Here is a 57,671-nt window from a genome sequence, read left to right as displayed (position 1 = left end):
CACCGGTTTTAAAAGAACACGCAGAACGCTGCGCGAGGGACTTTTGCGCGTCGATTTTGTGACTGCACACAATAAAAATAACGGGGTGGTTCTTGAAAACAACAATAAATCGCTGTCTCGCTGTGGCGAGCGTTTGCCTGGCCTTGCCGCTTGGCGCCCAGGCGCTGGAGTTCGGGGGTTACTTGCGCAGCGGCGTTGGCACTTCGGTCAACAGCAGTTCCCAATCGTGTTTCCAGTTGCCCGGAGCGCAGACCAAGTATCGGTTGGGCAACGAATGCGAGCAGTATGGGGAACTGGAACTGCGTCAGGATGTGTTCACATTCGATGACGATTCGGTGCTCAGCGTCGACGGCATGGCCTCGCTGTATAACCAGTACGACCGCAGCCTGACCTTCAAGGGCGATAACGGTTCGGTGCGCCTGCCGCAGCTGTACGCGCAATGGTCGAACATGCCCGGCCTCAACGGCGGTTCGCTGTGGGCCGGTCGGCGTTATTACAAACGGAACGATATCCATATTTCCGACTTCTACTACTGGAACCAGAGCGCCACTGGCGGCGGTATCGAGGACGTGTTGATCGGCGATCTGAAATACAGCTACGCCTTCTCGCGCAAGGACAACCTGTACCAGAAGGACTACATCAACCGCCACGATTTCAACGTCGCCGGCTTCGACACCAACCCCGGCGGTGAACTGGAGTTCGGCCTGAGCTACATCGACAAACCCGATAGCCAAGACGCGCACCGTGGCTGGGCGATCACCACCCAGCATGTGCAGCAAGGTTTCCTCGGTGGCAAGAATAAACTGGCCTTCCAGTACGGCGAAGGCCCCGGCACCGGGTTGGGTTATACCGGTAACGTGAAGCTGGATGACAGCAACAAAAGCTACCGTGTGGTGGAGTTCTTCGACTGGCAAGTGACGCCGCGCTTCGGTGGTCAGGTCGAGGCGGTCTATCAGAAAGACATTCGCCCGGACGGCAACGATCAGAACTGGATTTCCCTCGGCATTCGTCCGGCCTATGCCATCACTGAACAATTCAAGCTGGTCACCGAACTGGGACACGATCAGGTAGACGCCACGGGCGGCACGCGCAAGCTGAGCAAGTTCACCTTCGCCCCGACCTGGTCGCCCAAGGGGCCACAATTCTGGGCGCGCCCAGAGGTGCGTGTGTATTACACCTATGCCAGCTGGAACCAGGCGGCCAAACGGGCCGCCAATGAGCTGGCGAAGGGCTCGGCGTTGTCGGACACCGGTGCCTTTGGCACGGCGCGCCACGGTGCGAATGTCGGATTGCAGGTCGAGTATTGGTGGAAATAAACGCCGCATGACCCGTACCGGGTATCGCGAGATCGCAAGCGTCTTTTATAAAGAACAAAACAACAGGTGACGTCATGGCCACACCCCAACAATTGCAACTGCTGGCACCTTTGTCCGGCGTGCTGATGCCCCTGGACCAGGTGCCGGATCCGGTATTCTCGAGCCGCGTGATCGGCGACGGTCTGTGCATCGACCCCACCTCGCAAACCCTGTGCGCACCCTTGGCCGGCGTGGTCAGCAATGTGCAGGCCAGCGGGCACGCCGTCAGCATCACCGACGACAACGGCGTTCAGGTATTGATGCACATCGGGCTCGACACCGTGAACCTGGCTGGCAAGGGTTTCACCCGATTGGTGGAGGAAGGCCAGCGGGTTGAGTCGGGGCAGGCGCTGATCGAGTTCGATGCCGATTACATCGCCTTGAACGCCCGCAGTCTGTTGACCTTGATGTTGGTGGTCAGCGGTGAACCCTTCACGTGGTTAGTGCCGCAAACAGGCCTGGTGGAAAGTGGCCAGCCGTTGCTGAGCCTGCGTCCCGACGAGCAGACAGCCGATGAGCCGGTGCGGGAAGAGGGCGAGGCGTTGTTCTCCAAGCCAGTGACATTGGCCAACCCGAACGGCTTGCACGCCCGTCCTGCCGCAGTATTCGCCCAGGCTGCCAAAGCTTTTTCGGCAAGCATTCACCTGCATAAACAGCAGGAGCGCGCGAACGCCAAATCCCTGGTGGCGATCATGGCGTTGCAGACGGCCTTTGGCGACATCGTGCACGTCAGTGCGGCGGGCCCGGATGCTGAAGAGGCGCTCAGGACCCTGGATGCATTACTGGTCGCAGGCTGTGGGGAAACAGTGGCGGTGCCGGCGCCCGTCGAGGCACTCGAGCCTTTATCGTCGAAGGTGTTGCGCGGAGTGTGTGCATCACCGGGTTCGGCCTTTGGCCAGGTGGTGCAGATCGCCGAGCAGACGCTTGAGGTCAGCGAGTCCGGCCTCGGTGCGCAGGTTGAGCGCGCGCATCTATCCCGGGCCTTGGCTGAGGCGAATCTGGCCTTGCAGCAATTGCGTGACCAGGCCACCGGGGATGCTCAGGCCGAGATTTTCAAGGCTCATCAGGAACTGCTCGAGGACCCGGGGCTGCTGGATCAGGCCGATGCGCTGATCAGCGCCGGCAAAAGCGCGGCGTTTGCCTGGCGAGGAGCCACCGAGGCGACGGCAACCTTGTTCAAAGGCCTGGGCAGTTCATTGCTGGCCGAACGGGCGGCAGACCTGGCGGACGTCGGGCAACGGGTGCTCAAGCTGATACTCGGCGTGCGGGATCATGTGATTGAGCTGCCCGAAGGGGCGATCCTGATCGCCGATCAATTGACGCCGTCCCAGACCGCCGGGCTCGATACCCGCAAGGTCCTGGGTTTCGCCACGGTCGGTGGCGGTGCCACCAGTCACGTCGCGATTCTCGCCCGGGCGGTCGGCTTGCCGGCGATCTGCGGGTTGCCCGTCCAGGTACTGACGCTGAGGAACGCCAGCCTGGTGTTGCTCGACGCCGACAAAGGCGAGCTGCACCTGGACCCGGAACTGGCGGCCATCGAGCAGCTGCAGGCCAATCGTCAGCGCCAGGCGCAACGCCATCAGCAGGTACTGGCACAGGCAACGCTGGCCGCCTGCACCCGTGACGGTCATCACGTCGAAGTCACGGCTAACGTCGCCTCGTTGAGCGAGACCGAGCAGGCCATGAGCCTGGGCGGCGAGGGCGTCGGTCTGTTGCGTTCGGAGTTTCTTTATCTGGATCGCAACCACGCGCCGAGCCATGCAGAACAGGCCTCCACTTACAGCGCTATCGCCAAAGCCCTGGGGCCATCACGCAGTCTGGTGGTGCGCACGCTGGATGTCGGCGGCGACAAACCTCTGGCCTACGTACCGATGGACAGCGAAACCAACCCGTTCCTCGGCATGCGCGGCATTCGTTTGTGCCTGGAGCGTCCGCAGCTATTGCGCGATCAGTTCAAGGCCATCCTTGCCTGCGCAGGACTGGCGCGTCTGCACATCATGCTGCCGATGGTCACGCAGTTGTCTGAGCTGCGGCTGGCCCGGCAGCTGCTTGAGGAAGAGGCCCTGGCATTGGGTCTCGACGAACTGCCGAAACTGGGGATCATGATCGAAGTGCCGGCTGCGGCGCTGATGGCCGACCTGTTTGCGCCGGAGGTGGATTTCTTCTCGATCGGCACCAACGATCTGACCCAGTACACGATGGCCATGGACCGCGATCACCCACGGCTGGCCGCTCAGGCCGATAGCTTCCATCCGTCGGTGTTGCGCCTGATCGCCAGTACCGTAAAGGCCGCCCATGCCCATGGCAAATGGGTCGGTGTGTGCGGGGCCATGGCTTCCGAGACACTGGCGGTGCCGTTGCTGCTGGGCCTTGGGGTGGACGAACTGTCGGTGAGTGTGCCGTTGATTCCGGCGATCAAGGCAGCGGTTCGCGAAGTGGACCAGGTGGACTGCCAGGCCATCGCCCAGCAAGTGCTGGGCCTGGACAGCGCCGAGCAGGTGCGCGAGGCACTGCGGTTGTACCGCGAGGCGACGGTCGATACTTCACTGGTTCTGGAGAACTGAACATGTTCGATAAAATGCAGCGGGCGTTCTGGAAGGCGTTGACCCCGGATCTGGTGGTGGATGAGCCGAAGGTGGTTGCGCAGGCGGTTGCCGGGTTGGCGGCGAATGTCGTGGCGGCGTTGGGCGGTGTGGATAACCTCAAGTCACAGCAGCCGGTGGCGCTGACCCGGGTTCGCGTGGAGTTGCGGGATGTGGGGCGGTTGGATCGGCAGGCTTTGACGGCGGCGGGGATACCGGGGGTGATGACGCTGGACGGCGGTGTCGTGCATCTGATCACCGGCCTCCAGCCATAACCGGATCCCTGTGGTGAGGTGGCTCGCGCCAATGCCAGTCAGTTAAGCGAAATCCCTGTGGGAGTGGGCTTGCTCGCGAAGACTGCGGCACAGTCAACATTGATGTCGCCTGATCCACCGCTTTCGCGAGCAAGCCCGCTCCCACAGGTTCTGCAGCTTAACTGACTGACATTAGGGCAAGCCCCCTCGCCACAGGAAGCTCACCGGTGCAGTGCCAGGCCCCGGTTTGACTGTGACCAGTCGCCGCGCCACCCTTACTGTTTCTCATCCGCAGGTGTATCGTATTCGCCTTTTACAGGCCCACGGGCCTGTCGCTGATACGTGAGGTAGTTGAGTTCATGTCCTTTACCCGTCGCCAAATCCTCGGTGGCCTGGCCGGTCTTGTTGTCGTTGGCGTCGGAGCGGGGGGCGCGTCGCGGTACTGGCTGGGCAAAATGGCCGACGCCGACGCGGGCCACGACTATGAGCTGATCGCGGCACCGCTGGACGTCGAACTGGTGGCCGGGCACAAGACCCAGGCCTGGGCATTCGGTCCTTCGGCGCCGGGCACCGAATTGCGCGTGCGTCAGGGTGAATGGCTGCGGGTGCGTTTCATCAACCACCTGCCGGTCGCGACCACCATCCACTGGCACGGCATCCGCCTGCCGCTGGAGATGGACGGCGTACCCTATGTCTCGCAGCTTCCCGTACTGCCGGGCGAATACTTCGACTACAAATTCCGCGTGCCCGACGCTGGCAGCTACTGGTATCACCCGCACGTCAACAGTAGCGAAGAACTCGGTCGCGGGTTGGTCGGTCCGCTGATCATCGAAGAGCGCGAGCCCACCGGTTTCAAGTACGAGAAGACCTTGAGCCTCAAGAGCTGGCACGTCGATGAAGCGGGCGCGTTCGTCGCGTTCAGCATTCCTCGCGAAGCGGCCCGTGGCGGCACGGCCGGGCGCCTGTCGACGATCAATGGGGTGTCGCAGGCGGTGATCGACTTGCCCGCCGGGCAGATCACTCGCGTGCGCCTGCTCAACCTCGACAACACCCTGACTTACCGTCTCAACATCCCTGGCGTCGAAGCGCAGATCTACGCGCTGGACGGCAATCCCATCGAGCCGCGGCCCTTGGGCAAGGAATACTGGCTGGGCCCCGGCATGCGCATTTGCCTGGCGATCAAGGCGCCGCCCGCCGGCGAAGAACTGTCCCTGCGCAACGGCCCGGTACGCCTGGGCACGTTGCGCTCGGTAGCGAACACCGATGCCCCGACCTCGTGGCCACCGGCGCTGCCCGCCAACCCGGTGGCCGAGCCCGACCTGGCCAATGCCGAGAAACTCAACTTCAATTTCGAATGGGTGGGTTCGGTGTCGGTGAACGTCGACAACGGCCGCCCGCCAAGCCTGTGGCAGATCAATGGCAAGGCCTGGGACATCACGGACAAGACCTGCGCCGACCGTCCGATTGCCAAGCTTGAAAAGGGCAAAAGCTACATTTTCGAATTGAAGAACATGACTCAGTACCAGCACCCGATTCATCTGCACGGCATGAGCTTCAAGGTCATCGCCTCGAACCGGCACAAGGTGATTCCGTACTTCACCGACACCTACCTGCTGGGCAAGAACGAGCGCGCCCAGGTGGCGCTGGTGGCGGATAATCCGGGGGTGTGGATGTTTCATTGCCATGTGATCGATCATATGGAAACCGGCCTGATGGCCGCCATCGAGGTGGCCTGATGCGCCAGATACGTCCCGCGGCGATCATTGATCGCAGTCGTGATCGTGATTACATGCGTGAAGCCCTGGCGCTCGCCGCCCAAGGCGCAGCGCTGGGTGAAGTGCCGGTGGGCGCGGTGCTGGTACAGGACGGTGAAATCATCGGACGCGGCTTCAACTGCCCGATCACCGGCAACGACCCCAGCGCCCACGCCGAGATGGTCGCGATCCGCGCCGCCGCCCAGGCCGCGAGCAATTACCGTTTGCCGGGCAGCACGCTCTACGTGACGCTTGAACCGTGCAGCATGTGCGCCGGTTTGATCGTGCATTCGCGGATTGCGCGGGTGGTGTATGGCGCGCTGGAGCCCAAGGCGGGGATTGTGCAGAGTCAGGGGCAGTTCTTTACCCAGGGGTTTCTAAACCATCGAGTGCTGTTTGAAGGCGGGGTGTTGGCGGAAGAGTGCGGGGCGGTTTTAAGCGAGTTCTTCAAGGCCCGCCGCGCGAAACCAGCAGACTGAACACCGAACCAATGTGGGAGCGGGCTTGATCGCCAAGGCGGTTTAACATCCAACAATGATGTTGACTGACATTCCGCTTTCGCGAGCAAGCCCGCTCCCACATTTTTGATCTCCATCGGTCAGGAGATTGGGGTTATTTGCGGGCGACAATCACCGCCCGCATCGGCGCCGGCAGCCCTTCAATTGTCTTGCTGTGATCTTGCGGATCCAGGAAGTCGCTCAACGACTGATACTTCATCCATTCCGTCCCACGCTGTTCCTCAACGCTGGTTGTGCTGACGTCCACACAGCGAACATCGCTGAACCCGGCACGCCGCAGCCACAACTCCAGCGCCGGCACCGACGGCAGAAACCACACATTACGCATCTGCGCGTACCGATCTTCCGGGACCAGCACCTGCTGCCGATCGCCCTCGATCACCAGTGTCTCAAGCACCAGTTCACCGCCCTTGACCAGGCAATCCTTCAGCGCCAGCAAGTGCTCGATCGGCGAGCGACGGTGGTAGAACACGCCCATGGAAAACACCGTGTCGAAGCCTTCCATATTTGCCGGTAGATCCTCGAAGGGAAACGGCAGGTGCCAGGCGTTGGGCTCGGACAGGTAGCGCTGAACCGCTTGGAACTGGCAGAAGAACAGCCAGTTCGGATCGACGCCGATCACGCTGTCGGCACCGGCACCGAGCATGCGCCACATGTAATAACCGTTGCCGCAGCCGACATCGAGGATGCGTTTGCCCTTCAGGTCCAGATGGGGCGCGACCCGCGACCACTTCCAGTCCGAACGCCATTCGGTGTCGACATGCACGCCAAACAGATCGAACGGCCCTTTGCGCCACGGCGACAACCCCATCAACGCAGTCCGCATCTGCACGCGGGTTTCATCGTCGCAATCGGTGTCCAGCTTCAAACCGTTCAACAAGTCGACTTCGCCCGGCTGGATCTTCGGCAAGGCGTCCAGCGCACTCTGCCAACGCTCCAGGTCGCCATGACCCTTTTCCATTTTCTTGTCGAGTTGCGTCTGCAGCGTGTTGGCCCAATCGGCCAGGGGAGTACCGGCCAGTCGGCGGGCGAGGGGGGACAGATCAATCATGGCAAGGCAATCAACGAGGCAAAGTTAAGACACTGGAACCACGGCACGACTTTCGAAAACCCGGCCGCCAGCAGGCGCTCGCGGTGTTCTTCGAGGCTGTCGGGCTTCATGACGTTTTCGATGGCGCTGCGCTTCTGGGCGATTTCCAGTTCGCTGTAACCGTTGGCGCGTTTGAACGCGACATGCAGGTCGGTGAGCAGCGCGTGCTCTTCGGGATCGTTGAAACGCAGCTTTTCCGAAAGGATTAGCGCACCACCGGGCAGCAGCGCCTGGCGGATGCGCGAAAGCAAGGGGGTGCGCTGGTCCGGGGCGATGAATTGCAGGGTGAAATTCAGCGCTACCACCGAGGCCGGCTGGAATTGCAGGGCGAGGATGTCGCCTTCGATCACTTCAACCGGCAGCAACTCCTGGAACATCGAGTCCTGGCCGTTGAGGTACTCGCGGCAACGTTCGACCATGGCCGCGGAGTTATCCACAGCGATCACCCGGCAACCGTCGGTGCGCACATGGCGGCGCAAGGCCTGGGTCACGGCACCGAGGGACGAGCCCAGATCGTAGAGCACGCTGTTGGGCTGAGCGAACTGCGCAGCGAGCACGCCGAGGTTCTCAACGATGGTCGGATAACCTGGCACCGAGCGCTTGATCATATCCGGGAACACCCGCACCACGTCCTCGTTAAAGGCGAAGTCGGGCACCTGGGCCAAAGGCTGGGCGAAAAGGCGATCGGGTTCTTTGCTCACGGCGGTTCCAGCGGCGTAGGTGGAAAAGGCCGGCATTTTAGCCAACTTGGCGCGGGGATGCGCGGGTTGTCTGATAAACCGGGGGTAGGCTCTGAGGTCTGCGTGTGCAGTGATGCCGCTTTCGTCGGAACGCCGCCCGGAGCAAGCCCGCTCCCACAGTAGTTATGAGTCGGACACAAGAAATGTGTTCAACGCTGATCAAATGTGGGAGCGGGCTTGCTCGCGAAGGGGTCAGCGCGGTTCCTGATTGAACGCCGACGCTGTGATTCCCCATTGCCCCAGCCAATAGCTGAGGATGATCACGTAAGGCGCCGCATCGAACGGCGCGACAAACCGGTCGATGCCAATCACGCTGTCCGAAAACACAAACGCCACCGCCCCGGCTGCCGCCAGCACCGCCGACCGCTTGGGCACAGCGCTGCCGAGTCGAGCCAAGGCGCGCCAGAGCATTGCGCTGATGGCCAAGCCATAAGCGATGACGGGAATCAGCAACGGCCCCAATCCATGGGAAATCAGAATCCCCAGTAGCACCGCGCCAACGCCGAGGGCCATGACCAGCGGCAACAGCGCCAACCGCCGACAATCGCTCAAGTAAGCTTTCAGATAGGCCAGATGGGCCACCAAAAAGGCCCCGAGACCAAACACAAACAGATCCCCCGGCCACGCCAGCAGCACATCGCCGAGCAGGGAAAACATCAATCCGAGGCTGATCCAGCGTCGATACTCGCTGGGCGGTGCATCGTGCAGCCAACCGAGCAAGGCCAGTACCGGCAACGGCTTCACCAACAGGCACAGCAAGACGGCATGCACATTCAGGCCGTAGAGAAACGTCACCGCGCCCATCAGCGCCAGAATCAACCAGCCCAAGATCAGTTAACCGAGATCGCACAGTCGAAAGTTTCAACCGGCAGTACTTCCGGCGCCCACGGCTGCTGGGAGGTCAAACGCAAGCGCCCCGTGCCGGCGGCGAACACCTGAAAGCGCCAGGTCGACACACCGGCAGCACCGACGACACCGGCATCTTCCGGGTTTCGATACACCTCTGGCCCCAGTGCGCGCAACACGCCACCGGCCGAATCCTGGATCGCCCAGCGGTAACCGGTGGTGGGGTTGCTCGGCAGGATCACGATCAGGTTTTGCCCGCTGTGCAGTTGCACCGGGCATTCGCTTTGTTTTTCCACGGTCACGTTCTGTTTCGGTTGCGAGGCACACGCGGCCAGCAAGACAAGGGCGAGGGGGACAAACAAGCGGGTGGGGGACATAAGTCAGCAGCTCCGGCGTTCACGACGAACGGCGAGCATAGCTGAAGATGAGACAAATTGTGACAGCCACACCTTACAGCGGGCCTTGGGATTTGAGTTGTGAGTGCCGACGCCATCGCGGGCAAGCCTCGCTCCTACAGGGGTTGTGTGTCGTTCACATTTTTTGTGACGAACACACAACCCCTGTAGGAGCGAGGCTTGCCCGCGAAGGCGATCGTTCTGGTAGTACATCACCGTCAGAACACATTTTTTGCCACGTTCGTACAGTGTTTGGCAAAGTGAGCAGTACTCTTTTCAGATTGTCCGATAACTGCTTGATTAGTGTTTCGTAGAAAAAGAAAACGTACCTTGGGATGCAAACTCAAAGTTCTGTTTATCTTTGAAGTGGATATCGAATGTGCCGGAGTACTTTTGCTTGTCAGCGCTCACGGACAGGTACATTACACCCTTGAATGCCCAGTAACTGGTATAAGCCGGAAAGTTTTCTGTAAGTGCGATCTGGATCAATTGATCTGGGGAGTTTAATGGGTAGGTGCCGGATTCGATACTTCTCGGCAGATACATATCAAAAGCGCGATCTTGAGGGGTGTTTTTTTCGCCGGCTTTGAAAATAGCCACAATTTCCCGGGAGCCGACGCTGACGTAAAACTCTTCAGAGTTGAATGTGTCGCGGTCCTGAACGGTGGCACTCAAGTAGTTTTTCTGGCAGCACCGGCGGAATTTTGTTTCGTCATTAATGCAACTGTCGACAAGGCTTCTTCGTTGTTGGATATCCATGGGTCTATCTCTTCAAGGATTGTTGGAGCCCTGAATGTATAGCCAGTGATAAGCCCGGGATACTGTTAAAGTTAATAGGTTATCGGTAAAGATGTTTCATTTTATATGCTGTTGTTCAATGCAAAAAGAACGGCCAGACAATAGTCTGGCCGTTGTAGTATTGGGTTTGCCGGCTTAGAACAACACCTTTGCCACATCCGCAAAGCGCTTGGCAAAGTGCACGGTAATCCCTTCTTTCAGATAATCCGGCAACTCGTCAAAGCTTCCGCGATTCGGCTCCGGCAGGATCAACTCAAAGATCTTCTGCCGCCGCGCCGCAATCACCTTCTCGCGCACCCCGCCAATCGGCAATACATGCCCGGTCAGCGTCAGTTCGCCGGTCATGGCCACGCCTTTCTTCGGCGGCTGGTTGCGGGCCAGGGACAGCAGGGCGCTGGCCATGGTCACGCCAGCGCTCGGGCCGTCTTTCGGGGTCGCGCCTTCAGGAACGTGGAGGTGGACGAAGGCCTCGTCGAAGAACTTCGGATCACCGCCAAACGACTTCAGATTGGAGCTGACGTAGCTGTAGGCGATTTCTGCCGACTCTTTCATCACGTCGCCCAGTTGCCCGGTGAGTTTGAAGCCACGGTTCAACGTGTGAATCCGCGTCGCTTCGATCGGCAAGGTCGCACCACCCATGCTGGTCCAGGCCAGACCTGTGATCACGCCAGTACCCGACAGCACTTGTTCGTTGCGGAACACCGGATGACCGAGTGAGGCTTCGAGGTCTTTCGGCGCAATTTTGATCACTGCTTTCGGCTCGTCGATCAGCTTTACCACAGCCTTGCGCACCAGTTTGCCCAGTTGTTTTTCCAACTGGCGAACCCCGGCTTCACGGGCGTAGCCGTCGATCAAGGCTTTGAGTGCGCTGTCGCTGATGGCCAGGCTGCCTTTGGACACACCGGCTTTCTCAAGCTGCTTGGGCCACAGGTGACGCTTGGCGATGGCGATTTTTTCTTCGGTGATGTAGCCCGACAGGCGAATCACTTCCATCCGGTCCAGCAACGGGCCGGGGATCGAGTCCAGGGTGTTGGCGGTGCAGATGAACAGCACTTTCGACAAGTCCAGGCGCAAGTCCAGGTAGTGGTCGAGGAATTCGACGTTCTGTTCCGGGTCGAGGGTTTCCAGCAGCGCCGAGGCCGGATCGCCCTGGTAGCTCTGGCCCATTTTGTCGATCTCGTCGAGCATGATCACCGGGTTCATCACTTCGACGTCTTTCAACGCATGGACGAGTTTGCCCGGCTGTGCGCCGATGTAGGTACGACGGTGGCCCTTGATCTCGGCTTCGTCGCGCATGCCGCCGAGGCTGAAGCGGTAGAACGGCCGGCCCAGGGATTCGGCGATGGATTTGCCGACGCTGGTCTTGCCCACGCCCGGCGGGCCCACCAGCAACACGATGGAACCGCTGATCTCGCCCTTATAGGCACCGACCGCGAGAAATTCAAGAATGCGGTCCTTGATGTCGTCGAGTCCGGCGTGGTGTTTGTCCAGCACCTTGCGCGCGTGCTTGAGGTCGAGTTTGTCCTCGCCGTACACGCCCCACGGCACCGAGGTCGCCCAGTCAAGGTAGTTGCGGGTCACCGCATACTCCGGCGAGCCGGTCTCGAGAATCGACAGCTTGTTCATTTCCTCGTCGATGCGTTTTTGCGCCTGGGCCGGCAACACCTTGCCTTCCAGGCGCTGCTCGAACTGTTCGATGTCGGCGCTGCGGTCGTCCTTGGTCAGCCCCAGCTCTTGCTGAATGACCTTCAACTGCTCCTTGAGGAAGAACTCGCGCTGATGCTCGCCGATCTTGCGGTTAACCTCGGCAGAAATCTCTTTCTGCAGGCGCGCAACCTCGACTTCCTTGCGCAGCATCGGCAGGACTTTCTCCATGCGCTTGAGCATCGGCACGCAGTCGAGCACTTCCTGCAGTTCACTGCCGGTCGCCGAAGTGAGTGCGGCGGCGAAGTCGGTCAGCGGCGACGGGTCGTTGGGGCTGAAGCGATTGAGGTAGTTCTTCAACTCTTCGCTGTACAGCGGATTGAGCGGCAGCAGCTCCTTGATCGCGTTGATCATCGCCATGCCGTAGGCCTTGACCTCGTCGGTAGGCTCGGTGGGTTGGTGCGGGTATTCGACTTCCACCAGATACGGCGGGCGATGGTGCTTGAGCCAGGTCTTGAGACGCACGCGAGTCAGGCCCTGGGCGACGAATTGCAGCTTGCCGTTTTCGCGGCTGGCGTGATGCACCTTGACCAGCGTGCCGTAGAGCGGCAGGGCCGAGGTGTCGAAATGACGTGGGTCTTCCTGGGGCGTGTCCATGTAGAACAGGGCCAGGCAGTGGTGATCGGATTTGCTGACCAGATCCAGGGTTTCCGCCCAGGGCTCTTCATTGACGATGACCGGCAGTACCTGGGCCGGGAAGAACGGGCGGTTGTGGATCGGGATGATGTAGACCTTGTCCGGCAGGTTCTGGCCTGGCAGGGCGAGGCCTTTGCCGGTGGAGCAACGTTCGGCGCTCTCTGGGTCGGCGTATTCGCTGGGGTCTTCAGGGAATTCTTGCTGGTCGCTCATGGGGCACCTGCGCAATGGGGTATGGGTCTTAGATGGGGCAGGTGGGGGGTGGTTTCAATGGCAGGGGACATTTCCGGGTGTGTGTTCAGGGTTTGGACAGGTCGTAAATCGTCGGTGTGGTTGGTTCAAAACAGATGGTGCGCCAACTGCCTCGGACCATCGCCCGCCTGGTCGAAGATCCATTGCTCTACCCCCGGCAATTTTCGCAACGCCGTAAATACAGCCGAGACATCTTGCAACGTGCACAGCACATGCACATTGGGGCCGGCGTCCACCGTTGCGCACACTTGCAGACCTTCGCGCCGCAGTTGTCGAACCCGTGCCAGAATCTCCAGCGTCACCGGTTGCCAGTAGAAGATCGGTGGCTGTGAAGTCATGGCGATCATGTGCATTTCCACGGCTTCGCGCTCCACGGTATCGGCCAATGTGTCGAAGTCGCGGTTCAGGATGGCTTCGCGGAGGGTGTTCAGCCGTTCGGGCAACAGGCTCAGCCGAGCCGGGTAAAAGGGGCTGCTGGCGGCGAGGCGATGGCCTTGTCGGGAGCTGATGTCTTTGTGCCCGGCATCGACGACAGCGATCAAGTCATGCAGTGGCCAGTGCTGCGCGGGTGCGAACTGTTCTGCGGGGCATTGCGGTTGTCCAGGATGTCCTGGCCACTGCACGAACCCGCCTATGACCGAGCGCGCTGCCGAGCCGGAGCCGGACAAACGCGCCAGTTGGCTGAGGTCGGGACTATTGAGCGATTGCCCACAGCGCAACGCGAACGCCAGTGCCAGCGCACTGAATCCGGAGGCCGATGAGGCAATGCCCGCACCGGTCGGGAAGCTGTTGACGGTTGCAATGCGCAACGGCTGCCAGTCGTCGAAGTGTTGACGCAATTGCTGGAGATGCTGTTCGATCCCGCGGCGCATGGACGCTTGAGCAGGTATCAGTGAACCGCTGGCTGTTTTCCACAAAATTTCATCGCTCGTGCCGCTCGTTTGCCGCGCTAACGTGCAGTAGCTGACGCACTGGTTCAGGGTCATCGAGAGAGAGGCATTGTTGGGCAAAGTCCGTTGCGCATCACTCATGCCCCAGTATTTGATCAGCGCGATATTGCTTGGCGAGGAGACGCTCACCTTATTCATGTTTCGCTGACCTGCAAACCATCGACGGCCAGTGGCGCGTTGATTCTGCGAAATTGCGCCAGTTCCGGTAGCGCAGGTGCGCCGATCACCAGGAGCGCGCCAGCCTGGTCCCCGGAGAGCGCACCGGCGCCACAGATTTTTGCCGCGCCGCCGACCCTTTCGATGGCCCGAATGACCTTGGCAATCTTCTTCGGCACCACGCCGAGACACTCCAGCGCCTGTTCATAGTCACGTAGCAAGTGCTTGAGGGTTTCGGGCATCAGGACGGGCCGTTGCAACAGACTTCGAAAGCGTTCGGCACTGTGGCGCATGCTTTCCAGCAGCGGATTGTCGGGGCCTTCGAGCCGGTAGCGGGTGGCGGCGATCACCTGTCCCGTACTCTCGCGAGCGGTACCGGTGTCGTAGAGTTCGACGTCGCGCAATTGCAGCCACGCCGCACTTTTGGGCCAGGAAATCAGCTTGAAACTGCCATTTGCCATGGGCCGCCGTTCGACAGTCGAACCCCGGAGGCTGGTGTTGTGATCGATCCCCGACGGTTGGCCGTGCTGGTAGCGTTCGATACTCATCGCCAGCGGCTCCAGCGGCTCCAGCGGGTGTCGGGGCGGTTTCAGGTTGAAAAAACGCAAAAGCGCCGCTGCCAGGCTGACGGCCAATGCACCCGAACTGCCGAATCCGGCGTTGGCTGGAATGCTCGATTCCACTCGAAGAGAAAAACCTCGCCAGTCTTCAGGTGCCAGCCTGAGCAGAATTTCGCCGATGGCGCATTTGACCAGATGATCGGCGTCGGTTCCCTCCCCATAGGCAAAACCCTGCGCGGACGATTGGCGCACGCGTCTAACGTAGTCGAGCACGGTTTGAAACGTGTAACACCGATGAAGGTTGAGATCGGGCAACTGCAGCTCTATCCGCCCGTCCTCACGCGGTCGCACGTTGATAGTGCAATACAGGCCCAGCGAAGTGGCAATTGCAGGGCAACCGTGCAGCACGGCGTGCTCACCCATCAGGATTATTTTGCCGGGCGCGCGCGCCTGGATGATCGTCGATGTCATTGTTCAGCGGCCCAGTTGCACATGGGCCTGGACCAGGTGATGAGACGCCTGGGCAGCCATGATCGACAGTTCACCGGCCAACACCAGTGCGCCGAGTATTTCTGCCAGGCGCAACGTGTCGACGCCCGGTGCCTTGGCCCCCGGAACAATCCCCATCAATGCCAGCGCTTCTCGTTGGGTACAGAGGCCGGTACCGCCACCGACGGTGCCCAAGGGCGTATCCGGCAACAGGATTGACGCATACAGGGCCCCATTTCCCCTGTCTTCGATGCAGGTTATTCCCATGGCACTTTCCGCCACTTGAGCGACGTCTTGTCCAGTGGCGATAAAAAAGGCTGCAAGAATATTTGCGTGATGGGCGTTACAGCCAATCGCCCCCGCCATGGCCGAACCGAGCAAGTTCTTGCGGTATTGGACCTCACACAGCGATGCGGCATCGGTTTTCAGGATGTCGCGCACGATATCGGAGCTCAGGCAGGCTTCGGCATAAATGCGTTTACCCCGACCATTGAGGAAGTTAACCATCGCTGGTTTTTTGTCGGTGCAGTAATTGCCCGATATGCTGATGCAGGGTACGCCCGTTGCGGGGCTAATCAGTTCAGTGATGGCTCTGTCGCAAGCGATGCTCGCCATATTCATGCCCATTGCATCGGCGCTGTTGAAGCGAAAACGCAGATAGATCGTGCAGCCAACCGCAGCCGGTGCGATGTCCTGCAACGTCAGGTGGTGGCTGTCCTGCTCGCACAGTTGTTTGATCTCGTCGAAGTGGGTTTGTACCCAGGCCAGGAAAGCCTGGGTCTGGATGATGCCGCTGGAGCGAAAGACCGGTGCTCGAGTGATCCCCACATCGTCGACCCGGACCACCGCACCTCCGGCAGCACGCAACGCGCTGCATCCCCTGGAAACACTGGCGATCAACGCGCCTTCGGTGGTGGCAAGCGGTGCATAAACCGGTTCTCGAGCGGTGATGGCCCGGCCATTGACCAGCAGGGGGCCGGCGACCCCCACGGGAATCTGAATGGCACCGATAAAGTTCTCGCACTTGGCGCGCTGCGCATCGAAGGTGTAGTCACCGATCATGCCGAGCGGCGATCCAGTGATACGTTGCAAAGCCTCACGCCGCACGCGAGAGGCTTCCTTGCGTGACAGCGTCGCAGGCAACTGGTGCAAGCCGATCTCACCCTTGACCAACGCCTCTGTCCAGTGAGTGCGAAATTGGGTGTGGGGCATGGCAGGCTCCAAAAGATCAGCGGGTGCGAACGGTTGTGCGCGTACTGACGATCTTCCTTGGGGGGGCAGAGGACAGCTACTGTCATTGTTGCCAGTTTTTTAGATCGATTAGTTATTGTGCGCTTATTGCGGTGGATCAATTTGATCCAACAGCCGATTTGCCGTGATCTCCGCGAGCATGATGCTGTTTGAAATACCCAGCAGGGCATTGCGCGACCCGCCGTCAAGATGGTCCACCAGGTGATGGACCATCACATCGACCGAGGCCAGCGTCTCGACCAGATAAACCACGAGGGTTTCGGTCGTGGCCTTTGGGTCCACTGTGAACAAGGTGCTGGGCGTGCGCGGCGTGGCTTTGATGTCGGCATTCGACGGGAAGTGGAAGTCGAGGGCGCGTTCGGCGGCTTCATTGAGTTTGTTTGAATCGGCGGATTCGCAGGGGGAAACGGCGTCGGTTTCGGGGGGGTTCGGGGATGGTTTGAACATGGTGAAGCTCCAAGTAGGTAATGGAGCTGCCATTGATCGCCGCGACGCAATCAAAGGTGGCAGCTGTGCGCAGGTTCGCGGACCGAGCTACTTGGAAAACCCGGCATACCCGAAGGTATCCCACGCACAGCCACCATAAGACCAAACGACAAGCATTGAAGGATTGTCGATTGGGCGGGTGATTATGCACCAAGTAAGCTAATTCGGGCCGCGACGCCCGGTCGCTGATTTTCAGCGACTTCCAAAGCCTATCTCGCCAACTTCCGACATCACAACCGATAGAGCTTGTCGGAAACATCCTTCAGAACTACAACTCTGTAGGACGTGTGCAGATTTTTTCAGGCCGATCACGATCAAATGTGGGAGCGGGCTTGCTCGCGAAGGCTGTTTAACATTCAGCATCTGTGTTGGCTGACCCACCGCTTTCGCGAGCAAGCCCGCTCCCACATTTGATTTGCGGTGTTGCGGGGAGTGCATTCACAAAAAAGGCGACCCCCTCGCAGGAGTCGCCTTTGATTTGACTGCCGCTAAACCTTACTCGGACAGTTTGTACGCAATCACATAGTCACCCTGCTTGGTGCCCAACGACCCGTGACCGCCGGCTACGACCAGCACATATTGCTTGCCGTCCTTGCCGGTGTAGGTCATCGGCGTGGTTTGCGCGCCGGCTGGCAGGCGGCCTTCCCACAGTTGCTTGCCGTTTTTCACGTCATAGGCACGCAGGTACTGGTCGAGCGTACCGCTGAGGAAGCCCACGCCACTGGCAGTGGTGATGGTGCCGCCCAGGCTTGGTACGCCCATGCTCAGGGGAATTGGAACCGGCGAGCTGTCGCGCACGGTGCCGTTCTTGTGCATCCAGATGGTTTTGCTGGTGGTCAGGTCGATCGCGGCCACGTAACCCCAGGTTGGCGCCTGGCACGGCAGGCCCATTGGCGACAGCAGCGCTTCGAGGACCACGCCGTACGGCGCGCCTTTGTTCGGCTGCACGCCTTCGGTTTCGCTTTTACGCGGGCCTTGGGCGGCGATTTGCGAAGCCGGGATCATGGTCGATTTGAACGCCATGTAGCTCGGGTTCACGAACGCGATCTGACGCACCGGGTCAACCGCGATACCGCCCCAGTCGAACACGCCGAAGTTGCCTGGATAGACAATCGAGCCTTGCAGCGATGGCGGGGTGAACGGGCCGTCGTAGCGCATGGACTTGAAGTCGATCCGGCAGATCAGCTGGTCGAACGGAGTGACGCCCCACATGTCGCGCTCTTGCAACGGCGGCGGCATCAGGTTCAGCTCGGACTTCGGCTGGGTCGGCGAGGTACGATCGCCTTCGACAGCGCCTTGCGGGACCGGCACTTCGTGGATTGGCACGATCGGTTCGCCGGTGCTGCGGTCCAGCACGTAGATGCTGCCTTGCTTGGTGGACGCCAGGACGGCCGGCTTCACGCCGTTGGCGGTTTTCAGGTCCATCAGGGTGGGTTGGCCACCGACGTCCATGTCCCACAGGTCATGGTGGGTGAACTGCATGTGCCAGCGCACCTGCCCGGTCGCGATGTCGAGGGCGGTCAGGCCGGCGGCATGCAGTTCCGATTCAGGGGTACGATCGCCACCGAACTGATCCGGGGTCTGGTTGCCCATCGGCAGGTAAAGCATGCCGAGTTTTTCATCGACCGCGAACATGGACCACATGTTCGGCGAATTGCGGGTGTAGACCTCGCCTTCGGCAATCGGGGTGGTGTCGTCCGGGTTGCCGCTGTCCCAGTTCCACACCAGCTTGCCGGTGTGCACGTCGAACGCGCGGATCACGCCGCTTGGCTCGTCGATGGAGACGTTGTCGGTGACGTGGCCGCCAATCACCACCAGATCCTTGGTGACCGCCGGTGGCGAGGTGGAGTAGTAACCGCCGGCGGTAAAGCCGCCGATGTTGGCGCGCAGGTCGACCTGGCCTTTGTCGCCGAAGTCTTCGCACATCTTGCCAGTGTCGGCGTCGAGGGCGATCAGGCGCGTATCGGCGGTCGGCAGGAAGATGCGACGTGGGCAGACGGTGCTGACGGGCGTCGTGCTGGCCGTGCCGGTCGGGCTCTGCGCGGAGGCGTAGACGGCGTCATCGTGATAGGTCACCCCACGGCAGGTCATGTGCGCCCAACCCTTGAAGTTCGCCGCGTTTTGCGTGGAGAGCTTCGGATCGAAACGCCAGATTTCCTTGCCGGTGTCCGGGTCCAGGGCGATCACTTGGCTGTGCGGCGTGCACACGTAGAGCATGCCGTTGACTTTCAGCGGAGTGTTTTCGGCGGTGGTTTCGCCCGGGTCATTCGGCCCTGGCAGGTCGCCGGTGCGGTAGGTCCAGGCTGGTACCAGTTTGTTCACGTTCTGCGGGGTGATCTGGGCCAGTGGCGAGTAACGATCGCCGTGGGCGCTGCGGCCGTAGGAGTTCCAGTCACCGTCCGGCATGGCCGGGGCGGTGTTGGTCATGCCCGGCACGCTGTCGCGGTCCAGTTGGCCTTTGATTTCACCGGGGTTGGTGAACTGGCTGGCCAGCGCGGCAACGCCCGCCAGCACCACGGCCACGCTCAGCGCGCCGGTGCCCATCGGCGCGGCGCCTGCGCGCAACAGCGGACGACGGAACCACGGCAGCAGCATGACAATGCCCAGTGCAAACAGCATGGCCAGGCGCGGCACCAGTTGCCACCAGTCGAGGCCGACTTCCCACAGGGCCCACACGGTGCTGGCAAACAGCACCAGTGCGTACAGACCCAGTGCAGCGCGGCGGGCGGCAATCAGCAGCGCGCCGGTCAGTGCCAGGCCGATACCGGCCAGCAGGTAATACAGCGAGCCGCCGAGCAGGCTCAGCTTGATCCCCCCGGCCAGCATGGCCAGGCCCATTAGCAGAAGCAGGATGCCGAGCAGGCTCGGCAGCAGACGGCTTCGACTCAAAGCACCATCAGTGCTCATAGTGTGGTTCTCCGTGACGTTTTAAGTAGTCCCGCGCAAGTTCACTGTAGATGACGATCCTGTGCGGGCAGGGTTCATATAGAAACTGTTTAGACGACGCATTTCCTGTAGGAGCGTGGCTTGCCCGCGAAGACGGATGAACATTCAACATAGATGTCGATCAATAGATCGCCTTCGCGGGCAAGCCTCGCTCCTACAGGGGGGTTGTGGTGTTGGTTAGAAAGACGACTGGATCTTGATCCCGCCAATCAGCGCGTCATCGACCTGGTCCACGCCACCGGGGTGGCGGATGTATTGCAGGTTCGGACGCACGGTCAGCCAGTTCGTGACGTGCACGCCGTAATAGAGTTCGGCGCTGTATTCGGTGTCTTGCGGTGGCAGGAACGACGGGTCGTCGTAATCGGATACCGCGCGAGCCTGGTTGGTTGCCTCGGCGTTCTTGCGATACGCCGGGTTGACGTGAACCCGGGCGACGGCGAAACCGATATCGTCCCTGGCGCGGGCATCGAACAGCCCTTTGTAGACGACGCCGGCCTGGACATAGTTGTCGATGGCATTGGTCTTCTTGTCGTGCATCGTGCCGTTGGCGAACACGCTCAGGCCGCGAGAGTGGTCGCTGGCGCGGCTGGTCAGTTGCTGTTGCACACCGAGCCACACACCGTGCTTGCTCGAGGCGCTGCGGTAGGCTTCGCCGCTCAGGGCCGCGGGCTGGCCATTGCTGTCTTTGTAGGCGTCGGTGGCATTGGCGTTGCTGTAGTAATAACCCGCGCGGTATTCACCCGGCAGGCCATTGAGCTTCGGCGACCACACCAGTTCCACAGGCAAGATTGCGCCTTGGGTACCACTGCCACTGAGCTTGAAACCATTATCGCGATCGAGGTTCGACGGGTTTTGCTCGTAAGCGCCGATCTGCGCGTAAAGCTGCGGCGTCAGATGATATTTGACCCGCATCGCCCACTGGCTGACGGGCCAGTTGTACCAGATGCCCCCGACCCAGTTACCGACCTGCGAGCCACAGAACGCCAGGTTCTGGAAGTCGCAGGGGAAGCTGTTGAAGTCTTCGCCCTCGCCGAAGCGACCGACCTTGATGTCGAGCTTCTGATCGAAGAATTTCTGCTGATACCACATCTGCGTCAGACGCCAGGTCTGGCCACGGCCCCAGACTTCCTGGGCCGAGGTGAAGCCACCGACCCGTGGGTCGTTGATCCGGTCGTTGCTGATGTTGTTGCCATTGCGCTCGGTGATGGTCAGCTGGAATTCGGCGTCGTCCCAACCGAGAATCTTTTGCAGGTCCAGGTGGGTGCCAAAGCCGAACTGATCGCTGTAGCGGGCGGTGCGATCATGGTCGTAGCCGCCGTGCAGGTTGCTGCCCATTTCACCGGTGTAATCGACTTTGAAGTCGTAGCCTTTTTCCGATAGCTCGGTACGCGTGCCGTTCCAGTCGCCGAGCATCCACGGCGAATCACTGTCGAACGCCGGGGCAGCCTGAACGCAGGTCGCGAGGCTTACAGCGGCGAAACCGCCCATTATGTTCAGGGCTTTTCGGCCGGCAACAGTCATGCAGACAGCGCTGTCTTTCGAGGATTGCAAATAAGGCATAGAGAAGGAATTCTTGATCTTTTTCTGGGATGAACTGAAAGCAGCAGGGATGAAGCGGGCAGCGGAAGCGTTTCAGCTTGACGGGTGTAAGGATAATGTCCTGTTACAAATAGAGAAAGGGCTTTTACTGACATGCAGCCTTTCGGAATCGGTAACAGTCAGCGGATACACAAATCCCATATCCACCGAAGATCCCCTGTAGGAGGCCGCCCAGCCTGCGAAGAGGCTGCGCTTTCGCGCAGAGAACATGCCGATAAATCGGCAAATAATTTATCTTAAAAATCAATGAGATAAATTTTGTTCTATAAGAGCTGGCTTGCCAGCGAAAGCGGTGTGTCAGTCAATATCGTTGTCGCCTATGAAATTGCCTTCGCTGGCAACCCCGCTCCTACAGGTTCACCTACATTTATGAGATAGCGCACAGAGCGCTTTCCCCGGATGAAGCCCTCGGCTAAGGTGCGCGGCTTCCAATTCCTACTCGCTCGAAGGCCTGGCATGACCGAACAGAACAACAACCCGCTGCACGGCGTGACGCTGGAGCAGATCCTCAATGCCCTGGTTGAGCACTACCAATGGTCGGGGCTGGCCGAGCGCATCGATATCCGCTGCTTCAAGAGCGACCCGACTATCAAGTCGAGCCTGACCTTTCTGCGCAAAACCCCGTGGGCGCGGGAGAAGGTTGAGCGCTTGTACGTGAAGTTGATGCGCACCAAGCGTCCGGTCTGAATATGGTCAGCCCGTCTGCCGCGCGGCGTCGCTTCGTTGCCGTGGCTGCCATCCTCGGTTGGGCGGGATTGAGCATTCAGCTGTACCTGATTTTTTATATGCGCTGGAGTATCGAGGCCAGCCTGCTTGGCGGGTTGGTGAGTTTCTTCAGCTATTTCACCGTGCTGACGAACACCCTGGTGGCCACTGTGCTGACGTGTGAGCTGACGTCCCGCGAGTCGGCGGCGCGACGCTGGTTTTTGCAGCCGGGGGTGAGCAGTGGCGTGGCGGTGAGTATTGCCGTGGTCGGCCTGGCGTATAGCGTGTTGCTGCGCCATCTGTGGCACCCCGAAGGCTGGCAGTTTCTGGCCGATGAACTGATGCATGACGTCATGCCGCTGCTGTTTCTGATCTATTGGTGGTGCTGCGTGCCCAAAGGCATGTTACGCCTGCCACACCTGTGCCTGTGGGTGATTTATCCACTGGTGTACTTCGCATACTCACTGTTTCGCGGGCATGTGCTGGCGGTTTACCCGTATCCCTTTATTAACGTGGACAAGTTGGGTTATCCACAGGTGTTTATCAATGCGGGTGGGTTGCTGGTGGGGTTTGTGGTGGTTGCACTGCTGTTGATCGGGTTGGATCGATGGCGGGGACGAATTGGCAAGGGGGGAGACCTGTAGCGATGTTGAAATCGCTTTCGCGGGCAAGCCCTAATGCCAGTCAGTTAAGCGAAATCCCTGTGGGAGCGGCGGTGCGGCGATCCGACTTGCTCGCGAAGACGGCGGCCCAGTCATTATTGATGTCGCCTGACACACCGCCTTCGCGAGCAAGCCCGCACACATTGAGTTTTCGTCGTACTCAACATTCAGGTACGACAAATTTCCTGTGCGAGCCTGCTCGCGAAGAGGCCCTAAAGGCTGTTACTCCTCTTCGCTGTCATCCAGCCGCCAATAGCCAACCGCTTTGACGAAGTGCTCGTCCAGCCCATGCTCATCCAGCAATACCCGGCGAATCTGCCGCGACACTTTGCTTTCGGTCGCGACCCAGGCATACAGATTGCCGCCGGGCACCTGCAGCTGTTTCACAGTGGTCAGCAGGTTGTTCCTGCCACCTTCGCGCAATACCCAGATCACATCGACCTGCGCCGGGCTCTCGAGCCGTTGTTGTTCGGCGCCGTTCTCCACTTCCACGATCACCAGTGCCCTCCGGTTGGCCGCCAGGCCTTCCAGGCGTCGAGCGATGGCGGGCAGGGCGGTCTCGTCGCCGATCAGCAGGTAGCTGTCGAACATATCCGGCACGATCATCGAACCCCGTGGCCCGCCGACGTGCAGGAACTGGCCGGGCTCGGCCTGTTCGGCCCAGGTCGCGGCCGGGCCGTCGCCGTGCAGCACGAAGTCGATGTCCAGTTCCAGCGAGTCGAGGTCATAGCGGCGTGGGGTGTAGTCGCGCATCGCGGGCATCGGCCCGTGGTCTTTGCCGGCACCGAGTACCAGGGTTTCCAGCGTCGCCTGTTCCGCTGCATTCTGCGGGAACAGCAGTTTGACGTGATCGTCCGTGCCAAGGCTGACGAAGCCCGCCAGCTCAGGGCCGCCCAAGGTAATCCGGCGCATCCGCGGGGTCAGTTCGACCACCCGCAATACTTCCAGGCGACGACGCTTGATTTCGTGCATGACACGGTGAATGGTGTGCGCGATCACTTCAGTCATTCGCTTTTCTCCGATGCAGTGGCAACGGCGGGGCCGTCGACGATGGCTTTGGCGGTGTTATTGAGCAGCGCGGCAACCCGCAGGATCTCTTGCGCGCTCCAGCGCCCGTGATGCAGTTGCAGGGCATGCCGCAAGTTATGCACCGCTTCGTGGATCTCGGCCGGGCGGTCATAGCCACGCAATGAACGTTTGCTGACATCAATGCGCATGCGTACGCCGTCCAGGGCAATGGCTTGCTCACCCAGGGAAACGCAGCCGGCGTCGGTCACGCGGTAGCGTTTTTTTCCGCCCTCGGCGTCGCCCTGAATCATTTCGCTTTCCTCCAGAAAGGTCAGGGTCGGGTAGATCACACCGGGGCTGGGGCTGTAGGCGCCGTCGAACATGCCTTCGATCTGGCGGATCAAGTCGTAGCCATGGCACGGCTGTTCGGCGATCAGCGCCAACAGCAGCAATTTCAGGTCGCCGGGGGCGAAAACCCGTGGGCCGCGTCCACCGCGTTCGCGGCCCGGGCGTTTCTCAAAGCCGTCGCGGCCATCACCGTGTTCACGGTGGGGGGAATGATGGTCTCTCATTTTTTCCTTCTCGTTGTCATGTTTAGATACAGCGTAAGATATATCTTATCGAGACGGAAGACGTTTTTGAGAAGCGCTGAAATCAGCTGACCAGCGGCGCTGCACCCAGCGAGGGAAATTACAAAGGGCCAGCAGGATATTTCACACGAACGGAATTTTTCTGAAAGTTGAAGCTATTACTCTAATAATTGTAGAGTTAGTATTCTAATTGTCTGCAAGTTACCGATTTATATAGTGCAAATTGCTGTATGGTTTTTTCAATCAAACTGTCTGTAGGTCGTAACTTACAGTCACTGTTTTATATTTGTATTTTTTGTATCTTTTTCCTTCCAGTCGTGGGGTGGTTGAACTACGCGCTCATCGGAAGTTGCCTGCTTACTTTCCGGATCAGGAAGCCGAAGATGCACCGGCGTTGAAAGTTGAAGTAAAGCGATCCGACAAGGGGACGCTTTTTTTACTTTCAATGAACCGCCTCCATTAAGAAAACAGGTACTTAACAATGTTCAAGAAATTCGCAATCGCTGCTCCTCTGGCTCTTCTGGCACTGGGTTCGTCCGGGGCATTCGCTGCCGGTGAAGCCGCTCACTCGATCAGCGTCATTGCTCATGTGCCGACCGATGGTTTCTACGTAGTGCCTACCAACCCTGATCTGGTTAACAAGGATCAGGATATGAGCTACAAGCCAGAAACCGGCAAAATGGGCGAGGTCAATGGCTTCTTCGATATCCGTAACAACAACGGTTCGGTCCACGCCAGCCTGGACAGCACCCCAAGGCTGATTTCTGGCGCAGATACCGCTGATCTGAAGGTCACCATCAATAACGTCGAACTGACGACCACGCCGAAACCGGTTGTGGGCGAAGCTGAGTCGGATGTCAACTTCCGTGCATCGCTGAACATTGCTCTTAAGGATGCCACCATTCCTGCCCCGGGCGATTACACCGGCGTCGTAGCAATGACCTTCGACGCCGTTCCGCCGGTCGTTACTCGTTGATCAAGCGATCAGTCAACAAACGCTGACATTACACGTCGCGTTAGCCGACGGGGCAAACAGCAGTGTTTGCCACGTCGGACTTCAACTTGTTCGTAATCAGAGTAAGAGTTCATGTTCCCGATGATACCCATCGCGGCTGCGCTTGCGCTGTTGTTTTGTGCCAGTGCAGTGGCGGCTCCCGTTTCTTCCGCCGGTACGACGCCGCGCAGCCTGTTGGCCCAGGCCAAAGGCCTGCCGGCGGATTTCGAGGAGCATTTCTTTGATGTGCCTCTGGCTGTTCGGGTGGAACTCGATCAACAGCCGCTGGGGGAGGCGATGGTGGTGCTGTCTCGTGACGATCGCATCACCCTGCTCGAATTTACCGACACCAGCGAAAACCGCTTCGGCCCCGTCGAGCGGGAAAAATGGGCGAGTTACTTGAAGCCGGGTGTGGCGTTAGGCAATTGCACCGGTTCGTGTCCGGATCAGGTGCTGGCCGTGCATTACAACCTGGAAAACTCGTTGGTCTCGATCCTCACCGAAAACGCTGAACGGGACGTGCAAGCCAAGCGTTACTTCGAACAGCCCGAAGGCGGCAGCCGCGGTTTGATGGTCCGTAACCAGCTCAACCTCAATGGTGGCCAGGATCAGGATCTGGGCGGACGCTATGGCCTTGAAGCCAGCGCCAGCCTGGGCAACTGGAGCCAGACGTTCAATATGCAATTGGCCCGCCTCGGCGGTCCCGATGACAAGCTCTATCATGCGGTGCATGAGCTTTACACCCAGCGCGAACTGCAAGGCAGCTTCCTGCGCCTGGGCTATTTCACCCCCAATTCCGAAGGGCTGACACGCCAACCGCGCACGTTTGGCACCAGCCCCGATACCGCTGTCGGCGTCATGTACGGCAGCTCCGACAGCCTGGCGATCAACAGTCCGATGCCCAGCGTCTATCCGATCTATGTCACGGCCAATCGCCAGGGTTCGGTGGAGATCTATCGCGACGGTCTGTTGCTCAACACGCAGTCGGTACCCGCCGGTTTACAGACCCTCGACACCCGTCCGTTGCCCGGCGGCATCTACGAAGTGGAGGTACGCCTGGTCGAAGACGGCCAGATCACCTCCACCACCCAGGAGCTGGTGTACAAGCCCAGCAACTGGCGCAACCTCGACGATCGCTGGCGCTACAATCTGTTCGCCGGCGAAGAAAGCAAACTGCTCAGCAACTGGGATCAGCAGTCCAGCGGCAGTGCCACAGCAGGGGCATCGGTCAATTACCTGATGCACCCGCGAGTCATTCTCGGGCTGTCGGCGCGGCAGATTCGCGAAAAACTGCAATATGGCAGTTCCATCGACTGGACCCTGGCCAATCACCTCAGCCTGTACGCCAACGTGTACCAGACGCAAGATCATGGCACCGGCCTCGATCTGCAAAGCCTCTATAACTATGGATCCGGCAGCCTGGTGATCAGCCACAACCGCAGTTGGCTGGACACCACTGACCTCTACGAAACCCTGCCGGACGGCACCCGCATACGTCAGCGCAATGTGTTCGTCGGTGAGACCAGCAACTCGTCGCTGGCGCTCAACCATCGGCTCAGCAGCAAAAGTTCGATCAATGCCCGGGTGTCCCACAGCGAGGGCAACGTCGAAGGCGTCGGCCTGGACCTGGGCTGGAACCAGCGCACCACGCTGTTTGGCAGCGATGGCAACTGGCGGCTGTCGCTGTTCGACCGACCGGGCAGCTATAGCAGCGGCAGTGCGCGCAATCGCGGGGTCGACCTGAGCATCAACCTGGCAATGGGCGCGCCGGGTCAGCAGATCACCGGCAGCATCGGCTCGCGCACGGCCCGGGATGGCAGTCGCGACAACAATGCCTCCCTCGGCTGGCGTAAAGACCTGAAGGATCATGTACTGCAAAACGTCTCGGTGACCGCACTCACCGACACCTATGGCGTCGGCATGTCCAGCCTGGCGAACTTTCGCACCGATCAAATCAATGGCGATGGTTTTCTCCAGCGCTCGTCCTATAACGGCAACTTCACCGGTGGCCTGAACCTGGACAGCACCCTGGCCATCGGCGCAGAGAAAATGATGCTGACCAGTCAGCATGAGATGCGCGGTGCGGGGCTGATCGTCGACGTGGAGTCGGACATCGATGACATTGCCCTGCGCGCCGACGATTACAGCGGCGGCAGCGCGGCGTTGAAGCCGGGGCGCAACTTCATCCCGATCACCGCGTACCAGAACAGTTCGGTGAGTTTCGACTTCGAGGGCATTCAACAGCGGCGACAGCACCGCATTCGTCAAGGTCAGCGTGCTGGAAATCGTTTATGACGCCGACGGCACACCCAGGGAAATCCCGGTCGAGGCCGCCGCCGACGGCGCCTCGCGCAACGGGGTGATGGCCAGCCCGGCGCGCCTGATCGTGCCGGCCCAGGGCATGCAAGGCACCCGCCTGTTGTACATGGGCGAGCGTGACCGTGAGCGCTACTTCCGGGTGCGGTTCGTGCCCGTGGTGCCGGAAAAGGAAGATGAGTTTCTGGTCAGCAGCGAAGAGCGCGAAGACTACAAGAAAAACCTGTCTGCCGGCGTCAACGTGATGACCGGGTTCGGCACGGTCTTTTTCGTACGGCCAACAGACGCGCGCTTCGAGACCGCCGTCAATGAAACCGATCACCGCTACGAGCTGCGCAATAACGGCAATACGGTACTCATCGTCGACGAGTTCAAAAGCTGTTCATTGAGCAATGAGTCCAACTGTGGCGCGACCACCAAACACCACGTCATGGCGGGCAAGGTATTTGGATTCGACAAGGAAAAGGGACGCGAATACCGCTTCAAGCTGATCGAAGGCGAGCTTAAAAAAGACCTGAAGGTAGTGAGCCGATAGACCTGCTTTCCATTGACGCAACGGGTATCGAACATGATCAAGCACTGCGCCGCCGTCGCGCTGACGGTAATGACCGTACTGACGGGATCTTTGACCTGGGCTGCCCGGGAAGAGCACACCTTCGAGGTGTCCGTGGCCATCCCGACGCTCGCGTTTTACGTGATCCCGGCTGAATCGGACTGGATTCACCGGCCGCAGCGGCTGAACTGGAATCTCTCGAACTCGACCCTGAGCAGTGTGCGCAAGAATTTCGATGTGCGACATGACACCAGCGCGATTGAAGCGCGCCTGGAAGCCGCGCCCTTCCTGTCGAACGGCACGCCGGGTGACGATATTGCGCTGCGGGTCAGTTTCAACGGTGTTGAATTGAGCCCTGACATTGCCCCGCGACAAGTGCTTTCTGCGCAGGACGCGGCGGTGGGCAAGCGAGTGATGCTGCAGATTGAACCGGTAAAACCTGACGGTGGATACCGGCCGGGGGACTACAGCGGCAATGTTCTGTTGTTGTTCAGTGCAAGGGCGCCTGGGGAGTGAGCGCGTGGACCATGAAAAAAAGGCCTTATTTCAGGAGCACAACCCGATGAATTTTAGCAGCACTGAATCCCATGAATGGTGGCGGGGCGCGGCTCGGCTCGGTCTGTTGTTTGCCCTGTTTGCCCTGTTTGCAGTCGTCGCGAGGGCCGAGGTGCATAACATCGAGGCCACGTTCCAGCCGGATTCTTCGAACCCGCAAAAAAATCAGTTCAAGAACCAGACGCCGTCCGAGGGCTTTTGTCGTCAGGTGCCGCAAGCCTGTGAGCCTTCAGGCCTGTTCAGCCTTGTCGCGCGTATTCCATTTACCGCCAATGCGCCGATCAGGAACAATCATGCCGATCCACGTCAGGGCGGAATGGCCAAAGTACCTTCTGACTGGAACAACATTACGGTTACTCACGCTTCGGGTGATACCAAAAACCTGGAGTTGAGGATTGCCGGTATTGGCCATGAGACACAGATTCCCTTGTCTGTGGTCGAGTTGACGGGAGGAGGATGGTGGGATGATTTATGGGAAGGTGGGGGATGGGTTTATGCGCCGGCGCCGTGTCAGGGCGTGGGATGGTCCTCTGCGGGTCCGCATGGCTACAACAGTTTCTGGAAAGTCCCCGAGGGAGCCGGGGTTTGCAGCAAGAAGGCGAAATTCGATATCCCACTCGCCTTGCGCTATCAATATTTTGTATACGCTTATGAATTACGCACCCCGGATCCGCTGAAAATGGTCTCTGGTGAGTACACCGGGTCCATTACGTATTCCGTCGGTCCTGGCCAGGATTTCGACATGGGCGACGTCATGATCCCGGCAGACAGCCTGCTGACCCTCAACTTTCTGCTGGTCGTGAATCACACACTGAAAGTCGACCTTCCCCCCGGGGGCAATCGTGTGGTGCTAGAGCCGCAAGGCGGCTGGCAATCCTGGCTGACACAGGGTCGTAAACCGATACGTTTGTTCCGCGATCAGACATTCAATATCTCTGCGTCGAGCCGTTTCAAAATGAACCTGCAATGCCAGTACGCCAGCGGCAATAATTGTGCATTGTGGGAACCGAACGCCGGCCATCCGGTGCCACTTGAAGTCAGCGTTACCTTGCCTGATGGGCTGGCGGATGCGGCGGGGCAACCCGTCAGTCGTCGTTTACTGCGGCGTGATGGTGTTGGCAGCGAATTTTTTCAGCCTGGTTTTTACCTTGATCGCAAACCCGGCACCTTGCATTTCGAAGTGGCCCGCGAGGCGGTTGAGGAAATGCTCAAGCCGGGCATATCCCGAAGCTATTCAGGCAATGTCACGGTTATCTGGGATTCGGAAGTGGGCTGAACAACCTGCCGAAGAAAACAGCCCCGAGTGGATCAGACTCGGGGCTGGCCTGGGGTTGGTCGACTACATTCAAGGCGCGTTACAGCGGATGAATCCCGACTCTTTCCATCGCTTCGCGGGTCAGCTTTCTGGCCAACTCATCTCGAGCATAGCCCAGGTCTGATATAAGCCGCTCATACAGCCGCGCAATCTCGTCCCGGTCTTCGGTAAACACGTCGGTCTGCGGAACATCCAGTTCCCCGGCCAACCTTTCCAGGGTTCTTTGGCGCGAGGCCAAGTCTTTCGGATCTGTTGTACTCACCCAGTCTTGTTGGGCCAGGTGCAAGTCGTCGACGAGCTCTTGTTTTCCTTTGAACAGACGATCATTCGCGGCGAACTCCGCCGGATGGGTGTTTCGTAAATGTTGTTGCCAGAATGAATCAATCATCCCGTTGACCAACCCGTCACCACTCTCCCGTTCGATAATCGTCTCGTAGGCAGTGTCGATCATTTTCTGGTCCACGCGCGCGGTGCGGCGATACAGCATGGCTTCAGACTGCCAGGGTAAATCCAGCCGCTTGGCCAGTCCGGTCTCAAACGCCAGGTGTACTTCCACTTCATCCGGCTTGGGATAACCCGCGTCGTTTCGATGTTTCTCGGCCTGAGCGCGGTACTCGGCTCTGGCAATTTCTCCCACCTGATCCAGACGAGCAGCGCCCTTGGCCAGTTTGACAAGCCTGGTTTCAAGATCCGCCGCAGATATCGAGTCTGTGTATGCCTTGGATACCAGGACTTTTATCCCCATGTTGTTGAACAGTTGTGACCCTGCATCAGCGCAAGTAAATGGCTCGCTGGCGATTGTGAACAGTTTCTTGCGCAGGCGGGAGTCCAATGCCGCGGCATCGATCATCTCCCAGACTCGCCTGGTGAGCTGTTTGCGTGCCTGAGGATCCTGGTAATCCGAGCTCTCTCTTTGCCTGCGGATAACCCTGAAAAAACCGTCGGAGTCGGGCTCAGACGCCACATCACTCCAGGACTCGTCCCTGTATGTCCCGACCCCGGTTGAGGAACGATGCATACCTGTGTCGTCCGGTAACGACCTCCAATGGGCTATCTCATTGGTTGCAACGGGTTCGTAGGCTTGTTCAGGGGACAAGCCTACCGACTGGCGGTAGTCTCCCAAAAGGACTCGATCGACATCGTTAAGCTTCCGGGTGTCCAGTTGCGTGCGGGCCACGATGAGTGCGTGATCCGAGCCACGAACGACGTTTGGCACCGTTTTGATCGGACTGCCCCGCAGGTCGAGATGAAAGCCACGCGGGCGATGTTTGGCGATGATCCCGTCCATGAACAGGTGTTCCGGCCAGGTGTCGAGGCCGGTGGTTTTAAGGCTCAGGATTTTCAATCGGCGCATGCGTCCGACATCCAGGGGCTGCATTAGTGGATTGTTGTCCAGCCTCAATGTTTCCAGGCGAGTGAGGTCACCCAATTGCCTGGCGGAGTCAGGCGTCAACCTGATGTCGTTGTTTGTCAGGCGCAAGGTTTCAAGCAAATGCATCCTGCCGATATCGGCAGGCAGCTTTTTCAGGTTGCTGGAGCGAGCGCTCAAATGACGCACGTTGGAAAAGTCGTTCAACAGGCCGCCAGCGTCGGCGGAAAAGCGCGCGTTGTCCAGATTCAGCACGGTAATCTGGTCGAGATACTTTTTGATATTGGGTTGTTCACGCAGATCGTTCCACCAGCGATCAAGATTCGGCCCCATGAACTCTGAGGACAGGTCCAACGTATAGCCGCTTTCCGGGTGGGTATTGTGTTCGCCGAATGCCTTACTCTTGCGTTCGAAGCATTCAAGGAGTCGTTCAGAAATGTGACTGCCGCCGTTTCGAAGAAAGTCGTGAAAGTTATTGATAGGGTTGGCTACATCCGAGCTATCCATAATGGGATGTTGATCTTGACGCCACTTTTGTAAAATAGTGCGTAATTCATCGAGTTCGTCTTTGCGCCGGTCAAGGGCCTGGTCGGGGTCGCCCTTGACCCGTAATGCCTCAATAAAGCCAGTCACTTCTTGATCGCTGAAAGAGGGGTGTAACTCTCTGACCTTTTCTTCGAGGGTCCTTGCTCTAAAAAAACGCCAAGGGCCCCGCACCAGATTCTCGGTTTCAATGCTGGCAACCGGACGAATCGGCGGTTCGGCCATCACCGTTCGACGTTCGGCCGCCGGCGCAGATTTTTCCATGAGCCAGCGCTTGAACAGACGGCCCTGACCGCGGGTGTACCCCACGGCCATGCGTTGGTCATCAGGCAGGGCGCGCAGAATCGATTCGTAGAAGTCATCGGCGGCATGGAGGGGCTTGTTGGCGCCGTCGAGCACCTCGTACTGAGCCTGTTCGTCCCTGATCAGTCGCCGAACCGTCGCGGCGTCATCCGGGCCGACGCTGCAGCGTAGCGTGCCGTCATAGGTGCCGTCACGCACCTCGATGCGCAAATCGGCGAAGCTGTCGGTATTGAATTTGAGCGTGTTCAGCGCCAACCGCTCGGTCTCCGGCAGCACCAGCTGATCATGATAAAAGCCGTCATAAGCGCGAGCGGTGGTGGCTTCGAAGTTGAATTCCCGTGCCTGGGTTTTAATGCGTAGCGGCAGGCGATTGTCATCCGTCATTCGTTGCCGCTCGGCTGCCGAGGCGTGGGTCAGGAGCGTTTCCGTGAAGGGCAGCGGCAGGTCGGGGAACGTTTGCCTGAGCAGGCTGACCTGCGCCTGGTTTGACCGTTCGCCAGCCCGGTATAGGTATCGGGTGATCTCGCCTTTACGTTCATCAACGGTGTCCGCCAATCGATCCCGCAAGGCCTGGGTGCGATCGGCGCCAGGCACCTCGCGACCGAGCAAGGTCGTGACCTCGGTGTCATTCAAAAAAGCCACGACGCGTTCGGGCAGTTTGCCGGACATGACATCGGCCAGACTTATGCCCAACGTATCGGTGTCCGTTGCATTGGCGTTGCCGTATTTGCGCGAGCTGCCTGTCAGGTCAGCCTTTTCAAACACCTCCAGTGCCCGTGCGGAAGGCCATTCTGGCAGCCCTGTCAGCATCCGTTCAAACCAGAGGGAGGCTGGATCGATCGGTTGCCCTGCGCGAATATTCGCACTGGCAACCCGGACCTCGTCGTACGCGCTGAAGCGCTTGATCGTGTCGGCCAGCACCGGCGCAGGCGCCGCATGTTCGACATGCATCCGGCGCAGCGCATTGTCCTCGGTGCCGCTGCTGATGCGGATCTGCTCCAGTTCCGTGGACGAGAAGCGATCGACCTTGTGCCCCAGGCGGCGCATCAAGGTTTCGCCTTCCCAGCTGCCCGGGTTTTCCGCCTCGTGCACCCAGGCGCCATGGCCGTTGTGTTCCAGCTTGGGCGCGTAGGCATTGGGGCGGGTGGGATGCTTGATTCGATGCGTTCGGGAGGTGGGCGCTTGCGAGACTTTTTCGACGACGTAGAGCTTGTCGTCCAGTGGCAGAATGTCCTGATTGGCGTGTCGATGCAGGCCGTGCTCGTTGGGTTTTGAATCCTCCGAGAGGGTGACGTTCTTCTGTTCGTAAGGGGCGAGATCGGGATGCCACAGTGTTGGTTTGCCATCGGGCAGCTTGACCGCTTTCATGCCCTCCACTCGTGGCCACAGTTTGAGCCGAAAAGCGTTGCCGAGCTTCGCGCCCGCCGCAAACCCCACCAGTTGCATGACATCCGTCGCCACGCCGATCACCTGTTCGGCCGCTTCCAGGGCGAGGCCCTCGGCCAGGTCGACGATCCCCTCGATGACGTCGCTGGTCAGTTGATAAACGGTGTAGGCCATCATCAGTTCGCCCACATACGGCACGAACGGCGTGGCGATCAACAGCGCGACGTTGAAAATGTCCGAGACGATTTTCTTGAAGTTGTCCCACCAGGCCCAGCGCGCGTTGCTGTCCGTGTCGGCGGTGGACACGGCGATCTCGCGTGCATCGTTGAGGATCTTGTTGAGTTTTTGCCGGTAGGCGTGTTCCCAGTGATTTGCGGAATAGGGCAGGTGCTGGAATTGCAGGTGGGGGCGAGCCACGGGATCCTCGCGCCACGGCGGGCTCTGATCCGTCGGATCCTCTTTGTCATGCCACCTGACGGTCACGAGACGTCGATCGAGGTCGGCGAAAAAGTGCCCGCGCTGTTGCTGATCGACGAACTGGCTGAAGAATTGTCGATAACTCTGCTTCGATGATGCGCCGACTTTGTTTTCGCGTAACTGACGCGCCAGTTCAGTCATGAACGCTTCGGGTGAGTCGTACTCCTTGAGCGGGTGATCCGGGTCATGGGGGACGTACGCAATGAGCCGTCGAATGCCGCCGCGGCCGGGCACCGCAGGAATCAGCAGGATAATGCCGGTCAGACGGATTTCCATCATCGACAGGTCGCAGCAGCGCATCTGCCTGCCATTGAGCACTAGCGCAGGTTCGTCCTTGGCCAGATCCAGCATCAGCTTGTAGGCATCGTACTGGATATCGCCAACGGTCAATGCCAGCTGCGCGGCGACAGTGAGTGCATCTTTCTGGCTTTCGGTCACCTTAAGCTTCATGACGGCTTCGGCGACCGGTTCGCCGGGCAGCAGATAGCTGTCGAGGTGCTCCTTGTAAAGCGCGCCGAGATCCAGGTCCCGGCACAGTGCCTGGAACTGGCTGATGGTCATTTTGTGCTTGATCGCGATGACATCGAAGTGCCCGCGATCGTCGGGCTTGCTGATGAACTGCGAGTCGGCATGGACCGTTTCGGTCTTGGCGAAGTTGTGCAGCGCCGCATCCAGCAGGGACACGGTCCGGGTCGTGACACCGCCTGTCACGTCATGCGTATACCAGGGCAAATCCTTGGGCAGGTACAGGCGCAGGTAAGTCGTGCTGACGTCATGCTCGATGCCGTAGCGTTCCCTGAGTTTCGCCTGGAGCAGGGGCTTGGCAAACGAATGCACGTCCAGCAGGTGTTTGAACAGTTGATCCACCTGGTTCTGCGAGCCCCAGGCCTTGAGGTTGGCGGCCTTGAGCTTGGCATGCAGGGTGGCGGGCGCGGTGGTGTACCACGGCTGCATCTGCAGTGGAGTGGCCGCCAGGGCCAGGCCCCTGTTGAGGGTGGCGGTTTTGAAGGGGGCGCCGATGGCATTCTTGATGAAGTCGTAGTGCCGGCCTTTATTGGTATTTTCGGCAGGCGTGGGAGTATCAGACATGGCAATCATCCTTGATCGTTTTAAGAATGATCAGCCTATCTGTCGCGGCTCTAAATAAAAGTCTGAATATCGCTGCTCAAACGTCGCTTTTTGCCCGTGATCTGGTGAAGATTCGAATATGAAAAATATATAAATACCACCTGCCGAAGGATAAATTCAGCGTCGCGGTATCGGATCGGCTGCCGCCACGGACGAACCGTCCACCGGGTGGCATTGTGACGCGCTACCCGGTTGCAGGTAGGGCGTCAGAATCGGCGCCATGCCCTTGAGCACCTGCACCGGCAACGCCGAGGTGAACTTGAACGCTTCGGCCGTGCGCCCGGGCACGAACGCGGTCATGGTGCCGAAGTGGGTATCGCCGATATAGAACACGAAGGTCGCGGTGCGGTTGATCGATTTCGAGCTCAGGATCCGCCCGCCGGAACCGATGGCTTCGATACGGTTATCGCCGGTGCCGGTCTTGCCGCCCATGGCCAACGGTTTGCCGTCGGGCGTGATGAAACTGCCGGAGACCCGTTTGGCCGTGCCGGCATCCACCACCTGCGACAAGGCCTCGCGCATGGCCGAGGCCACCTCGGATGGCATCACCCGTTTGCCGGCGTCCGGATTACTGATCAATCGGGTCTCATACGGGGTGTTCGCCGCGAAGTGCAGGCTGTCGATGCGCAATGTCGGCATCCGTACCCCGTCGTTGAGAATGGTGCCGATCAGCTCGGCCAACGCCGCCGGGCGATCGCCCGAGCTGCCGATAGCGGTGGCCAGCGATGGCACCAGGTGATCGAAGGGGTAGCCGACTTTCTGCCAGCGCTGGTGAATGTCGAGGAACGCCTCGATCTCCAGCATGGTGCGGATGCGACTGTCGCGGGCGCCCTTGTGCCGGCTTTTGAACAGCCAGCTGTAGACCTCCTGGCGTTCGAACTGGCTGGCTTTGACGATCTGGCTGAACTTGGCATCGGGGTTATTCAACAGGTAGCCGATCAGCCACAGATCCAGCGGGTGCACCTTGGCAATGAAGCCCTGGTCCGGCAGGTCATACGAGCCGGGTCCGTAACTCAGGTACAGCCGCTCAAGACGTTCGTCGGTGAGTTTTTCGGTGAGCTTGGCGCCTTTTAGGTGCGAACGCACGAAGCTGTTGAAGCTTTCCTGGTTGGCCTGGGGGAATAGATAACGATGCACGGCGGCCATGCGAATCGGGGTCGGGCGCATGCCGTCGAGGAACGTCTCGAGCCGTGCCCGGGTGTCCTTGTTCTTGTATTTCTTCCAGAACTTGAGCAGGAACGAGGTGCCTTCACGGTCGGCGAACGAGGCCAGGTATTCCTGACGCCGCGGGTCGCTATCGTCCTTGAGCAGTTCGGCACTGTTGTTGGGCCCTGAATACGTGGTGTAGCGCACCAGATCACGCATCAGCCGAATGAACGGCAGGTTGATCGACTCACGCAGGGCATCGCGCAGCGTCGGGAGGCGGCCGTTGTCTTCCTTGCGAAAGTTGACGAAGGTGTGCAGCCCGCCACCGGTGAAAAAAGCTTCCCCGGGGCTGGCGGAGTATTTGCGGTCCAGGGCGGCGCCCAGCATGGTCGACAGGTTGTGGTCTTTATTCTGGATCAGGTAGTCGACGGCCCAGCGGCTCAGGCGGTCCTGGTCCGGGACGTCGACTTTCTTCAGTTCCGGGACGGTCATCGTGGCATATTTATCGTGCAGCTCGGCGATGATCTGCAGGTAGGTGGTGAGCACACGCATTTTTGCCGTGGAACCCAATTCCAGTTTGCTGCCTTCGTTGATGTCGAACGGCTGGTCGGTGCTGTCGGTCTGCACTCGCACTCGTGAGCCGTCTGGCGTCAGTTCAAACAGGGTGAAGCTGTAGCGCACCTGCGCGGTGCTGGTGGGGGTCAACAGGCGTTCACCGATCAAGCCGATCTGTGCCGCGAAGGCCGGGTCGGCCAGGTGCTTGAGGTACTCGGTGGCTTGGGCTTGCAGATCGCCTTGCAAGGTACTGGTCGCCGAGAGATCGAGGCGATCGAGGTCGTACAGCGGACGATTGAGCAACCCGCCGAGACGACTGCGCGCCACGCTGATGCCCTTGTTGGTTTCAATCGGCTGGATAGTGGGCTGGGTCAGCCAATCCCGGTAGGTCACCTTGCTGGCCAATGCCGCTTTCGCAAGGGGCGCATCGATCACGCCATTCTGGGCCAGCAGGCGAATGTGGCTGTCGGTGAGGCTGGCCAATTCATCATGGCCCTTGGTCAGGTAATGGGAAGGACGGCGCTGGGCAATCATCAGTGACAGCATTTCACGCAGGGCCAGGCCTTTTTCCGCCATGGTTTTCGGATCTGTCGCCGTGCTGGTCAGCCGTTCGTTGGCCTCATTGAAGTCGGCGCCGTACCAGACGCGCAAACCTTCGGCCATGCCATGCACTTCACCGTGACCCGGCACGGCTGACAGGGGCACGCTGTTGAGGTAATCGCGAATCACCTTCTGCCGGGCCTCGAGGGTATCCGGCCCGGCCTGATAGGCGCGCACGCTGGCGGAAATCATCTGGCGAATTTTCTCCGCGCCCGAGACGGTCAAGCCATCGGGCGAGTGCCGGTATTTCTCAAGCTGGGTCGCCAGGGTACTGCCCCCCGCCGACTGGCCCGGCAGGTGCAGCAATTTAGCGACCTGGGACCACGCCGCCATGCCGAACCGAGGCCAATCCACGGCGGGGTTGGCCTGGGGTTGACGAGGGTCGAGCAGGAAGCGGTTTTCAATGAACAGCAGACTGCTGACCACCACTGGCGGGATCGCCTCGAAGCTTGAGTACAGTTGTTGCGGGTATTTGTACTGGTATAGCGGTGCCGCACGGCAATCGGTGATCGACAATCCAGCTTGGATTTTCTCTGGATAGGGCACGAAAAAGCCCTTGTCGCTGTAGTTCATCAGCGCCTCGGAAAAACGGGTTTGCGAGGCAATGACGTAGTCACGCTTGAGCAGCCGTGGCAGGAACTCGTCCAGGGAGCTGTAGCCCAAACGCAGATCGAAAGGCCCGGCGCCGGGGTAGTGAATGGCGTCGCTGGGTCCGGGTTGCATGTCATATTTCAGGGACGAGGCAAATTTGCTGACTTCCCGGGATTGAAACTTCGAGGTGCGCATTTCCTTGGCCGCAGCCAGCCCCACGACAATCGCGATAATCAGCAGCAACAACCAGAATGCCCCCCAGCCGTGCCGGGAACGGCCAGGTTTTTCAGGTAAAGGCGCTTCATCCACTCGTTCAGTCGAAACCACAGTTTTACTCGAATCGGTTTGCCATACAGCGCCCATAGTCGACTGATCCATTCCCGCAGATTGATCGGACTTGATTGAAGCTTAGACGGTGGATGGCGTTGGTGAAAAAATTGTGAACACCCAAATTTCGTGGATTCACTTTGTTTGTGGTCAGGAAGCCTGCTGTGGCAAGAGGGCTTTGTGGCAAGGGAGCTCGCCACAAGAACTTGCTCAATATTAGGTCTGAATAGCCTGAGGTGCGCTGAATAGAGCCATCGCCGCGTAAATACTGCCTGTATGGATCATGACGGTGCACCAATGCTGTGCAATGCTCCGCGCCGTTTGCGCAGCGAATAATCCTACACAAGCCAGGTAATGCCCCTCCGTAAACTGGACCTTTCCCGAGAGTTCTCGCTGAATGTTGTGGTTTATAGAGTGAAAAACCCTCTACGAAGCTTTTTATACTGCACGCCCCGCTGATCCTGGAGGTTTTGTCCTGCAGGACGGTTCTGCCCACGAAGTAGACCCGGTTTCAGGCAAGCAATGGCTTATCGGCCGGCGCTTCGACACTCGGTGGTCATATCCAATAACAAGACGAGGTTGTACCCCTATGCCAGTCGGCAATCACCTGCCCCACGGCGAGACCGCTCAGGGCGGCCCGCTTAAACGCGAACTCGGCGAACGGCATATTCGCTTGATGGCGCTCGGTGCCTGTATCGGCGTCGGCCTGTTCCTCGGTTCGGCCAAGGCCATCGAAATGGCCGGCCCGGCCATCATGCTGTCCTACATCATCGGCGGTCTGGCGATCCTGGTGATCATGCGCGCCCTCGGCGAGATGGCCGTGCATAACCCGGTCGCCGGCTCCTTCAGCCGTTATGCCCAAGACTACCTCGGCCCCCTGGCGGGCTTCCTCACCGGCTGGAACTACTGGTTCCTGTGGCTGGTGACCTGCGTCGCGGAAATCACCGCGGTGGCGGTGTACATGGGCGTCTGGTTCCCCGACGTGCCGCGCTGGATCTGGGCACTCGCGGCGTTGATCAGCATGGGCTCGATCAACCTGATCGCAGTAAAAGCCTTCGGTGAGTTCGAGTTCTGGTTCGCCCTGATCAAGATCGTCACCATCATTGCGATGGTGGTGGGCGGTATCGGCGTGATCGCGTTCGGCTTTGGCAACGACGGCGTGGCGCTGGGGATTTCCAATCTCTGGGCCCATGGCGGCTTCATGCCAAACGGCGTGCAAGGCGTGTTGATGTCCCTGCAAATGGTGATGTTCGCCTACCTCGGCGTCGAGATGATCGGCCTGACTGCCGGGGAAGCGAAGAACCCGCAGAAGACCATTCCCAACGCGATCGGCTCGGTGTTCTGGCGGATTCTGCTGTTCTACGTCGGTGCGTTGTTCGTGATCCTGTCGATCTACCCGTGGAACGAAATCGGCACCCAGGGCAGCCCGTTCGTGATGACCTTCGAGCGTCTGGGCATCAAGACCGCTGCTGGCATCATCAATTTCGTGGTGATCACTGCCGCACTCTCGTCCTGCAACGGCGGCATCTTCAGCACCGGGCGCATGCTCTACAGCCTGGCGCAGAACGGCCAGGCCCCAGCCGGTTTTGCCACGACCTCCAGCAATGGCGTGCCGCGCCGTGCGCTGCTGCTGTCGATCGGTGCCTTGTTGCTGGGCGTGCTGCTCAACTACCTGGTGCCGGAGAAAGTCTTCGTCTGGGTCACCGCGATTGCCACCTTCGGCGCGATCTGGACCTGGGTGATGATCCTGCTGGCCCAACTCAAGTTCCGCAAAGGCCTGAGCGCCAGCGAACGTGCGGGCCTGAAATACAAAATGTGGCTGTTCCCGATCAGCTCGTACCTGGCGCTGGCGTTCCTGGTGCTGGTGGTCGGGCTGATGGCCTACTTCCCGGACACCCGCGTGGCACTCTATGTCGGCCCGGCGTTCCTGGTACTGCTGACGGTATTGTTCTACGTGTTCAAGCTGCAACCGACCAATGTGTCGCAAGGAGCAGTGCGTTCGGCTTCATAAGTGAGTCGACACGCTTGAAATGCAAAAGCCCTGGTCAATGATCGGGGCTTTTGCGTTATGGAGGATCAAGAGACCACTGGTCTGAAAGACCATCAGGCTTGTGATTTCTGACAGTAGACAGGTTCAAAGCCTTATGACCTGAAGCGGGAGGGACAGCATGAGGCTCTTGTGGAAAGGATTTTCCAGTTACACCGTGGTCGGGGTCGCCAATACGCTGATCCACTGGCAAATCTTCTTCCTGCTGAGTGTGGCGGCCGACTTCAGTCAGGCCCTGAGCAACCTGGCAGCCTTCTGCGTTGCCGCCTCTTTCTCCTTTTACATGAACGCGCTGTATACCTTCGACGCCAAGGCCTCGTTCGGCGGTTATCTTCTATTCTTGGGAACCATGGGTGCCTTGAGCCTGGGCGTCGGCCATGCCGGTGACGTGTGGCGGTTTCATGGTCTGCTGACGGTGGCCCTGTTTTCGGCCTTGAGCCTGGTGTTGGGCTTTCTGTTCTCAAAATACGTGGTGTTTCGCGAGCGTGAGCAATGAAAATCTCGTTGATCGTTCCGGTATTCAATGAGGAACAGGCGATCGATCTGTTTTATCAAGCGGTGCGGCGTGAGTTGCAACTGGAACAGGTCGAGTTCGAGATCGTGTTTATCAACGATGGCAGTTCCGACCGCACGGTCGAGCAGATCAAGGCGCTGGCGCAAATCGATGAACAGGTATTGCTGATCAACTTCTCGCGTAATTTCGGCAAGGAGCCGGCGCTGTTCGCCGGCCTGGAATACGCCAGCGGCGATGCGGTGATTCCGATGGATGTAGACCTGCAGGATCCGATCAGCGTCGTCCCGCGGTTGATTGAACAATGGCAAAAAGGCGCCGATGTGGTGCTCGCCAAGCGCCGCGATCGCACCGCCGACGGAATGCTGAAACGCCTCAGTGCGGCGCTGTTCTATCACGTGCTCAACCGTATCGCTTACACCCGGATCGAAGAAAACGTCGGTGATTTCCGACTCATGGACCGCAAGGTGGTCGATGTGATTCGCGCACTGCCGGAACATCAGTTGTTCATGAAGGGCGTGCTGTCGTGGGCCGGGTTCACCACGGTGGTCGTGGAGTACGAGCGCGCCGGGCGAGTGGCGGGGAGCAGCAAGTTCAATGGCTGGAAACTGTGGAACCTGGCGCTGGAAGGCGTGACCTCCTTCAGCACGGTGCCGTTGCGATTGTGGACCTACATCGGTGGCGGGATTTCGATCTTCGCGGTGCTGTACGCGGTCTACATGGTGCTGGACAAGATTTTCTTCGGCAACAGCGTCCCCGGTTACCCGTCGTTGATGACCGCGATCCTGTTTCTCGGCGGCGTACAGCTGATCGGCATCGGCATTCTCGGCGAGTACGTGGGCCGCATCTACATCGAAGCCAAGCATCGGCCGCGCTATGTGGTCAAAGACATCGTCGGCGGCAAAGACCGGCTCGGGCTTTAGCATGGACCGGTTCAAGCGACTGGTCAGCGAAGAATTTGGAGGCCGTCAGGTCTGGCTGTTTTTTCTGCTCGCACTCCTGGTGTACGTCCTGCCGCTGATTCTCGCCGACTATCCGTATATCGACGACAACTGGCGTTCGCTCTCGGCCGGTATGGCCTGGACGGAGCAGGGGCGATTGTTTGCCGAGCTGTTCTACAACCTGCTGACGTTCGGCAACGGCGCGCCGAACATATTTCCGCTGCCGCTGTTGATTGCCACGCTGGCCATGGCCGCGGCGCTGACCCGCCTGACATTTCATTACTACCCGCAGCCGACGCTTGCCTGTTGCCTGGTGGTGTTGCCGCTGTGGTACAACCCCTTCTTCCTGCAAAACCTGTCCTATCAATACGACGGCCCCGCCATGACCTTGAGCCTGGTGGCGGTGATCTACGCGATCACCTTTCGTCACCCTTCGCGCATTCGGCAGTGGCTGGTGCCGTCCTTCCTGGTTGCCCTGGCGCTGGGGCTGTACCAGGTGAGCTTCAATGTGTTTCTCGGGTTGTGTTGCCTCGAGGCACTCAAAGGCGCCAATGACAGACTGGCCTGGCCGCAGTGGTGCGGTCTGCTCGGCTGGAAAATGGCTCAGGCGATCCTTGGCTGCCTGATTTACGCCGTCAGTGCTTATCCATTCACTCAACACACTCGTACGTCCTTGCTGAATTGGTCGGCGGAGCCGCTGCTGCAACTGCATATCAACATCGGCCGGGTACTGGAAAAAGTCGTGCTGCTGTTCCACGGCGGATGGACCTGGGTATCCGCCGGATTGTTGCTGTGTGCCGTGGCCGGCGCGATTCGGCTGGGGTTCAAGGTCGCGGCGCGTCAGGACAGCCCGGGGAAGAACCTGCTGATCGGCCTGATCTGTTTGCTGACAGTGCCGGTGGTGACGCTGCTGGTGTCGGGGATGGCGCTGTTTTTTCGCGATTTCAATGAAGGGGCCAGGACGCTGATGGGCTTCGCGGTTCTGTTGCTGTTGTTGTTCTATTTGAGCCACCTGGCATTGCGACACATCCACGAGCGGCTGCCGTTGCTGTTGGTGATTCCCCTATTGGCGATGCTGTCGTTGTCGTATGCCTACGGTCGGGTGCTGACGGTGCAGAAAGTCTTCGCTTCCAGTGCGGTATCCAGCATGGCGTACGACATTGCATCCCGTCGAGAACTGCGCGAGGCCAAGCGCATTTACCTGTCGGTGACCTATTCCGATCACTGGCTGGTGGGGGCTGCGGGCTCGTTCAAGCAGTTGCCGGTGTTGCACTACCTGCTGAACATCGACTTTTTGGTGCTGGCCGAAAGTCTGCCGACATTGGGCATCACCAACGTGGTGTCCGAGAGGGCGCGACGCAATGCAACCAGGGTGGGGTATCAGGGTTACCCACCGTTGCTGGAGAACCAGTACTACCGGATTTATCTGCTGGGCGCCTACGGTTTCATCGTCATGAAAGAGCCAGTCCCGCTCAAGGTGCTGCACTGGTGACCTGCAGGAGCGAGCCCCGGGACGGCTTTGAGCGGGATCTGCAAGGTGAACAGCGCGCCCTTGCCCGGGCCGTCACTATGAGCGCTGAGGTGGCCGTTCATCTCGATGGCGGCCAGGGCGCAGCTGTGCAGGCCGAAACCGTGGCCTTCCTTGCGGGTGGTAAATCCGTGGGCAAAGATCCGCGTCATGTTCTCTTCGGCGATGCCTTCACCATCGTCCTTGACGCTGACTTGCAGGATCGTGTCTTCGACTATTTTTACCCCGAGAGTCATTTGCCGCGGGCGATTGCCAAGATCTGACATGGCGTACCTGGCGTTGCTGATCAGGTTGATCAGGATCAGCAGCAGCCGGTGCTTGTCGCCCATGACCTGCGGCACCGCGCCGTACTCCTTGATCACTGTGACGTGATGTCGGGTCAGCGCGCCGAAGTTCATGCGCAGGGCATCTTCGAGCAATTCGCTGATGTGCAGCGGTTCCATCAGGCTGTTGGCACCGGCATAGGATTGCTGGGTGGTGACAATGTCCTTGATGTGGTCGACACTTTTGCTCAGTTGCGCCAGTTCCGCGGTCATGCCTTGTTGTTCCAGGGCAATCGCATCCACCAGTTGATTCAGATAGCCGGGCAGCAATTTGCCTTTCTCGTCCTGGGTGAGAAAGGTGCCGAGGTCGCCTGGGTGCTCGTTGATCAGCTGCATGGCCTTGCCCAGACCCTGGGACTTGCTGGCGCGCAGTTTGCGGGTGACCAGGTCGGCCGAAATGTTCACGCTGTTGAGTACGTTGCCGACGTTGTGCAACACGTTGGTGGCGATTTCGGCCATGCCGGCCTGGCGCGCGGTGTCGAGCAGTTCGCTCTGGGTGTCCTTGAGTTCGCGGGTGCGCTCTTCCACCCGCAATTCAAGCTCGTCGTTGGCGGTTTGCAGGGCTTTGTTGACGCGCTGGATCACCGTGAAACTGCGCATCAGGTGAATCGCCAGGTACACCAGCAACAGCACCAGCAGGACTGAAAACACCAGCATGTAGAAGTGATAGCGCTGGTTGACCGCGTCGGCCCGCTGCTGGTCCGTGTTCAGCAGGCTGGTAATGTCGTCCAGGCGTTCGGCCACGGGAGTGGCTTCGATGTTCTGAAGCAGCCGATTGACCACCGGTTGCTCGCGCAGGATCAGTGCAATGTGGTTGCTCAGAATATCGATCGGACTGTGGAACTGTTCAGGCAGACGCTCTTTATTGACCCCCAGTTTGCTCAGCCCGAGCAGGATGTCGGCAGCCTGGTCGTCGGAGGTGACCTGGGCGAACTCCAGGCTGCTGAGCAGCAAGTCGTACGTGTCGGTGGCGATGTTCTGCAGCTGTAGTTTGTCCCCGTCCTCCCACTGCGCCAGCTGTTCCTGAATGTCGTCCTCGGCAGTGGGCAGGAACGCCAGCGAGTTGCGCAGCACGGCGTTGTGCGACTTGAACTGCTCCACCAGACGGGTCTTTTCCTGGACGGTTTTCTGGTAGGCGTCATGGCTGGCGCGCCAGGCGGGCGAGTCGCCGCGGCCGTGGCTGGACGCCATCGTTTCGAACCGTTGCCACAGGTGAGTCATCTCGGTCAGCGGTGCGACCAGCGGGTCGTAGTTGTGGCTGATGGCAATCCTGGCCTTGAGGATCTCGGTTTCCCACTGGGCATTCAACTGTTTGATCCGCCCGATCAGGTCCCGGGATTCGGCGTAGGTCGTGGTCTGGTTCGAGTTGGATTTGAGGTACAGGAACAGCAGCGTCGAGGCCAGCATCACGGCGACGATGCCCAACAGCGCCAGGTTGCGGCGGTGAGATTTCCTCATAAAGATTTGCCTCCCCATTCACCGGTCACAGGGCTTCACCGACCCCAGATACCGGACGAAGGCCTCCGGCTCCACGGCGTTGCTGAAGTAGTAACCCTGGCCTTCCTCGCATTGATGAGCCTTGAGGAAGTCCAGCTGCTCGAGGGTTTCCACCCCTTCGGCAATGATGGTCAGCTTGAGGCTGCGGCCCAGGCTGATAATGGCGCTGACCAGCGCGGCATCGTTGCTGTCGCTGCTCAAGCCGCGAATGAACGACTGGTCGATTTTCAGCACGTCGACGGGAAAGCGCCGCAAGTAACTCAGGCTGGAATAACCGGTACCGAAGTCATCGATGGCCAATCGCACCCCCAATGCCTTGATCCGGTTCAGGGCCGTGACGGTGGCATCGATGTTTTGCATCAATACGCCTTCGGTGATTTCCAGCTCGAGCAAGGACGGCTCCAGACCGGTGTCCTTGAGTATCTGCTCGACGCCGTCGACAAAGTCCCGATGGCGGAAGTCGATGGCCGACACGTTCACCGACATGCAGAGCTTCGGCAGCCCGGCCGCCTGCCATGCGCAGGCTTGTCGACAAGCCTGGGCCAGCACCCATTTACTCAACGGGACGATCAAGCCGCTGTCTTCGGCCACGCCGATGAAATCCGACGGGTAGACGCAGCCATGCCCCGGTTTATGCCAGCGGATCAAGGCCTCGGCGCCGACCACCTGACCGCTGCCCAGGTCCAGTTTGGGTTGGTAATGCAGGACAAATTCGTTGCGTTCCAGCGCCAGGCGAATGCCGGTCTCGATGCTTTGCTCATCCCGGGCCCGCTGGTTCATGTCGTCGATGAAAAAACTGAAGTCGTCCGGGCCGCTGTCCTTGACGTTGCGCATCGCGGTTTCGGCTTTCTTGATCAGCGAGATGGCATCGAAGCCGTCGTCGGGATAAACGCTGATGCCCATGCTGGCGGTTACGCTCAGGTCGTGGCCGGCGATGTGCTGGGGCGCGCGGATGGCGTTGAGGAGTTTTTCGGCGATGCCCTTGGTCTGCTGGGGGTGGCGGATATCGGCGAGGATCACTACGAATTCGTCCGAACCGTAGCGAAACACCGAGTCGGACTCACGCACCGTGGCCACCAGATTGCGCCCGACCTGTTTGAGCATCTGGTCACCGACCGGGTGACCCAGGGCGTTGTTGATGCGCTTGAAGCGGTCGAGTCCCAGAAACATCACTGCCAGTTGTTTGTCATGGCGCCGGGACAGCGCCAGTGATTGGTTCAAGCGGTCACCCAGCAAGGTACTGTTGGGCAGCTCGGTCAGGACGTCGTACTGCAATAGATGCGACACCTTGAGCAGTTCGTGGACCCGGGCCTCGATGGTTTGCTCCAGGCTCAGGACTTTCATTGCCGCGTCCTGAGCCATCTGCCACTTCCAGGTCAGGGCACTGGCCATCTGCCGGATTTCCAGGCTGTCGAAAGGTTTTTTCAGCACCAGCAACTGATCGCCGAATTCCAGCCGCTCCGCCATGTCTTCCCAGCTGTAATCGGAATAGGCGGTGCACAGCGCAATTTGCAGGTGCGGGTCGGCCTGCCACAGCTGTTCGATGGTATCCAGGCCATCCCAGCCCGGTGGCATGCGCATGTCGATGAAGGCCATGGCATAAGGTCGACCTTCGGCCAGTGCGCACTGGACCCGTTCGAGGGCCTCCGAACCCTGGTAGGCCGAGTCGAGCTGGAACGTCAGTCGATCACGCGCCAGCGTGCCGAACAGGGCTTCTTCCGTGCCGGCCAGGGTCTGTTCATCTTCGCTTTGCGCGCCAAGGATCTTGCGAAAATCCTCATGAATCGAGGGCGTATCGTCGATGATCAGAATGCGCCGGTTAGTTCGCACGAAAGGAGTTTTCATCCCTTGTCCTCCGTGGAGCGTTGCGGGTTGTCCAGCATCGGCCCGATGTCGTGGTTCGCGGGCACGATACTGCCGGCCTTCAGCAGCTCGGCGGCCTGCTGGCTGCTGACGGCTTTGCTGAAATAATAACCCTGGGCGTTCATCGTCGAGCCGGTGGCCATCAGCGAACTGCGCTGCTCTTGGGTTTCGACGCCCTCGGCAATGATGCCGATCCCTACCTCCCGGGCGAAGTTGATGATGGCGCGCAAGGTGTTCGCGCTGGCCGGGTCGCGGGCAGCGGTGTCGATGAAGGCCTGGGCGAGTTTCAGGTGATTGACCTGGTAGGTCTTGAGGTAGTCGAAAGAGGAGTATGCGGTGCCGAAGTCGTCGATGGCGATCTTCACCCCCAGCTCACGCAGGCGTGGCAACACATCGTTGTGGGTCCATTTGGTCTGGGCCAGCGTCGCTTCGGTGACGTCGAAGCGCAGGTCCCAGGGGCACAGTTCCCAGCGCGCGGTGGTGCGCAGCACGTCATAGATCAGTTCGGGACCGCTCTTGAGCTGGGCCAGGGACAGCTTGATTGCAATAACCGGCGGTGCCATGCCTTCGTCGCGCCACTGGCGCATTTGCCGGCACGCACGATCCAGCACCCAGTGGCCGAGGGCGACGATGGTGCCGGTCTTTTCCGCTGCGGGCAGAAACGCCGAAGCTTCCAGCAGCCCGCGCTCGGGGTGGTTCCAGCTGACCTGCGTTTCCATGCCGAGGATCCTGCCGCTGCTCAGGTCCACTTCCGGCCAGTAATGCAGTTCAAGTTCCTCGTGTTCGATGGCCTCTCTCAAGTCGCTGGCGATGGCCATGCGTTCGACCACCTCCTGATTGATCTCCTCGGAGTGGAAGTGGTACTGGTTGCGCCCCTTTTCCTTGGAACGATACAGCGCCATGTCGGCCTGGGTCAGCAGGCCGTCGGCACTGGTGCTGGCCGGGCTGTAACTGCTGATGCCGATACTGACCGAGACCCGCACATCATTGCCGGCCAGGGAGTAGGGCAACACCAGCGCATCCCGGACCTTGGCGGCCAGCCCTGCGGATTGAGTCGGGTCACTGGCGTCCAGTTGCAAGATCGCGAACTCGTCACCGCCGAGGCGTGCGACCACATCGTTTTCCCGAACGCAGGCCTTGATCCGGCGGGCCACCTCTTGCAGCAACAGGTCGCCCACCGGGTGACCCAGGGTGTCGTTGATGCGTTTGAAGTGATCCAGGTCCAGGTAAAACATGGCAAAGGTGGCCGCGCCCCGTCGCGCGGCAGCGAACGCCTGGTGCAGCCGCTCGATCAGCGTCGCGCGGTTGGCCAGCCCGGTCAGCCCGTCGGTGCGGGCCAGCAGGGCGATTTTCTCCTCGGCCAGTTTGCGCTCGGTGATGTCGATGATGATGCCTTCGACTTCCAGCAAGCGGCCTTCCTTGTCGCGCACCGGAATGTAGCGGTTTTCCACCCAGCGCCAGGCGCCGTTGCCGGTGCGCATCCTGAACTCGATGGAAGCGCCCGCCGCATGGCGGTCGAGCACCCGGGCCATGGCGGTGTCGACCTTCGATTGATCGTCGGGATGGATCAGTTCCCGGGCCCAGTTGGCCGAGGCCACAAGGGCCGCGGCAATGTGTCCGTATTGGGTGATGTTGTGGGAGATGTACATCAGCGGAAACGACGGCTCGCCGCGCAACCGATACAGAATGGTCGGGCTGTTCTGCACGATGATATTGGCATCGGACAGCTCCCGGGTGCGTTCCTCGACGGCCTGCTCCAGCAGTGACATCTTCAATGCCGCGTCTTCGCTCATCTGCCATTTGGCGGTCAACGCGCTCGCCATTTGGCGGATTTCGATGGCATCGAAGGGTTTTTTCAGAATCAGCAAGCGATCGCCCAGCTCCAGGCGCTCGTCGATGTCGTCCCAGGAATAGTCGGAATAGGCGGTGCAGAGTGCCACTTGCAGCTTGGGATCGACCTGCCACAGCCGTTCGATGGTCTCAAGCCCGTCCCAGCCCGGTGGCATGCGCATGTCGATGAAGGCCATTGCATAGGGCAGGTCGTTGGCCAGTGCCGTCTCGACCTTGTCCAGGGCCTCGAGGCCCTGAAACGCCGAATCGAGCAGGAAACTTTGCGGTGAAATCGCCGCAGAGGAGCCGAACAGGGCATTTTCGGCGCTGACCAGGCTGTCGTCATCGAACGAGGGCGGGCTGAGGATCTTGGCGAAGTCGGCATGAATCGAGGCAGTATCGTCGACGATCAGAATCCGCCGGTTGGTCCGCGCCAGCAGCGTATTCATCGACATGTGCCGGGACCGGCGGCTTTATGATGGGGTGTGCTCATTGGGGGCATCCTTTCCCTGATCACCTGGCCGAACGTACAGATTATGGATCCGAGTCAGCTGAGCATAGACCCCTGTCCAGAGATACGCGCTACTGAATGAACCGAATCATTTCCGGATCAGAAGAGCTGGACCTGGTCATCGACCCGGCGCAGGCCACCTACCTGGGGCAGTTTTCTGCGCCGGCCGCCAATGAGCCGGGTTTTGTCGTCCAGGCCGAGCTCTTTCAGCTGACTATCGACTCAGGCGTATCCCCGGCAGCGGAGATCGAAGAGGTGCGCTGGATCGATCCCGTCACCGACGGCAATCTCACGCTGGCGCCATTGACACGAGACCTCATCCTGCCGTTTTATCGAGGCTCGCTGACCGCGATCGCCTGATCATTCATGCCAAGGACCCGTCATGATTCCTCTTCAAGATTTGCTGATCTTCGCCGCCGCCGCGTTGCTGATGGTGCTGACGCCGGGGCCGAACATGATCTACCTGATCTCCCGTTCGATCTGCCAGGGGCGCAAGGCCGGCGTGACGTCGTTGCTCGGCGTGGTCGCGGGATTCTTCGTGCACCTGTTTGCGGCGGCTGCCGGTTTGACCGCGGTGTTCCTCGCGGTGCCGATGGCCTATGAAGTGCTGAAGTGGGCCGGGGCGCTGTACCTGATGTGGCTGGCCTGGCAGGCGGTCAAACCGGGAGCGCGTTCACCCTTCGAGGCGCAGCGATTGCCGCCGGACTCGTCGCGCAAACTGATCACCATGGGCTTTCTGACCAGCGCCCTGAATCCGAAGATCGCCGTGTTTTACCTGTCGGTGTTTCCGCAGTTCATCACGCCTGAGCATGGCTCGGTGTTTACCCAGAGCATCCTCCTCGGCCTGACCCAGATCAGCGTCAGCTTCAGCGTCAACCTGCTCATCGCCCTGTTCGCGGCGGGCATTGCATCGTGGTTCGTCAACAACCCGGGCTGGCTGGCAATGCAGCGTTATTTCATGGGGTGCGTGCTGTCGGCGCTGGCAGTGCGGCTGATGCTTGAACAACGCCGTACGGCTTGAACATCTGGATCGAGCGGCTGGATGCCAGTCATGCCCAGGGGCACTGCCTGTAGGAGCGAGCGGTGCGGCGATCCGACTTGCCCGCGAAAGGGTCGATGCCGTCATTCAGACTGACCGCGTTATCGTTCTTCGCGGGCAAGCCTCGCTCCTACAAGGTTCGTGGTGTGCTAACGGACGGGGCTGACGCCATCGAGGGTCGAGAACGACGTGTCCTTGGCCGTCAGCAGGAAATCGCGCATATACGGCGCATCCAGCATGTCGGCACGAATCCCCGCGTACAAGGTCGCGAACAAACCCTTCTCACCGAGGCGCTTGGCCTTCACATAACCCCGTGAGCTGTATTCATGCAGCGCCCAATGCGGCATGCCGCACACGCCGCGTCCACTGGCCACCAGTTGCATCATCATTACCGTCAGTTCCGAGGTGCGGACCTGGGCCGGTTCGATGTCGGCCGGTTCCAGGAAGCGGGTGAAGATGTCCAGCCGATCACGCTCTACCGGGTAAGTGATCAGCGTTTCCGTCAGCAAGTCTTCCGGGACGATATAAGCCTTGCCGGCCAACGGGTGCTGGTTGGCCACCGCGAGCATCGCTTCATAAGTGAACAGCGGCACATAGGTAATCCCGGCCAGTTCCAGCGGATCGGAGGTCACCACCAGGTCCAGGTCGCCCCGGGCCAGGGCCGGCAGCGGGGCGAAGGAGAAGCCCGAGGCCAGGTCCAGTTCGACCTCCGGCCAGGCATCGCGGAACTGATCGATGGTAGGCATCAGCCACTGGAAGCAACTGTGGCACTCGATCGCCATGTGCAAACGCCCTGCAGTGCCACCGGCCAGCCGCGCGATGTCGCGCTCGGCGCCGCGCAATAACGGCAGGGTGGCGTCTGCCAGTTGCAGCAGGCGCAACCCGGCGCTGGTGAAGCGCACCGGTTTGGTCTTGCGCACGAACAGCGGCATGCCCATGCGCTCCTCCAGCTCCTTGAACTGATGGGACAGAGCCGACTGGGTCAGGTGCAGGCGGTCGGCCGCATCCACCAGGCTATCGGCTTCGCGCAAGGCATGCAGGGTCTTCAGGTGACGGATTTCAAGCACCGGGGGCTCCATGAGGAAAACTTGTGATCAACACGAAAAGGTTGAGTTTGTCTCATGTTGGGTTGACTGTCGACAATAGCGCCATGTTTTACAGCATCTTTTATAGAGAGAAATTTCAACATGGCCTTGGCACACACACTGGGTTTCCCGCGCATCGGCGCTGACCGCGAACTGAAAAAAGCCCTTGAAGCCTACTGGAAGGGCGATCTCGACCAGGACGCGTTGAACAGCGTCGGCCGCCAGTTGCGCGCCAGCCACTGGCAAGTGCAGAAAGACGCTGGCATCGACCTGCTGCCGGTGGGCGACTTTGCCTGGTACGACCAGGTGCTGACCCATTCCCTGACGTTCGGTGTGATCCCCGAGCGTTTCGACAACACCAAGAATGAACGCGGCCTGCCGACCCTCGACACCCTGTTCACCATGGCCCGTGGCGCTACCGCGAGCTGCTGCGGCGGCGAACATGGCACAGCGCAATACGCCCAGGAGCTGACCAAGTGGTTCGACACCAACTACCACTACCTGGTCCCGGAATTCAGCGCGGACCAGCAGTTCACACTGAGCTGGGAACAGCTGTTCGATGAAGTCGACGAGGCCAAGGCCCTCGGTCACAACGTCAAGCCGGTGATCATTGGCCCTTTGACTTACCTGTGGCTGGGCAAAGGCAAATCCAAGGGCGATGGCGACGACTTCGACAAACTCGACCTGCTGGAGCGTCTGCTGCCGGTCTACAACGAAATCCTCGGGCGCCTCGCCGGGCAAGGCGTGGAGTGGGTGCAGATCGACGAACCGATCCTGACCCTCGACCTGCCGCAAGCCTGGAAAAACGCGTTCGAACGCGCTTATCACATCCTGCAGTACTCGCCCCTGAAAAAGCTCGTGGCGACCTACTTCAGCGGCCTGCAAGACAACCTCGGGCTGGCGGTAGGCCTGCCGGTGCAAGGCCTGCACATCGACGCGGTGCGCGCGCCCGACCAACTGCTGCACGTGCTCGATCGCCTGCCGACCTACAAGATTCTCTCGGTGGGCCTGGTCAATGGGCGCAACGTCTGGCGTTGTGAGCTGGAGCCCGTGCTGGCGCAACTGCAATGTGCCCAGGAACGCTTTGGCGACAACCTGTGGGTCAGCAGTTCCTGCTCGCTGTTGCACAGTCCGGTGGATCTGGAGCGCGAAGATAAACTCGACCCGGAACTGAAAAGCTGGCTGGCGTTTGCCGTGCAGAAGTGCGGTGAAATCGCCGTTCTGCGTGATGCCCTCAACGATCCGCAATCGCCCAAGGTGCAAGCCGCGCTGGCTGAAAGTCGCGCCGTTCAGGCGAGTCGTGCCGAGTCGCCGCGTATCCATAAAGCCGAGGTACAAGCACGCATCAATGCCATTGGCACCGCAGACAGCCAACGCCATTCGCCGTTCGCCAAGCGCATTGAGCAGCAGCGCGCCCGGCTGAAACTGCCGGCGTTCCCGACCACGACCATTGGCTCGTTCCCGCAAACCGCTTCGATCCGCCTGGCACGCCAGGCCTTCAAGCAGGGCAAGCTGTCGGCCAATGATTACACCGACGCGATGCACAGCGAAATCCGCCACGCGGTGCTAGTCCAGGAGCGCTTGGGGCTGGACGTATTGGTGCACGGTGAAGCCGAGCGAAACGACATGGTCGAGTACTTTGCCGAGCAGATCGATGGTTATGCCTTCACCCGTTTCGGCTGGGTCCAGAGCTATGGTTCGCGTTGTGTGAAACCGGCAATCATCTATGGCGACCTGAGCCGTCCGACCGCCATGACCGTCGACTGGATCACCTATGCGCAAAGCCTGACCGACAAGGTCATGAAAGGCATGCTGACCGGACCGGTGACCATGCTGATGTGGTCGTTCCCCCGCGAAGACGTCTCGCGCAAAGTCCAGGCGCAGCAATTGGCCTTGGCATTGCGTGACGAGGTAGTGGACCTGGAAGCCGCCGGCATCAAGATCGTGCAGATCGACGAAGCCGCGTTCCGCGAAGGCCTGCCGCTGCGCCGGGCGCAATGGCAGGAATATCTCGACTGGGCAGTGGAAGCGTTCCGCTTGAGCGCTTCGGGTGTGCGTGACGAAACCCAGATCCACACCCATATGTGCTACAGCGAATTCAACGACGTGATCCAGTCCATCGCGGCCATGGACGCCGACGTGATCACCATCGAAACCTCGCGCTCGGACATGGAATTGCTCGAAGCCTTCGAAGCCTTCGACTACCCGAACGACATCGGCCCGGGCATCTACGACATCCACTCGCCACGGGTGCCGGACACGGCCGAGATGGTCAAGTTGATGAGCAAAGCCGCGACGCGCATTCCCGCCGAGCGGTTGTGGGTCAACCCCGATTGCGGGTTGAAGACCCGGGCGTGGCCGGAGACTGAGGCGGCGCTGGTGAACATGGTGGCGGCGGCGCGGCAGTTGCGTAGCCGGTTGGCGTAAAGCACCAGGAAGGAGCGGGTAGAGTCGAAGCGGGGCGGTTGAAGTGCAAAGCCTGTGAGGGCGAACTCCCACAGGCACTGTGCATACCTCAATGCGTTATGCAAACTCGCTCCTGTCGGGTATCAGAGCTCTTCAAAATGCCGCAGCACGACTGATTGTTTGCCAATGTCCGAGTAAGGCAGGTCGGCGTCGTCAGCATGGGTCAGAAACTGGTGTTCCCGCAACTTCAAGTGGGCTTTCTCGAAGTCGCCGAACGCCGGTGCGGCCTTGGAATAATGGAAGTGGGCGTACCATAGCAGTGTTGGTGGGTTCTGCGTCAGGTCCCAGACTTCGTATTCCTGCATGTAGTCGGCTCGTTGTTTCGGTTTGCTCAGGTTTTTGATCGGCGCGGATCTACGCAGCTCCACCGCGTTTTGACCGATAAGGTCATCCAGCATGCCGTCGGTAGGTTTTTTACTGACCAGGGAATGCGAGGTACGCATTTGCCGGCCCAGCCTTTGGTGCTCGGCAGCCTTGTTGCGCAGTGTTTGAATGACCGGGTTTCGAGCATCCAGCGTTTCGATGCGCAGGGCGCTGCGGGTCAGCTCGTTCGCTTCGAATGTCATCATTTCTTCCAGTTCGACGGGGGGGCTGTTCGGTCTGGCACGGCCCTGAACCCTGGCCTGATGTGTCGGCAGCTCATCCATGCGTTTCTTGGCATCGCTCACCAAGGTTGCAAGATCCGTGTGGGTCGGCGCCGGCGTCGGGACCTCGGTGGGCGGGTTTAACAGGCGGAACTTGCCGTTGCTGCCTTGCTCCATGACCAGCTCGGCTCCATCCGCTCCAGTCATGACGTATTGTCGCTTCTGGGTCGTTGTTTCCCATTGCTCGGTCCCGATGAGTAGTCGATCGTCTTCGGTGGTGAAGATTTTTTTTGTGATCTGCCCGGTCGGTTTTTCGGCCGCGGCCCTGCCGATGCCTTTGCGGGCTCGCTCGGCCAACTTGTTGATATTGCTCAGCAGCGGGTCGATGGCTTCCTGATGGAAATGTTGAGGATAACTGGTGGACCAGGCTTGCAGTTCGCGACTGAATTGCATGTAAACGTTGTGGCAATCCTGGAGTATCTGATTGCGCTGCTCTCGGGTGGCGCTGACGTCAGGCAGGTCATGATGAGTAAACAGAGCTTCTTCCATCTTTGTGCGCAAGCGCTTCGTCTGCTGTTGCAGGTCGAGCCAGGACCTGTCGCCGGTAGTGCCAACACGCTTGATTATTTCTAATAGATGGCCGACTTTCACAGCCTCCGCTTTAACACCGCTGACTTTCTTGGATAAATCAATTTCCTTTCGCAGCATTGCGAAACTTTCTTCTTCAGGCGTCGGATTTGCTTTGTGTTTTTTTGGAGGAGTAGCTTTTTGAAGCCATCGGTCCGCCCGGTTTACCAATTCCTCGATCTGGTCCACTTCGCTCACAATTTTTATACGTATTTTGCGTAAATCCTCCAGAACGCTCAAATACTGATCAAGCCCTTTGGGCAATTTGTCCAGTTTCTCCAGCAGGTCATCAGACTCAGCCACCAATAAATTGATTCGTTTACTGGCAAAGAATATGCGCAGGTTGAACCGGTCAGCCAACACCCAGGCGCAAGTGCTCTGTTCGCGGATCGTTTTGGTTCTCGTATTACCACTGATCAGGCCCTGCAACTCATCCAGTGCCTCGTATCGCTGGATGCCCAGTTCGATATCGCGCACGCACTCTGTATCGGCAACCTGTGCAAGTCTGGAAAGATCTGTTCGCTGAGCTTCGCTGAGTGGCTTGAGCGCAGCATCGGAATCAACGTTTGGTTGGCGGGCAAGGTCGTAAGCTTTTTGGGTAGCGTTAAATTGGTCTAATGCCGCATTTGTTTGCCGAGTATGGATCGTATATTGACGGGCAAGATCATCAACTGTGTCTTCCAACTGATCTATGCGGCGTACGATCCGACTGGCCCACCAGCGCGGCAATCGTTCGCGAATGGCCAGCGGCCAGACGGGATCGAGTGCATCGGCCAGATGCCCGAGCACTTGTCCGCCGCCGAGCCCGCCACCCTCGAATGTGGTGCCGTAGACGCCGTACCAGGTATCCCAACGCCCTGTTTCATCCAGGGCAATGGGCTGTTTATAAGTTTTTCGCGAATTTCCGAACAAACGCCAGTGGCGTGAATCCTTGCTGAGTTCCACCTGGAAGAGACGTCCCTGGCGTTCGATGAAGTCTCCGTCGGCATGCCGGTAAATACCTCGGTAGAGGCCGTGAGTGGCCGGCTGTACCCCGGACAGGGAAATCGGTTTTTCATATTCGTAATCGACGAAGCGTTTCAATACATGTCTGGCCTGACGCCGGGTTTTTCCTTGCATCGCTGCCACGTTGCCGACCAGCTGATGAAGCTGGCGAGTACGTGTCAGCGCGCGGGTTGTCCGGGAAAGGCCCGAGGCTACAGCTTCACCCGGGAGCAGATCCATGAACGCGTCGATCAACGACAGTAGCATTGACCCGATTTCCGCCAGACCATCAGCCACATCTCCGCGTAAGAACGCCGCCGCCGCCTGATTGGCGGCGGTCCAGGCATCGTAGAGGGACAGGGCAGTGCCGACGAAGGGCACCATCCCTATTGCCATCTTCATGTAATTGAAGGCGCGCGGGCCTTTGAGTGCGTGTCGCTCGAAGAACAGGTCGTCGTTGGAGCGCGAGGTGCCGCGATGGGCTTCGACCAGGCGACCCATATGAGCGTCGAGCAGGTGGGCAGCCAGCGAGGTGGTCGTCGGCCAGCGCACCCCGACCTCAATCATGCCATCGAAATTTTTTTCCACGGCCTGATTGATACGACTGACATGCGCCCTGACATTACCTTGCAAGGTTCTGCCAGCCAGATAGTCGATCCACTTGTCATTCCCGCACAAGGTGTAAAGACCTTTGCGCGCAGCTTCGAGACTGTCATAGCGGCGCAGAAATTGGCCATCGTGGCTGTCGGGCAGGTACAGCAGGGTGACTCCGCTGACCTGTTCTTCGATAAAGGTCACGCCCGACAGGGTGACGGGACCCTCTCGGGGGGTGTCCTTGCCACCCACTTTCAGGGAAGCCGGCAGCAGGGCGACGCGCTTGCCGTTGGCGAGCCAGGCCTCTGGGGTGCTGGCGTCGATGGCGATGTTCAGCACCTCTAACTCATTGTTGTTGATATGTTTTTGCAGGCGCGCGCATTCACCCTGTATTTTGAGCATCAGGCGCCAGGGCTCGATAAGACTTTCCCGGCGATGCTCCTTGACGAAGACGGGCTCGGTGGCTGTTCCCTTGAACGCGTCAAAGATCAGTTTTTCATAGGCCTTGGGCAGGTCCAGTTCCGGCAAGACTTTGCGCAGGTAGGTCAGATTGATTCCGTTCAGCAGGCGAATGCGATCTTGTTTCAGCGTAGCGGTGACCTTCAGGCGCATGAAGACCAGACGCTGCGACAGCGAATCCTGCAGCACCGAATGAACGTTATCGACATTGAGCTGCGCCAGGTCTTCGAGCGACATTTTGCTGTGCGTGGAGCCAGGTACTATGACCGTCGTCTTCCTTGTTCCGCCTACCCCTGAT

General features: G+C 59.6%; 38 protein-coding genes and 3 pseudogenes (1 of these 41 only partly in view). 19 read left to right on the top strand and 22 right to left on the bottom strand.

What is annotated here, in order from left to right:
* Positions 1-92: 92 nt before the first annotated feature.
* The 5 genes from F8N80_RS20075 to tadA all read left to right on the top strand — a co-directional run bounded on the left by F8N80_RS20075 (position 93) and on the right by tadA (position 6,424).
* Positions 93-1,316, top strand: coding sequence for a maltoporin (locus tag F8N80_RS20075; protein WP_150784558.1), 1,224 nt, complete (start codon positions 93-95; stop codon positions 1,314-1,316).
* A 74-nt stretch (positions 1,317-1,390) separates the two neighbouring features.
* Positions 1,391-3,919: a phosphoenolpyruvate--protein phosphotransferase gene (ptsP, locus tag F8N80_RS20070; protein ID WP_150784557.1), complete on the top strand. Its 2,529-nt coding sequence runs from the start codon at positions 1,391-1,393 to the stop codon at positions 3,917-3,919.
* 2 nt (positions 3,920-3,921) lie between these two features.
* Positions 3,922-4,212: a PTS transporter subunit EIIB gene (locus F8N80_RS20065; protein ID WP_150784556.1), complete on the top strand. Its 291-nt coding sequence runs from the start codon at positions 3,922-3,924 to the stop codon at positions 4,210-4,212.
* 338 nt (positions 4,213-4,550) lie between these two features.
* Positions 4,551-5,927, top strand: coding sequence for a multicopper oxidase family protein (locus F8N80_RS20060; protein ID WP_150747957.1), 1,377 nt, complete (start codon positions 4,551-4,553; stop codon positions 5,925-5,927).
* Complete coding sequence (gene tadA, locus F8N80_RS20055) at positions 5,927-6,424, top strand: tRNA adenosine(34) deaminase TadA (protein WP_150784555.1); 498 nt, start codon at positions 5,927-5,929, stop codon at positions 6,422-6,424. The genes F8N80_RS20060 and tadA overlap by 1 nt, the downstream gene beginning before the upstream one ends.
* A gap of 133 nt (positions 6,425-6,557) precedes the next feature.
* Here the strand turns inward: tadA and cmoB are convergent, their stop codons facing one another.
* The 12 genes from cmoB to F8N80_RS19990 form a co-directional block, all read right to left on the bottom strand.
* Entirely contained in the window at positions 6,558-7,514 is a 957-nt protein-coding gene (gene cmoB / locus F8N80_RS20045) for a tRNA 5-methoxyuridine(34)/uridine 5-oxyacetic acid(34) synthase CmoB (protein ID WP_150784554.1), read from the bottom strand.
* Positions 7,511-8,290 (bottom strand): carboxy-S-adenosyl-L-methionine synthase CmoA, encoded by a 780-nt coding sequence (gene cmoA, locus F8N80_RS20040; RefSeq protein ID WP_191632954.1) that lies wholly within the window; start codon positions 8,288-8,290, stop codon positions 7,511-7,513. The genes cmoB and cmoA overlap by 4 nt, the downstream gene beginning before the upstream one ends.
* A gap of 195 nt (positions 8,291-8,485) precedes the next feature.
* Positions 8,486-9,121 carry a lysoplasmalogenase gene (locus F8N80_RS20035; RefSeq protein WP_150747961.1) on the bottom strand — a complete coding sequence of 212 codons (636 nt, stop codon included), beginning with the start codon at positions 9,119-9,121 and terminating at the stop codon, positions 8,486-8,488.
* A gap of 2 nt (positions 9,122-9,123) precedes the next feature.
* Positions 9,124-9,516, bottom strand: a complete 393-nt coding sequence (locus F8N80_RS20030; RefSeq protein WP_150747962.1) for a protease inhibitor I42 family protein — start codon at positions 9,514-9,516, stop codon at positions 9,124-9,126.
* Positions 9,517-9,834: 318 nt separating this feature from the next.
* On the bottom strand, positions 9,835-10,293 hold the full coding sequence (locus F8N80_RS20025) for a hypothetical protein (protein ID WP_150784553.1): 459 nt from the start codon (positions 10,291-10,293) through the stop codon (positions 9,835-9,837).
* Between the two features lie 174 nt (positions 10,294-10,467).
* Positions 10,468-12,885 (bottom strand): endopeptidase La, encoded by a 2,418-nt coding sequence (lon, locus tag F8N80_RS20020; protein ID WP_150747964.1) that lies wholly within the window; start codon positions 12,883-12,885, stop codon positions 10,468-10,470.
* A gap of 125 nt (positions 12,886-13,010) precedes the next feature.
* Positions 13,011-14,012, bottom strand: a complete 1,002-nt coding sequence (mvaD, locus tag F8N80_RS20015) for a diphosphomevalonate decarboxylase (protein ID WP_150747965.1) — start codon at positions 14,010-14,012, stop codon at positions 13,011-13,013.
* Positions 14,009-15,061, bottom strand: a complete 1,053-nt coding sequence (locus F8N80_RS20010; RefSeq protein ID WP_150784552.1) for a mevalonate kinase family protein — start codon at positions 15,059-15,061, stop codon at positions 14,009-14,011. The genes mvaD and F8N80_RS20010 overlap by 4 nt, the downstream gene beginning before the upstream one ends.
* A 3-nt stretch (positions 15,062-15,064) precedes the next feature.
* Positions 15,065-16,291: a hydroxymethylglutaryl-CoA reductase gene (locus F8N80_RS20005; RefSeq protein ID WP_150784551.1), complete on the bottom strand. Its 1,227-nt coding sequence runs from the start codon at positions 16,289-16,291 to the stop codon at positions 15,065-15,067.
* Positions 16,292-16,414: 123 nt separating this feature from the next.
* Positions 16,415-16,777 (bottom strand): DUF6124 family protein, encoded by a 363-nt coding sequence (locus tag F8N80_RS20000; RefSeq protein WP_150784550.1) that lies wholly within the window; start codon positions 16,775-16,777, stop codon positions 16,415-16,417.
* A 534-nt stretch (positions 16,778-17,311) separates the two neighbouring features.
* Positions 17,312-19,723 carry a glucose/quinate/shikimate family membrane-bound PQQ-dependent dehydrogenase gene (locus F8N80_RS19995; protein WP_150784549.1) on the bottom strand — a complete coding sequence of 804 codons (2,412 nt, stop codon included), beginning with the start codon at positions 19,721-19,723 and terminating at the stop codon, positions 17,312-17,314.
* 216 nt (positions 19,724-19,939) lie between these two features.
* Positions 19,940-21,322: a carbohydrate porin gene (locus F8N80_RS19990; RefSeq protein ID WP_150784548.1), complete on the bottom strand. Its 1,383-nt coding sequence runs from the start codon at positions 21,320-21,322 to the stop codon at positions 19,940-19,942.
* A gap of 495 nt (positions 21,323-21,817) precedes the next feature.
* Here F8N80_RS19990 and F8N80_RS19985 point away from each other — a divergent pair, with 495 nt between their 5' ends.
* Positions 21,818-22,048, top strand: a complete 231-nt coding sequence (locus F8N80_RS19985; RefSeq protein ID WP_150745029.1) for a VF530 family DNA-binding protein — start codon at positions 21,818-21,820, stop codon at positions 22,046-22,048.
* A 2-nt stretch (positions 22,049-22,050) separates the two neighbouring features.
* Complete coding sequence (locus F8N80_RS19980) at positions 22,051-22,710, top strand: Pr6Pr family membrane protein (RefSeq protein WP_150745030.1); 660 nt, start codon at positions 22,051-22,053, stop codon at positions 22,708-22,710.
* Positions 22,711-22,950: 240 nt separating this feature from the next.
* Here F8N80_RS19980 and F8N80_RS19975 read toward each other — a convergent pair whose 3' ends face one another.
* The 3 genes from F8N80_RS19975 to F8N80_RS31225 form a co-directional block, all read right to left on the bottom strand.
* Positions 22,951-23,736 (bottom strand): siderophore-interacting protein, encoded by a 786-nt coding sequence (locus tag F8N80_RS19975; RefSeq protein WP_150784547.1) that lies wholly within the window; start codon positions 23,734-23,736, stop codon positions 22,951-22,953.
* Complete coding sequence (locus tag F8N80_RS19970; protein ID WP_150784546.1) at positions 23,733-24,308, bottom strand: PadR family transcriptional regulator; 576 nt, start codon at positions 24,306-24,308, stop codon at positions 23,733-23,735. The genes F8N80_RS19975 and F8N80_RS19970 overlap by 4 nt, the downstream gene beginning before the upstream one ends.
* 290 nt (positions 24,309-24,598) lie before the next feature.
* Positions 24,599-24,772, bottom strand: a complete 174-nt coding sequence (locus tag F8N80_RS31225) for a hypothetical protein (RefSeq protein ID WP_191632953.1) — start codon at positions 24,770-24,772, stop codon at positions 24,599-24,601.
* Between the two features lie 35 nt (positions 24,773-24,807).
* Between F8N80_RS31225 and F8N80_RS19965 the strand changes: the two genes are divergently transcribed.
* The 5 genes and pseudogenes from F8N80_RS19965 (at position 24,808) to F8N80_RS19945 (ending at position 30,020) form a co-directional block, all read left to right on the top strand.
* Positions 24,808-25,302: a CS1 type fimbrial major subunit gene (locus F8N80_RS19965; protein ID WP_150745033.1), complete on the top strand. Its 495-nt coding sequence runs from the start codon at positions 24,808-24,810 to the stop codon at positions 25,300-25,302.
* A 111-nt stretch (positions 25,303-25,413) separates the two neighbouring features.
* Positions 25,414-27,555: pseudogene (locus tag F8N80_RS19960) on the top strand (TcfC E-set like domain-containing protein); the annotation flags it as partial.
* Positions 27,551-28,171 (top strand): annotated as a pseudogene (locus F8N80_RS19955) (molecular chaperone); the annotation flags it as partial. The pseudogenes F8N80_RS19960 and F8N80_RS19955, both read left to right, overlap by 5 nt.
* A gap of 33 nt (positions 28,172-28,204) precedes the next feature.
* Positions 28,205-28,705 carry a CS1 type fimbrial major subunit gene (locus F8N80_RS19950; protein ID WP_150784545.1) on the top strand — a complete coding sequence of 167 codons (501 nt, stop codon included), beginning with the start codon at positions 28,205-28,207 and terminating at the stop codon, positions 28,703-28,705.
* A gap of 46 nt (positions 28,706-28,751) precedes the next feature.
* The gene (locus tag F8N80_RS19945; protein ID WP_150784579.1) at positions 28,752-30,020 is read left to right on the top strand and encodes a hypothetical protein; all 1,269 of its coding nucleotides are present in this window, start codon (positions 28,752-28,754) and stop codon (positions 30,018-30,020) included.
* A gap of 79 nt (positions 30,021-30,099) precedes the next feature.
* Here F8N80_RS19945 and F8N80_RS19940 read toward each other — a convergent pair whose 3' ends face one another.
* Together F8N80_RS19940 and F8N80_RS19935 are read right to left on the bottom strand one after the other, a co-directional pair.
* The gene (locus tag F8N80_RS19940) at positions 30,100-35,004 is read right to left on the bottom strand and encodes an NEL-type E3 ubiquitin ligase domain-containing protein (protein WP_369074131.1); all 4,905 of its coding nucleotides are present in this window, start codon (positions 35,002-35,004) and stop codon (positions 30,100-30,102) included.
* A 378-nt stretch (positions 35,005-35,382) separates the two neighbouring features.
* Positions 35,383-38,520, bottom strand: coding sequence for a transglycosylase domain-containing protein (locus F8N80_RS19935; protein ID WP_150784543.1), 3,138 nt, complete (start codon positions 38,518-38,520; stop codon positions 35,383-35,385).
* A 553-nt stretch (positions 38,521-39,073) separates the two neighbouring features.
* Here F8N80_RS19935 and F8N80_RS19930 point away from each other — a divergent pair.
* The 4 genes from F8N80_RS19930 to F8N80_RS19915 all read left to right on the top strand — a co-directional run bounded on the left by F8N80_RS19930 (position 39,074) and on the right by F8N80_RS19915 (position 43,475).
* Entirely contained in the window at positions 39,074-40,495 is a 1,422-nt protein-coding gene (locus F8N80_RS19930; protein WP_150745041.1) for an amino acid permease, read from the top strand.
* 157 nt (positions 40,496-40,652) lie between these two features.
* Positions 40,653-41,027, top strand: coding sequence for a GtrA family protein (locus F8N80_RS19925; RefSeq protein ID WP_150745042.1), 375 nt, complete (start codon positions 40,653-40,655; stop codon positions 41,025-41,027).
* Positions 41,024-41,965 carry a glycosyltransferase family 2 protein gene (locus F8N80_RS19920; protein WP_150784542.1) on the top strand — a complete coding sequence of 314 codons (942 nt, stop codon included), beginning with the start codon at positions 41,024-41,026 and terminating at the stop codon, positions 41,963-41,965. Before F8N80_RS19925 ends, F8N80_RS19920 begins: the two co-directional genes overlap by 4 nt.
* Position 41,966: 1 nt before the next feature.
* Positions 41,967-43,475, top strand: a complete 1,509-nt coding sequence (locus tag F8N80_RS19915; RefSeq protein WP_150784541.1) for a glucosyltransferase domain-containing protein — start codon at positions 41,967-41,969, stop codon at positions 43,473-43,475.
* Here F8N80_RS19915 and F8N80_RS19910 read toward each other — a convergent pair.
* From F8N80_RS19910 to F8N80_RS19900, 3 genes are read right to left on the bottom strand one after another with little or no spacing between them, the layout of a single operon-like run.
* Positions 43,421-45,292: a DAHL domain-containing protein gene (locus F8N80_RS19910; protein ID WP_150784540.1), complete on the bottom strand. Its 1,872-nt coding sequence runs from the start codon at positions 45,290-45,292 to the stop codon at positions 43,421-43,423. The genes F8N80_RS19915 and F8N80_RS19910 overlap by 55 nt on opposite strands.
* A gap of 18 nt (positions 45,293-45,310) precedes the next feature.
* On the bottom strand, positions 45,311-47,176 hold the full coding sequence (locus tag F8N80_RS19905) for a putative bifunctional diguanylate cyclase/phosphodiesterase (protein ID WP_150745046.1): 1,866 nt from the start codon (positions 47,174-47,176) through the stop codon (positions 45,311-45,313).
* Positions 47,173-49,479, bottom strand: coding sequence for a putative bifunctional diguanylate cyclase/phosphodiesterase (locus F8N80_RS19900; RefSeq protein WP_150745047.1), 2,307 nt, complete (start codon positions 49,477-49,479; stop codon positions 47,173-47,175). The genes F8N80_RS19905 and F8N80_RS19900 overlap by 4 nt, the downstream gene beginning before the upstream one ends.
* A gap of 158 nt (positions 49,480-49,637) precedes the next feature.
* Here F8N80_RS19900 and F8N80_RS19895 point away from each other — a divergent pair.
* Positions 49,638-49,895, top strand: a pseudogene (locus F8N80_RS19895) (NUDIX hydrolase); the annotation flags it as partial.
* 22 nt (positions 49,896-49,917) lie between these two features.
* Positions 49,918-50,556 carry a LysE family translocator gene (locus F8N80_RS19890; protein ID WP_150784539.1) on the top strand — a complete coding sequence of 213 codons (639 nt, stop codon included), beginning with the start codon at positions 49,918-49,920 and terminating at the stop codon, positions 50,554-50,556.
* Between the two features lie 167 nt (positions 50,557-50,723).
* Here the strand turns inward: F8N80_RS19890 and metR are convergent, their stop codons facing one another.
* On the bottom strand, positions 50,724-51,641 hold the full coding sequence (gene metR / locus F8N80_RS19880) for a transcriptional regulator MetR (RefSeq protein WP_150745049.1): 918 nt from the start codon (positions 51,639-51,641) through the stop codon (positions 50,724-50,726).
* A 120-nt stretch (positions 51,642-51,761) separates the two neighbouring features.
* Between metR and metE the strand changes: the two genes are divergently transcribed.
* On the top strand, positions 51,762-54,086 hold the full coding sequence (gene metE, locus F8N80_RS19875; RefSeq protein ID WP_150784538.1) for a 5-methyltetrahydropteroyltriglutamate--homocysteine S-methyltransferase: 2,325 nt from the start codon (positions 51,762-51,764) through the stop codon (positions 54,084-54,086).
* 122 nt (positions 54,087-54,208) lie between these two features.
* Here the strand turns inward: metE and F8N80_RS19870 are convergent, their stop codons facing one another.
* A protein-coding gene (locus F8N80_RS19870) for a dermonecrotic toxin domain-containing protein (protein ID WP_224790720.1) crosses the window boundary here: on the bottom strand, positions 54,209-57,671 show its 3' portion. It continues 2,255 nt past the right edge of the window; only the last 3,463 of its 5,718 coding nucleotides appear in the window; the start codon falls outside the window, past its right edge; it ends in the stop codon at positions 54,209-54,211.

The organism is Pseudomonas fluorescens, assembly GCF_902497995.1.
GTDB classification, from domain to species: domain Bacteria; phylum Pseudomonadota; class Gammaproteobacteria; order Pseudomonadales; family Pseudomonadaceae; genus Aquipseudomonas; species Aquipseudomonas fluorescens_BK.
This window is presented reverse-complemented; position numbering and strand designations above follow the sequence as displayed.

What these genes read in the sequence shown, in the direction of transcription:
- F8N80_RS19965 (WP_150745033.1), top strand. Translation starts at nt 24,808, where the DNA reads ATGTTCAAGAAATTCGCAATCGCTGCTCCTCTGGCTCTTCTGGCACTG.
- F8N80_RS19975 (WP_150784547.1), bottom strand. Translation starts at nt 23,736, where the DNA reads ATGACTGAAGTGATCGCGCACACCATTCACCGTGTCATGCACGAAATC.
- F8N80_RS19970 (WP_150784546.1), bottom strand. Translation starts at nt 24,308, where the DNA reads ATGAGAGACCATCATTCCCCCCACCGTGAACACGGTGATGGCCGCGAC.
- tadA (WP_150784555.1), top strand. Translation starts at nt 5,927, where the DNA reads ATGCGCCAGATACGTCCCGCGGCGATCATTGATCGCAGTCGTGATCGT.
- F8N80_RS19950 (WP_150784545.1), top strand. Translation starts at nt 28,205, where the DNA reads ATGATCAAGCACTGCGCCGCCGTCGCGCTGACGGTAATGACCGTACTG.
- lon (WP_150747964.1), bottom strand. Translation starts at nt 12,885, where the DNA reads ATGAGCGACCAGCAAGAATTCCCTGAAGACCCCAGCGAATACGCCGAC.
- F8N80_RS20025 (WP_150784553.1), bottom strand. Translation starts at nt 10,293, where the DNA reads ATGGATATCCAACAACGAAGAAGCCTTGTCGACAGTTGCATTAATGAC.
- F8N80_RS19890 (WP_150784539.1), top strand. Translation starts at nt 49,918, where the DNA reads ATGATTCCTCTTCAAGATTTGCTGATCTTCGCCGCCGCCGCGTTGCTG.
- F8N80_RS19930 (WP_150745041.1), top strand. Translation starts at nt 39,074, where the DNA reads ATGCCAGTCGGCAATCACCTGCCCCACGGCGAGACCGCTCAGGGCGGC.
- F8N80_RS20030 (WP_150747962.1), bottom strand. Translation starts at nt 9,516, where the DNA reads ATGTCCCCCACCCGCTTGTTTGTCCCCCTCGCCCTTGTCTTGCTGGCC.
- F8N80_RS20005 (WP_150784551.1), bottom strand. Translation starts at nt 16,291, where the DNA reads ATGCCCCACACCCAATTTCGCACTCACTGGACAGAGGCGTTGGTCAAG.
- F8N80_RS19905 (WP_150745046.1), bottom strand. Translation starts at nt 47,176, where the DNA reads ATGAAAACTCCTTTCGTGCGAACTAACCGGCGCATTCTGATCATCGAC.
- F8N80_RS19980 (WP_150745030.1), top strand. Translation starts at nt 22,051, where the DNA reads ATGGTCAGCCCGTCTGCCGCGCGGCGTCGCTTCGTTGCCGTGGCTGCC.
- F8N80_RS19925 (WP_150745042.1), top strand. Translation starts at nt 40,653, where the DNA reads ATGAGGCTCTTGTGGAAAGGATTTTCCAGTTACACCGTGGTCGGGGTC.
- F8N80_RS19945 (WP_150784579.1), top strand. Translation starts at nt 28,752, where the DNA reads ATGAATTTTAGCAGCACTGAATCCCATGAATGGTGGCGGGGCGCGGCT.
- ptsP (WP_150784557.1), top strand. Translation starts at nt 1,391, where the DNA reads ATGGCCACACCCCAACAATTGCAACTGCTGGCACCTTTGTCCGGCGTG.
- cmoB (WP_150784554.1), bottom strand. Translation starts at nt 7,514, where the DNA reads ATGATTGATCTGTCCCCCCTCGCCCGCCGACTGGCCGGTACTCCCCTG.
- mvaD (WP_150747965.1), bottom strand. Translation starts at nt 14,012, where the DNA reads ATGAATAAGGTGAGCGTCTCCTCGCCAAGCAATATCGCGCTGATCAAA.
- F8N80_RS19990 (WP_150784548.1), bottom strand. Translation starts at nt 21,322, where the DNA reads ATGCCTTATTTGCAATCCTCGAAAGACAGCGCTGTCTGCATGACTGTT.
- F8N80_RS19995 (WP_150784549.1), bottom strand. Translation starts at nt 19,723, where the DNA reads ATGAGCACTGATGGTGCTTTGAGTCGAAGCCGTCTGCTGCCGAGCCTG.
- F8N80_RS20000 (WP_150784550.1), bottom strand. Translation starts at nt 16,777, where the DNA reads ATGTTCAAACCATCCCCGAACCCCCCCGAAACCGACGCCGTTTCCCCC.
- cmoA (WP_191632954.1), bottom strand. Translation starts at nt 8,290, where the DNA reads ATGCCGGCCTTTTCCACCTACGCCGCTGGAACCGCCGTGAGCAAAGAA.
- F8N80_RS20060 (WP_150747957.1), top strand. Translation starts at nt 4,551, where the DNA reads ATGTCCTTTACCCGTCGCCAAATCCTCGGTGGCCTGGCCGGTCTTGTT.
- F8N80_RS19935 (WP_150784543.1), bottom strand. Translation starts at nt 38,520, where the DNA reads ATGGGCGCTGTATGGCAAACCGATTCGAGTAAAACTGTGGTTTCGACT.
- F8N80_RS19920 (WP_150784542.1), top strand. Translation starts at nt 41,024, where the DNA reads ATGAAAATCTCGTTGATCGTTCCGGTATTCAATGAGGAACAGGCGATC.
- F8N80_RS19900 (WP_150745047.1), bottom strand. Translation starts at nt 49,479, where the DNA reads ATGTCGATGAATACGCTGCTGGCGCGGACCAACCGGCGGATTCTGATC.
- metE (WP_150784538.1), top strand. Translation starts at nt 51,762, where the DNA reads ATGGCCTTGGCACACACACTGGGTTTCCCGCGCATCGGCGCTGACCGC.
- F8N80_RS19910 (WP_150784540.1), bottom strand. Translation starts at nt 45,292, where the DNA reads ATGAGGAAATCTCACCGCCGCAACCTGGCGCTGTTGGGCATCGTCGCC.
- F8N80_RS19985 (WP_150745029.1), top strand. Translation starts at nt 21,818, where the DNA reads ATGACCGAACAGAACAACAACCCGCTGCACGGCGTGACGCTGGAGCAG.
- F8N80_RS20010 (WP_150784552.1), bottom strand. Translation starts at nt 15,061, where the DNA reads ATGACATCGACGATCATCCAGGCGCGCGCGCCCGGCAAAATAATCCTG.
- F8N80_RS19915 (WP_150784541.1), top strand. Translation starts at nt 41,967, where the DNA reads ATGGACCGGTTCAAGCGACTGGTCAGCGAAGAATTTGGAGGCCGTCAG.
- F8N80_RS20065 (WP_150784556.1), top strand. Translation starts at nt 3,922, where the DNA reads ATGTTCGATAAAATGCAGCGGGCGTTCTGGAAGGCGTTGACCCCGGAT.